Source organism: Comamonas sp. (genome assembly GCF_036643215.1).
In the GTDB taxonomy this organism is placed as follows: Bacteria; Pseudomonadota; Gammaproteobacteria; order Burkholderiales; family Burkholderiaceae_C; genus Comamonas.
This window is the reverse complement of record NZ_JAVXSJ010000015.1, coordinates 1-56,152: the sequence shown is the minus strand read 5'-3', so window position 1 is coordinate 56,152 and position 56,152 is coordinate 1. Positions and strand designations below refer to the sequence as shown.

Sequence of the window (56,152 nt, the reverse complement as noted above, 5' to 3'; positions counted from 1 at the left end):
GGTGGGGGCTGTGCGCCAGGCGGCCGATTCGATCTCGGTAGCCAGCTCTGAAGTGGCGCAGGGCAACCTCGACCTGAGCCAGAGAACCGAGGAAGCTGCCAGCGCGCTGCAGCATACGGCGGCTTCGCTGGCGCAGCTAACCAGTAGCGTGCAGGTCAACTCCGAAGCCACTCGCAACGCGGGCGAGCTGGCTCAAGTGGCGCGTGGCGTTGCCGAGCGTGGCGGTGCAGCCTTCGAGCAGGTGGTAAGCACCATGGAAGGCATCAACGGCTCATCGCGCAAGATTGCCGACATCATCAGCGTGATTGACGGCATTGCGTTTCAGACCAATATCCTGGCGCTGAACGCTGCCGTAGAGGCCGCGCGCGCCGGTGAGCAGGGGCGCGGCTTTGCCGTGGTGGCGGCTGAGGTGCGTAGCCTGGCCCAGCGATCGGCCGAGGCAGCCAAGGAAGTGCGCCAGCTGATTACGGCATCGGTCGAGCAAGCTGATCAAGGCTCACAGCTGGTGCAAAGCGCGGGCGTGACCATGCGCGAGCTGCTGCAGTCGGTGACCCAGGTCACGCACATCATTGGTGAGATCAGCCAGACCTCGGCGGCGCAGGGGCGCGGTATTACCGAGATCAATGAGTCATTGGCGGCACTGGATGGTGCTACGCAGCAGAACTCCGCATTGGTCGAAGAATCGGCCGCAGCGGCGGCAAGCTTGCGTGAGCAGGCGAGCCGCCTGCTGAGCGAAGTCTCGGCCTTCAAGCTGGGCGAGTCGGCAAAGCACTAACGGCTGATGCCCGATTGCACGGCCTGGCGGAGTTGAATCCTCCAGGCCGTTTCGCTTATGCGACGCTGATGTTTTTGAGCTGGTACAGCGCTTCCAGCGCTTCGCGCGGACTCAATACATCAGGATTGATAGCGGCAAGCGCTTGCTGCAATGGGCTGGGGGCGGAAAAATCGTCCACCAGCTCTGGCGCATCAAACAGGTTGACCTGCATGTCGTTTTCACCGGCCTGCGACTCCAGAGCCTCCAGCGCATGACGGGCGTGGTTGAGCACGCCTGCGGGCATGCCGGCCAGTTTGGCGACCTGAATACCGTAGCTGCGGCTGGCTGGGCCAGCTTGAATCTCGTGCAGAAACACGATATCGCTGCCCGACTCTGCCGCGCCCACATGCACGTTGACGGCGGCTTTGGCCTTGGCAGGCAGCTCGGTCAGCTCGAAGTAGTGGGTCGCAAACAGCGTGAAGGCCTTGGTCTTGTCATGCAGCTGCGTGGCAATACCGCTGGCAAGCGCCAGACCGTCAAAGGTGCTGGTGCCACGGCCAATTTCGTCCATCAGCACCAGGGAGTGCGGCGTGGCCGAATGCAGAATCTGCGCGGCCTCGGTCATCTCCATCATGAAGGTGGACTGGGCGTTGGCCAGATCATCGGCCGCGCCGATGCGGGTGTGGATGGCGTCGATGGGGCCAAGGCGGCAGCTGGCAGCGGGTACATAGCTGCCCATGCTGGCCAGCAGCGTGATCAGGGCCACCTGGCGCATATAGGTCGATTTACCGCCCATATTCGGGCCGGTAATGATCTGCATGCGTGTGTTGAGGTTCATACGCGTGTGGTTCGCGATGAAGCTGCCACTCGACGTTTCAGCCATGCGCGCTTCCACCACAGGGTGGCGGCCGGCTTCGATCTCTATGCAGGGCTGGCTGACGAATTGTGGCTCGGCCCAGTTCAGCGTCAGCGAGCGCTCGGCCAGCGTGCACAGCACATCCAGTGCGGCAATGGCCTGCGCCACACGGGTGAGCTGGGGCACATGGGGCTGAAGCTGATCGAGCACCTGCTCGAACAGGAATTTCTCACGCTGCAGTGCACGCTCTTGTGCAGACAGGGCTTTGTCCTCAAAGGCCTTTAGCTCTGGCGTGATGTAGCGTTCGGCGTTTTTCAGCGTCTGGCGGCGGCGGTAGCGCTCGGGCACCGCATCCTTGTAGCTGTTGGTGATCTCGATGTAGAAGCCGTGCACCTTGTTGAACTGCACGCGCAGGTTGGGAATGCCGGTCAGCAGCTTTTCCTTGGATTCCAGCTCCAGCAGAAACTCGTCGCAGTTGTTTTGAATGGCGCGCAGCTCATCGAGATCGGCATCAAAACCGGTGGCAATCACGCCGCCATCGCGCACCAGTGCGGCGGGCTCTTCCATGATGGCGCTTGCCAGCAGCTCGGCACAGCCCTGGGGCGGAATCAGATCGGTGAAAACCTGAGTCAAATAGGTCGATGGCGCTTTCCCTGATTGCGCAAGCAGCTGCGATTTTTGTAGCGTTTTGGACAGGCCCACCAGCTCGCGCGGGCGTACCTGACGCAGTGCGATGCGGGCGGTAATGCGCTCCACATCGCTCACACCTTTCAGCTCGGCGCGCAGGGCTTGCCAGGGCGTCATGCCTGCGCCCGTGCCGCGCAGCACACCAATGGCTTCAAGGCGCTGCATGGCGCTCTTGCGGTTGCGCTCTGGCTCCAGCAGCCAGGTCTTAAGCAATCGGCTGCCCATGCCGGTCATGCAGGTGTCGAGCAGCGAAAACACTGTGGGCGAGTCCTCGCCGCGCAGCGTCTTGATCAGCTCCAGATTGCGGCGCGTGGCCAGCGGCAGGGCGATCAGCTCATCGTCGCGCTGAACCTGAATGGCGTGGATATGGGTGAGGTTGCGACCCTGCGTGTGCTCGGCATACGAGAGCAGGGCGGCGCTGGCCGCATGGGCCAGTGGCATGTCTTCGGCCTCCCAGGCCTTGAGGCTGGCGGCACCCAGTAGCTCCAGCAGCTTGCGCTCGCCCAGGCCGGAGTCGAATTGCCAGTCGGGGCGGGGCGACAGTGGGCAGGTAATGGCGCTGCTGTGCTTGATGGCTAGCAGGTTTTGCTCAAAGCGCTCGGTCACACCGGCGCTGTAAATGACTTCACTGGGGCTGATGCGAGATAGCCATGCGCCCAGCTCATCGGCCGAGCATTCGGCCATATGAATACGGCCCTGCGTCACTGCCATCCACGCCAGGCCGCAGCGCTGGCGGCCAGCGGTGTGCACAGCGACCAGCATGGCTTCGCTCTTGTCGGAAAGCAGCTCGCTATCGGTCAGCGTGCCGGGCGTGACCACGCGCACCACCTTGCGCTCCACCGGGCCCTTGCCCAGGCCAATTTCGCCGACCTGCTCGCAGATCGCCGCCGATTCGCCCATCTTGATGAGGCGGCCCAGATAGTTTTCCAGCGCATGAAACGGCACGCCTGCCATGGGAATCGGCTGACCGGCGGTCTGGCCGCGCGAGGTCAGCGTGATGTCCAGCAGGCGCGTGACTTTTTCGGCATCGCCAAAGAAAAGCTCGTAAAAGTCCCCCATGCGGTAGAAAACCAGCGTGTCGGGGTAGTCTGCTTTGAGCTTGAAATATTGCTGCATCATCGGCGTATGTGCCGAGAGGTCAGCCATGTCAGGGGTGTAGGCCGGCGACGGGGTTTCTGTGCTTTTCTGGGTCATCGCTTCAGCGGTATGCAATTCGTGGGGCGCTGCGCTGATTAGGGCGCGCGCCAAACCACGCATTATCGGCGATGGTCAAAAGCTGATCTTGTGCCCGCTTTTAGCGCTTTCAGCATCAGGCGCAGCGGCTTCATCTGAATCATGAACAGGTCGGTAGCCGGGGCCAAAAGACACATCGCCCAGTCGCCAGCCAGCGCGGCAGGTGACTGCGCCCCAGAAGCGCCTGAGCGTGTACCACTGCATGGCGATCAGGCCGCGTTCGTTGTCGGCATCGACTTCGGGGTCGCTCACGCCGGTGGGGCGCAGTGCTTCGTCGTGATACAGGGCGCTGCCGAACAGCTGATCCCACCAGGGCAGCACCTGGCCAAAGTTGCAGTTGTGGCGCTCGGGCCGGTCTGCATCGCGCAGCATGTGGTGGTTGCGGTGAAAGCGCGGGCCGACAAAAAGGCGCTCGCCGACCTTGCCAACCCAGCCCAGGCGCAGGGCGACGTTGGCGTGCGAGAAGTTCTGCACCAGCTCGCTGAGCAGGCCCAGCATGGCGAACTCGGATGGCTCAACGCCCATGACGAGGCCTACGGCGGCCAGCACAAAGCTTTGCAGCATGCCGTCCAGGTAGTTGCTGCGGTCATTGCTCCAGCAGCTCATCTGGCGCTGGCTGTGGTGCATGCTGTGCATGGCCCACCACCAGGGAATGACGTGCTGGGCGCGGTGCATCCAGTAATACGTGAGGTCGTAGATCACGTAGTACACGGCAAACAGAATGTAGGGATGGTCTTCAAACCACGGTAGCCAGGCCTTGAGGCCGCTGGCCTCTTCAGTGGCTGGCCCGCCGCCCAGCATGTGGGCGATGGGCATGAGGATCAGAAAGCTGAACAGCGGAAACAGGCCCAGCAGCATGAGGAGGGTGTAGTTGCGGTCCACCGTGGTGTGACGCCGGTCGGCCCAGCGCTCGGCTGGCAGAAGGCTTTCGAGCGGGCGCATCACGCCGCCGATCAGAAACAGCTGCAGCAGCGCTATCAAGATGCCTGCCGCAATCTCGCGCGGGTCACCGGCGGCCTCGGCAATGTTCAGTGCGTTGACCACGGGTGTCACCGCGTGCAGGGAAACCCAGTCGATCGCCAGCGTCCAGTGCTGGCTGAAAAAATCCATCATATTGATCTGCCCGTTTGTCGTTGGGGCCGATTCTGGACAGTGAACTTGTGGATTCTGTGGAGATAAAAAAAGAGCCCGGCTCACAGGAGGCAGGCTCTTTTCGCAGTCGTGGGGCGACCGCCTTTTTATATTCAGCGCTTATTCAGCGGCTTTAGATTCGGTTTCGGCGCTTTCGTCAGCGGGAACTTCGAAGTCGTCGGACTTCACGGCTTGGCGCACGGCGGCCTTTTCACCGGCAGAGGCGAACTTGCTGAACTTGCCAATCACGGGGATCAGTGCGCCATAGATGCGGGGTGCTGCGGCCAGAATTTCCTTTTGTTCCAGGAAGTCGGCTTCGCCGGTGAAGTTACCAACCAGACCACCGGCCTCGCTGACCAGCAGCGAGCCTGCAGCCACGTCCCAGATGGACAGGCCGGATTCAAAGAAACCATCGGCAAAACCGGCGGCCACGTAGGCCAGATCCAGCGCAGCAGAGCCGGGGCGGCGCACACCAGCAGTGCGTTGCATGACTTCGCCCAGCATCAGCATGTATTGCTTGAAGTTGTCGCCACGGCGGAATGGGAAGCCGGTGGAGATCAGGCAGTCACGCAGCTGAGTGCGCTTGGAGACACGGATGCGGCGCTCGTTCAGGTAAGCACCACGGCCCTTGGTGGCGGTGAACAGGTCGTTACGGCTGGGGTCATAGACCACGGCGTGCTCGACCTTGCCCTTATAGGCCAGGGCGATGCTGACGCAGTACACGGGGAAGCCGTGGATGAAGTTGGTGGTGCCGTCCAGAGGATCGATGATCCAGACGTGGTCAGAGTTCTTGGCACCGTGCTCTTCACCCGACTCTTCGGCCAGGATGGAGTGCTGGGGGTAGGCGTTCAGCAGCGTCTCGATAATGACGCGCTCAGCGGCTTGGTCTACCTCGGTCACAAAGTCGTTCACCTGCTTTTGCGCAACGCGCACCGATTCCACATCCAGTGCGGCACGGTTGATGAGGGCGCCAGCGGCGCGAGCAGCCTTGATGGCCACGTTGAGCATGGGGTGCAGGGAGTTCGACATAGATTGTGAGTGCCTTGGCGGCTCAGCCCGGCGCAAAGGCGGGCTGAACTACGCGGGTAAGAACGTAAAAAGCCGCGACCGGCGATGCGGGGCGGCGACAATAGGCGCAATTCTACCCAGCCTGCACTTTTTTTGCTTGTGTGGCCCAGAGACCAGAGGGTCTTGTCTGCGGCCTTCCAATGAGCCACCAAGAGTGTGGGTGCTGTCTCTGTACTGTTTTATCAAGGCCACAAGTGGGGCCTTTTGCTGTGATGAAAACCCGATTCGTACTGATTGAAACCAGCCACGCTGGCAATGTGGGCGCTGCTGCCCGCGCGCTCAAGACCATGGGCTTTGACGACCTGGTGTTGGTGCGTCCGCGCTACAAGAATGTGCTGCGCAAGGAAGAAACCATTCAGCGTGCCAGCGGCGCACTGGATGTGCTGGACAAGGCCCGCATTGTCGACACGCTGGAAGAAGCGCTGGACGGCATCAGCCATATGTGCGCCACGGCCATGACGCCGCGCGACTTTGGCCCGCCCACCCGTACGCCGCGCGAGCATTTTGAGCTGCTACTGAAAGGTGAGCTGGATGTGCGCTCTGCACCAGCGGTAGATGGTGATTTGACGGATAACGCAGTCACCCCCGGCGCTGCCTGCAACCAGAAGGGTGTGGCCTTTTTGTTTGGCTGCGAGCGCTTTGGCATGAGCAACGACGATGTGTACCGCTGCGATGTGGCGCTGACCATTCCGTCCAATCCGCAGTTTGGCTCGCTCAATCTGGCATCGGCCATTCAGGTCGTTGCCTATGACTGGCGCGCGGCGCTGGGCGGCTTCCCGGCTGAAGAGCACACGCCCGAGGTCAACCGTGCCGACATGGCTCAGGTGCAGGGCATGCTGAGCCACCTTGAGCAGGCGCTGGCCCATGTCGGCTTTCTGGACCCGGCAGCGCCCAAAAAGCTCATGCCCCGGCTTAACCAGCTTTTCAACCGCGCGCAGCTGACGCAGGAAGAAATCCATATTCTTCGCGGTGTTGCCAAAGCCATGCTGAAGTGCGAGCCGCCAACCCGCTAGACTCGATGACCTGCTAAACATTTCTCGATATTTGATGCTTGATCGCCTGCGCTCCGACATCCAGTGCATTCTCGACCGCGACCCTGCGGCTCGCAGTACCTGGGAAGTCATCACCTGTTACCCCGGACTGCATGCCATCTGGCTGCAACGCCCGGCGCACTGGTGCTGGACGCATGGCTTCAAATGGCTGGGCCGCTTCATCTCGCACATGGGCCGCTGGTTCACTGGCATTGAAATTCACCCCGGCGCTGTCATCGGCAAAGAGGTCTTCATCGACCACGGCATGGGCGTTGTGATTGGCGAAACGGCTGTGGTGGGCGACGGCTGCACCATCTATCACGGCGTAACGCTGGGCGGTACATCGCTGTACAAGGGCGCCAAGCGCCACCCCACGCTGGGCAAGAACGTGGTGGTCAGTGCCGGTGCCAAGGTTCTGGGCGGCTTTGAGGTGGGCGATGGTGCCAAGATCGGCAGCAACGCCGTGGTCATCAAGCCCGTGCCTGCGGGCGCAACGGCCGTGGGCATTCCTGCACGCATCATTGCCAGCAAGAGCGGGCAGAGCGCCGATGTGACGGAGCACGAGGCCGCCCCCAAGGTGGTTGCGCAGCCAGCGGGTGTGATTGATGAAGACTGCGGCAAGAGCGGCTTCAGCGCCTATGGTGTGACGACGGAAGTGGACCCTGTGGCGCAGGTCATGCGATCCCTGTCTGAAGGCGCATCAAGCCATGAAAAGCAGATCGCGCTGCTGTGGGCCGCGATTGAAAAGCTGTCGATTCAAGGTCAGGTCAAGGATTGCATGCCCTGCGAGTCCGAGCGCCCCGAGGCCTTCCAGAAAGAAAAGATCGACCAGATTTTGGGTAAATAAGGCTTTAATCCTTATCTAGCGCTTGCCCATCAAGCGCAAGCAGCTCTTGTTTTGATAGTAATTGAATCAAAAAAGCCGGACCGCTTTGCAGTGGCCCGGCTTCTTTTTTTGCGTCAGCCGCTTACTTCCACAGCGCGCACTTGCTTTCTTCCTTGGTGGTGAAGACTTGATCGCCGGGCAGGGTCTTGAGCACCTTGAAGTAATCCCAGGCCTTTTTGGACTCTGCCGGGCTCTTGACCTGCAGCAGGTGCATATCGTGGGCATAGCGGCCATCGGGGCGGATCACGCCCTTGGCATAGAAGTCTGACAGCGGTGTAGCCTTGAAACCGGCCATGATCTTGTCGGCATCCGTGGTGCCCAGCTTTTCGGCCAGCTTCAGGTATTGCATGGCGGCCGAGTAGTTGGCCGCCTGCAGCGAGGTGGGCATTTTCTTGAACTTGGCGAGGAAGCGATCCGAGAATTTGCGGCTTTCGGGGTTCAGGTCCCAGTGCCAGCTGTCGGTAAACATCAGTCCTTCGGTGGCCTTCAGGCCCAGGCTGTGAACGTCGGAGCTGAACAGCAGCAGGCCGGCCAGCTTCATGGTCTTGGTCAGGCCAAATTCACGTGCTGACTTGATGGCGTTGATGGTGTCGCCGCCGGCATTGGCCAGACCCAGAATCTGGGCCTTGGAGTTCTGGGCCTGCAGCAGGAAGGAGGAGAAATCGGCCGTGTTCAGCGGGTGCTTGACGCTGCCCAGCACCTTGCCGCCTGAGGCGTTGATGATGCGGGTGGTATCGGCCTCCAGCGCCTGGCCAAAGGCGTAGTCTGCAGACAAAAAGAACCAGTTCTTGCCGCCCAGTTCCACCACGGCCTTGCCCGTGCCCTTGGCCAGCGCCACGGTGTCATAGGCGTAGTGCACAAAGTAGGGGCTGCATTGCTCATTGGTCAGGGCCGACGTGCCTGCGCCGTTGACGATGTAGACTTTCTTTTTCTCATCGGCCACCTTGCCCATGGCCAGCCCGGTACTGGAGGTTGTGCCGCCAATCAGCATGTTCAGGCCCTGCGTATCAAACCACTCGCGGGCTTTGCTGGCGGCAATATCGGCCTTGTTCTGGTGGTCGGCCGTCAGCACTTCAATGGGCTTGCCCAGCAGCTTGCCGCCAAAGTCGTCCACCGCCATCTGCACGGCCATTGCGCCGCCCTTGCCGTCTACATCGGAGTAGAGGCCGGACATGTCGGTGATGAAGCCTATGCGAATCTTGTCCTGCGCCTGAGCGCTTGCGGCGGCCAGCAGGCAGCCCAGTGCCAGCGTCAAGGCGCGTGGCGAAAAAATGGTGGCAGCGGAAACAGAGCAAGGCTTCATCAAAGTCATCTCCTGAGGTAGTAAGCGCCCATGCATGGCGACGGGCAGAACGCATGGTCGCAGCCGCCGCGCGCTGCGCCATCAGGGCAAGCACGGGGCTGTTGGGGCTGATACGTATCCGTGGTGACTTGCGGAAAGTGCAACAGCTTTTACACTGCAGTGCAGCAAATCAGGAAAGACCCATGAACATCGAACAAGCCCTGCAGCAACGCCGCTCCGTGCGTGCTTTCACGCCCCAGACCGTCCCCGGTGAAGTGGTGCGAACCCTGCTGGAAACCGCATCTCAGGCCCCTTCCGGCGGCAATATGCAGCCCTGGCGCGTGACGGCAGTGGGTGGCCAGGCTCTCAAGGACTTGAGCGCCAGGGCCAAAGTGACTGAGCCCGTGCAGCGCCCCGGTCTGTCTTACCCGCCCGGCCTGTGGGAGCCCTACCGCAGCCGCCGTTTTGAAAATGGCGAAGAGCTGTATCAGGCCCTGAACATCGGCCGCGAAGACAAGGGCGCGCGCCTTGCACAACTGGCTAAAAATGGCGAGATGTTTGGTGCCCCGGTGGGTATCTTTATTGCGGTGGAAGAGCGCATGGGCTATGCGCAGTGGGTGGATCTGGGCATTTACCTGCAATCCTTCATGCTGCTGGCGGCAGAGAAGGGGCTGGCTAGCTGCGCACAGGGCTTCTGGCGCATGTACAACGACATGCTGATGGAGCAACTGGCGCTGCCGGGCGGCTACCAGATCGCCTTTGGCATTGCGCTGGGCTACGAAGATACGAGCGCGCCCATCAATCAGTGGCGATCGAGCCGGGCGACCAGCGGTGAGTGGCTTGCGCTGCAGGGACTGGATTAGGCGCTTGTCGGTCAGCACAGTTAAACCGCCGCCATCTTTCGCCTTTTGATGCGAATCAGGCCTATACTGAATGCTGCTCCGGGGTGTGCGAAAGCGCTGAGAGACCAGAGATTGATCTGTTGAAAGACAGCTCAATCTAGGCCAACCCGACGAACTTGATCCGGTTCATACCGGCGGAAGAAGAGCGGGACCCTGACGCAGGGCCAGAGAATTGAAAGCCAAGGCGCCACTACGCCACAAGCCGCAAATACTCTGGCACAGCAAACCCCAGGCGCTTCTCGCGTACTGGGGTTTTGTCTTTTTAAAGGCACCCGGCGCGCAGAGGACAAGGCTGAAATCCATGCATTTCAGCCGCACAGGCCAGACACCCTCACACGGTGCAGCGCCAGTGCAGGGAAAGATCAGCACAGGGCCGCACTCCACGGAGCGTTGAGACAACTTCACACGCTTTACGGAGACTGCGATGAACGCCCCTGATTCCATCTTTACGCCAGCTGCTGGCAACGCCCCTGATGCCACCCGTTTTGCCGAGCTGCTGGCCCAGTCGCGCCAGCCGTTTCCGGCATCCACCAAGAGCTATCTGAACGGCGTGGTCCATCCCGATCTGCGTGTGCCGGTGCGTGATATTGCGCTCACCAATGGCGAGCAGGTCAGCGTGTATGACACCTCCGGCCCCTACACCGACCCCGCTGTGCAGATCGATGTGCGTCAGGGCCTGCCAAGCCTGCGCGGTGCGTGGATTGAGTCACGTGGCGACAGCGAGTATTACGTGGGCCGTCAGCGCGTGGCGCTGGACGACGGCGGCAAGCGCGGTGAAGAAGACCTGCGTGTAGACCAGCTGCGTGCCGAAGCCGCTGCATTGCAACGCCAGCCACGCCGCGCCAAGAGCGGCCAGAACGTGACCCAGATGCACTACGCCAAGCGCGGCATCATCACGCCCGAGATGGAATACGTGGCCTTGCGCGAAAACGGCCGCCGTGAATGGATGGAGCAGTACCAGCAAGACGCCGCGCGTGAATTGCGTTTGGCTGGCAACAGCATGGGCGCTGCCATCCCCAAGATCATCACTCCCGAATTTGTGCGCGACGAGATCGCTCGTGGCCGCGCCATCATTCCCGCCAATATCAACCATCCCGAAATTGAGCCCATGGCCATTGGCCGCAATTTCAAGGTCAAGATCAACGCCAACATCGGCAACTCCGCCGTCACGTCGAGCATCGAAGAAGAAGTTGAAAAACTGGTCTGGGCCATTCGCTGGGGCGCGGACAACGTGATGGATCTGTCTACTGGCAAGAACATCCACACCACGCGTGACTGGATTGTGCGCAACAGCCCTGTGCCCATCGGCACCGTGCCCATCTACCAGGCGCTGGAAAAAGTCGGCGGCATTGCCGAAGACCTGACCTGGCCTATCTTCCGCGACACGCTGGTGGAACAGGCCGAGCAGGGCGTGGACTACTTCACCATCCACGCGGGCGTGCGTCTGGCGTACATCCACCTCACGGCCCAGCGCCGTACCGGCATTGTTTCGCGCGGCGGCTCCATCATGGCCAAGTGGTGCATGGCCCACCACCGCGAGAGCTTCCTGTACGAGCACTTCGAAGACATCTGCGACATCATGAAGCAGTACGACGTGAGCTTCTCGCTGGGCGATGGCCTGCGCCCCGGCTGCGCATCGGACGCCAACGACGAAGCCCAGTTTGCCGAGCTGGCCACGCTGGGTGAGCTGACGCAAGTCGCCTGGAAGCACGATGTGCAGACCATGATCGAAGGCCCCGGCCATGTGCCCATGCACATGATTCAGGCGAACATGACCGAGCAATTGAAGCATTGCCACGAAGCGCCGTTCTACACGCTTGGCCCGCTGACCATTGACATCGCCCCCGGCTACGACCATATCGCCAGCGCTATTGGTGCGGCCATGATCGGCTGGATGGGCACGGCCATGCTGTGCTACGTGACGCCCAAGGAACACCTGGGCCTGCCCGACCGCGATGACGTCAAGCAAGGCATCATTGCGTACAAGATTGCTGCGCACGCCGCTGACGTGGCCAAGGGCCACCCCGGTGCCCGCTCACGCGACGATGCACTCTCGCAAGCGCGCTTTGACTTCCGCTGGCAAGACCAGTTCAACCTGGGTCTGGACCCTGACACCGCGCAGGCCTATCACGATGAAACCTTGCCCAAGGACAGTGCCAAGGTGGCGCACTTCTGCTCCATGTGCGGCCCCAAGTTCTGCTCCATGAAGATCACGCAGGAAGTGCGTGAATTCGCCGCTGCCAAGGGACTGGCTGAAGATCAGGCCATTGCCGCTGGCATGCAAGCCAAGGCAGGGGAGTTCAATAAGTCGGGCGGTGATTTCTACATTCCCATCATCAGCGCATCGAGCGATACGACGGCGCGTTGATTGGAGGTGAAATAGTGTTGTAGCGCTTGTGTATCAAGCGCTACCTGCTATTAAAAACAAAGGGCAAGCTGTTTGGCTTGCCCTTTTTCTATGCGGCGTTAATTAGTGCCCTAGTTCTTGCACTAGCTCCAGTGAGGGGCGTTGACTGCGCCAGAGATCACTGCATGACGGTTTTGAGCTGGCTTTTGAGGGTGAGCATGTGCTGGATATACACCGTCAGCTCCTGAGTCGGCATGCCCGGCTGTACGCGCAAGGCATAGGCATCCAAAGCCGTTTGCAGCACATCTTGGTTGGTGGGCTCGGCAAAGTAGGCGATATCGGCAAGCTGGCAGGCCAGAGCTGGGTCGCTTTTGCTCAGTAGCTTGATCTGATCGTTGACCTTTTGCACGCCGCCGCTCATGGCCACCATCTGTTTGCTGAAAGTCGCGCGAGATGCGGGGTCCCATTCCGAAGGGATGCCATTCCACCAGCCGCCGTACTCTTTGAGCACCATGCTGGCGACGTTCTTGAAGCGCACATAGGTCTCAGCCATGTCTTTGCGGCCGCGCAGGCTCTCTGGCAACTGCACTGTGGCGACGATTTCGTCAGGGCGCTTGTCGGCGTTGAGGCCAGTAATTACCTGATCCACAGCGGAGCTGAGCATATTGGCCGATGCCAGCAGCTTGTCCTGTACTTCTGCAGCATTGGTCAGTGCCGGGCCATGCATGGGCAAAAGCAAGTCAGGCCTTGTGGCGGCCATATCACGCAGAGCCTGAGCCCATTCAGCAACGTAGCGCTGGCGGCGCTTGCCATTACCGGCGTTGAGCAAGAACGGCTGCCAGTAGTCGGCGCTGACCACAATCTTGCGTGTCGCCACATTGACCCAGAGCTGGTCTGCAGATTCGCCGCGCGCGTGGGTGAGTACGAATTCGTCGTCACCAATCTTCAGCGTCTTCTGGCCGGTGAAGGTCTCGGTGGGAAGAATGGCATCTGTCAGCTTGCGCGGCACATCGCGCGGGTCCTGACTGTTCAGCTGCACGATGGAGTAGTTCGCTGTGCGCGTGTCCAGGTCCATCTCGGCCAGGTATTCCTGGGTCGTGATGATGCGCGGCTTCTCACCGGCTTCCAGCAGCGACCAGGCGCCAAAGCCGTGATCTGCATGGTGGTGGGTGATGATGATGGCGTTGACCGGCTTGTTGCTGAGCTTGCGCAGTGTCTCCAGCAGCGCGGGGCCTGCTGGGGCATAGCCGGCATCGACCAGTACCAGGCCTTCACGGGTCTCGAATACGGCGATGTTGACGTAAGGCATGCGCAGCAGCCAGGTGCTCTTGCCATGAGGCTCGACCGTCATCTTGGCGCGCGCATCGGCAATGGCTTCTGCATTGGTGCGGCTGTACATGTGGTTGGCAATGGCAATGGATTGCTCTCCGCCAAAGCCTGCGTTGGCATTGGAGGTCAGCGTCTTGAGCACATTGGGGTATTGCTGCATCAGCTCTTTGCGCAGTTCGAATTTTTTGACCGCTTGCGCGTCTGGCTTGGCGCCATCGGTCGCCGTTCCCGTTGCGTGCGCGGACAGGGTCATTCCCAGTGTGAGTGCGGCTGTTTGAAAGAAGCGTTGAATCACAGAGCCTTCCTTTGATACTTTTATATGCAATTTCTAATTGATGATGCGCGCCATTGATAGCAGCCTTTATTTTTTAGCAGTTGAAATTAATTTTGTTAGTCTTCTTTGACTAAGGTGTATCACTTAATTTTTTTGGATTAATTATTTTAATGGATTTATTTCTTTGGTTGTGATTTGTTTAAGTGATTGAAATTAATTGATTTTTCATTTATTAATAAAATGGGGTTGATGATTTTTGAAAATCTGCTGTAAATAGTCTGAAGAGACGATGATGAAAGTTATTTCTAGATAATTTAATTAAGTTGTTTTGAGTTTTGTTATTTAATTGAATATTCATTTGTGTGATTTCCAATTTTTGGTGTAACGATATTTTTTTAGAGAATCTCTGCATAAAGCAGTTCTGAGCGGCGCTGTTGTACAAATCAATTTGAAGCTGAGCCGCCCCTGGCCCCTGACACAGCTATGCCATGGCGACCGTCTGAGGACAGCCTAGTTTGGTGAATCGATTACGGATGGCTGCACGGATGTGCAACTCGTTGACCTGGCGCTCGAAGGTTCTGGACATGACCCGTTCGCCCAGCCGTTTGATGCAGTTCATCTTGGTTTCAACCAGACTGCGCCGGTGACAACCACTCCACACTTTCCATATTCTTCGGCCCAAACGCCGGCATGCGGCGATAGCCGCATTGCGGTACACAAAGGCATCGCCTTTGCGTATTCGTGCGTTCTTTCTTGGGGGATGATGGGAATGGCACCTCTTGGGATGGTCGCTTCATAGACCGACTGGGTGTCATAGGCGCCGTCACCAGTCAGACTGAGTACGGCTTCGTTGCGAGGGACTTGCTCCAGTAGATCTGCTATGACAGTTGCATCGGTTACCCCTCGTTGCTCGTTACGCAAATCGCACGTATCTGCAGTGTTTGAGCGTCAATACCGATATGCAGCTTGCGCCACTGGCGATGGCGCACAGGGCCGTGTTTCTTGCATTTCCACTCACCTTCGATACCTGTGGAGTCCACGAGCAAATGCAGCCCTGCCTGGCTGGATCGATACGGCACATGGACTTGCAGGCTGCGCTGGCGACGGCAGACGGTGCTGAAGTTGGGTAATGGTCAATCCAGCCCTGACAAATTCAAAAGGGATTCAACAAAACCCATTGCCTGACGCAGCGCCAGAGCGAACAAATTTTTAATGGTCAGGCAAAACTGGATGGCAGCATCGGAGAACTTCAGGCTGCGCCCGCGTTTGCCGCTAGCAGCGGCAAACTACTGCATGTCCTTGTCGAGCCAGACAGTCAGTGAGCCGCGAGCTTTGAGCGCACCGTTGTAGCTCTTCAAGTTCGTGGTTCGGTAGCGGGACTTGGAACGATGCAACTCACTCATCTCGCAAGCCTACCTGCTGGCAAGCGGCTGTTTATGCAACAACGTCCATTTCAACAGGAAACGGTGGTCGACCTTTACGCCCTTCTGGAGCGCAGGGCGCAATCAGTGCCACCAAATCCCTCCAAGGCACAACCTGCTGCATCTGTTCAAAGAATTCGCGCTTGCGGGTCTTCTTGGTGGAGAGGTTCAGGCCGAGATTAGCTTGCAGCATAGGCCGGGATGCTGCCGAACCTGAAACGCATGTGCAAGCACATGCGTGGGTGACTTATGCAGAGGTTCCCTAGCAGCTATCAAATGGAAAGCGCAGGTTCAGCCGGCGCTTTTTATTAAGCCTTACATGGCCGAGTCGATTTGCCGGATGGCTTGGCTGTCTGCTTAGCTGCCAGTTAAATGCCAATTGGCGTGCAGAGTTCAATCAAGGTGCCATCAGGGCTTCGAACATAGGACACGACCTGACCCCAGGGCTTGGTAATCGGCTTGGCAAGCTCCGTCGCACCAGCGTTGATAGCCTGCGCATGTGCGGCCTCCACGTTATCGGTCACCAGGCCAATTTCCATTCCCAAGGGCTTGGCGGATTCGGATGCCGCGATATGGCCGCCGGGGAAGTTGCCTTCGCCCAGTTCATGCGCGGCAAAGGCCAGTGTTGTCTCGCCGGTGCTGAGTTCGCCATAGGTGCCGGATTCATGCAGGAACTTCACGGCAAAGCCAAACGCCGAGGCGAAGAATTGCAGGGATGCTGCTACGTTGGGAACGTAGACGATGGTGTAGCCAAGCTTCATGGTGAGGAACAGGTTGGTTTTCAGGGGGGACTCAACAACTACGGCCTGACTTGCGGTCAAGCTCAGCAGTGAGAAATTCACAAGCGCAGAGCTCAGGCTCTCAGAAAAAGGCGGCGTAGCCTATTCGGTGGCATCAAAGGCTGCCTGATATTGCACGCTGCCCACGGGAATGCTTCCGTCCAGCGACAGCGCCTGAAAGTACTCTGGCGGCACACCTTCAAGAGTAAGCCCCGGCTGAACCTTGAAGCCAAAGCGGTGGTAGTAGCCAGGGTCACCAAGGAGTACGCAGCCAGCGCCGCCCAGTCGTTTGAGCTCGGCCAGCGCGGCGTTCATCAAGGCTGAGCCTATGCCTTTTTTCTGGCGATCCGGCCTGACGGAGATGGGGCCCAGCCCATACCAGCCCGTGGCCCCCGAGGAAATGCGGACCGGAGAGATGGCTACATGGCCAACAATTTCATCGTTCTCGACCGCGACGAGGGAGACGGTGAGCTGCTTGCTGCGGCGCAATGCATTGACGATGAATTGCTCGGTATGGCTTGAATGCTCTTCATGCTCGAATGCCGCAGCGGTTAAGGCTGTGATGGCGTCTATGTCGTCGCTGTTTTCGTTGCGGATGGTGATGTTCATATGGTGCCCAGATCAATGTCGCTCTGCACGGTGGATGAGTGCAAGTTACTGCAACCATAAACCAGCAACGGGCGGATTCATTCACCTGCAAGTCAGAGATTCGGCTGAAGGCGAGGAAATATCAAAAGCCATTAAAAAAGGCCTTGCCTGTGTGGAGCAAAGCCTTTTTGAGCGAAGCGTTGGTGACTTACTGGCTTAGCGCCAGTACTGGCACTTGCTTTCCGCCTTGGTGGTCCAGATCTGCTCAGCGGGCAGCTTCTTGACGATCTTGTAGTAATCCCAGGTGCCCTTGGATTCAGCGGGCGACTTCACCTGCATCAGGTACATATCGTGCACATAGCGGCCATCTTCGCGGATATAGCCCTGACCGAAGAAGTCGTCGATCTTGGTGCTCTTCAAGGTGGCCATGACCTTGTCGGCATCCAGTGTGCCGGCTTTTTCCACGGCTTTCAGGTAGTTCATGGTGGCCGAGTAATCGGCGGCCTGGATCTCGCTGGGGCGGCGCTGGGTCTTGGCCATGAAGGCATCGGCAAATTTGCGCGAGCCGTCGTTCATGTCCCAGTACCAGGGCGCGGTGAACTGCATGCCTTCGGTGTTTTTCAGGCCCAGACTGTGGATGTCGGAGAAGAAGACCAGCAGACCGGCCAGCTTCATGTTCTTGGTCACGCCAAATTCCTTGGCGGCCTTGATCGAGTTGATGGTGTCTCCGCCCGCATTGGCCAGACCCAGAATCTGCGCCTTGCTGTTCTGTGCCTGCAGCATGAAGCTGGAGAAATCGCTGGCGTTGAGCGGCGTCTTGACCGAGCCCAGCACCTTGCCGCCGCGCGCTTCGATGATCTTGCTGGTGTCGGCTTCCAGCGCGTGGCCGAAGGCATAGTCAGCCGTCACAAAAAACCAGTTCTTGCCGCCACCATCCACGACGGCACCGCCTGTGCCTTTGGCCAGGGCCACGGTGTCAAAGGCGTAGTGCACGGTGTAGGGGCTGCATTGCTCATTGGTCAGAGCCGAGCTGCCTGCGCCGTTGTCGATGAAGACGCGTTTTTTCTCTTGAGCTACTTTGGCCATGGCGAGAGCCGTGGCAGAGTTGGTGCCGCCAAACACCAGGCTGATGCCTTGCGTATCAATCCATTCGCGCGCCTTGCTGGCAGCGATGTCGGCCTTGTTCTGGTGGTCTGCCGTCAGCAGCTCAATGGGCTTGCCCAGCACCTTGCCGCCAAAGTCGTCAATCGCCATCTGGATAGCTACGCCGCCGTTCTTGCCTTCCACGTCGGCGTAGAGGCTGGACATGTCGGTGATGAAGCCGATCTTGACTTTGTCCTGCGCCATGGCGGTTGAGGCAAAAGCCGCAGCCAGGGCCAGGCCCAAAAGAGTGGTGCGGCTGGCCTGGATGGCCGGAGATTGAAGGGCGGCAGGCGTTGACGAGCGGTGCATGAAGTCTCCTGTGAATGTCAATGACAAGCAAAATCAAGTCGCGTGGCGGGCGCTCAGGTGCGGCTTGGCTGCTGCAGCAGTGGGACCCCAAGTTGGTTTTAAGATAGTTGCGGTGCTAACTGCTGCATTGCATTGAGCATGTTAGGACTGGCTCACGGCCCTTACATCGGGGCAAGCACTTGCGGGAAATCCCAAGTGCCGGCACTCAGCGCGACCCATGCAAGCCTTGTCGCAAGCCCATTTTTCGATGGCCCGAGTGATGGGGTGCTCTTGCTAGACTGCCCCAGCCCTCAAGGTCCATCATCAGAAGCATTCAAAAGACTCATGAAAATCCAAAAAATTCTGCCCATCGCCATGGCTTGTTTGTTTTTTGCGGCGGGTGTGCATGCGCAAGAGCCGGCGAAGGCCACCCTGAATCCGCAGCAAGTCACGGATTTGTTTATCAAGACGCTAGTGCATACGGATGCGGCCGCCATGAAGGCCTTGAATGAATATCAAAGGCCCGCGCGTGCTGAAGCAGGTAATAGCGGTGATTTCATCGACATCGAGCAAATGCAGGAGACAGATCGCATTTACGCTGATCATCTCGCCCCCAAATTTCTGGCGAACATGAAGCTGACTGTAGAAGAGCAGAAAGCCTTGTTGCCCGACACCGTGGCCTTGCTGCAGAGCGTACGCGATGCGCAAAAGCGCACGGTCTGTAAAACCGGCGAGGCCAAACCTCAGACTGAAGGTGTCAGAGAGGGCGTGGTGAGCATTCTTGTGCCTTTTGCCTGCAAGGCTGTGAACCCTGCAGAGAAGATCACGACCATGATGCGCCGCTCTGCGGCGGAGAAATGGGCGGGCGTTGAGAAATACCGCACTGAAGTGGCGCAGCTCACAGCCGCTTATCAAAATGCACCTCTGACTCAGGACTTTAATGGCGACTTTATTCTCCAGCGCTTCAGCAAAAGCACGGTCTGGCAGAACACTTTCCCCCGCGAGAGCCTGGATATCAGCCAAGCGCTTTATTGACCTGCGTTGAAGAATTGCTGTTGATATTCAGGACAAATTACGGAGTCACCAGCCATAAAAAAAGCAGCCATCAGGCTGCTTTTTTTGTTGCGTAAGCGGTTTATTAACTGCGTGGCGCACGAATGGCGCTTTTGGGGCGAAATGCCTTGCAGACCTCATCATGGGTTTCAAGATATGGCCCGCCAATCAGGTCGATGCAGTAAGGCACGGCGGCAAAAATGCCGTTGACCTTTTGTTGGCCGTCCGCGTCCTTTAGGCCTTCCAGCGTCTCGGCAATCGCCTTGGGCTGGCCGGGCAGGTTGATGATCAGGCTGTTGTCGCGAATCACCGCCACCTGGCGCGAGAGGATGGCTGTTGGCACAAAGGTCAGGCTGATCTGGCGCATTTGCTCGCCAAAGCCGGGCATTTCCTTGTCGGCTACGGCCAGAGTTGCCTCTGGCGTCACATCGCGCAGCGCGGGGCCGGTGCCGCCTGTGGTCAGCACCAGCGAGCAGCCTGCGTCCACCAGTTCGATCAGCGCGGCGCTGATACCTGCCTGTTCGTCGGGAATCAGGCGTGCCTCAAACGTGACGGGGTTTTGCAGCGCGCGGCTCATCCAGTCCTGCAGCGCGGGCAGGCCCTTGTCTTCATAAACGCCGCTGCTAGCGCGGTCGCTGATGGAGACGATGCCGATTTTCACGGCATCGTGCAGAGCTTGCTCACTCATCGCTGCCGTCAGCTGCAGCGGCGCTGGATTTGCCCGCTTTGGCCAGTTGCTCACGCACCAGCTGGAACAGGTCGCGGTAGGCGCGGCCCTTGCTGACTTCCTTGGGCTCGGCATCGGGGCTGGCGGCCTGTGCGGCAGCGGCTTGCTCCTTGGCCTTTTCGATGTCCTTGCGGGATTGGCGAATCAGCGAGCGCAGCTGCTGCACATCGGTCTCGGGGAAGTGCTCCAGCCAGATGGCCAGTGCGCCGTCTTCCACGACCAGGCGGTCGCGCCATTGCTCGGAGACCTGGACGGACATCTTCTCTCTGGGCGAGCCGTTGCGCTGCTCATCCATAGCCTGCTTGACGGCGTTGAGCTGTTCATCCGTGAGCTTGCGCATGAGCTTGCCCACGTACTGGAGCTGGCGGCGCTTGCCTTCAAAATTGGTGATGCGCTTGGCCTCGGCCAGAGCATCGATCAGCTGATCGGAGATTTGCAGGCGCTTGAACAGGTCGCTGCGCAGCGTCATCAACTCCTTGCCGAGGTCCTGCAGCGCATCCATTTCGCGCTTCAGGTCCGTCTTGGTGGAGTCGTAGGTGCCTTTGAGTTCGGCTTTCAGTTCAACGTCCAGCTCGCTGCCTTCGGCAACGAACTTACCGCGAACAAAATAGCCTTTTGTAGGTTTGCGTGACATGGTAAGGGGGCAATATCTGTGGCAGCACAGAGGGCGCTGCAGTGGCGGCTATCATATCCGCCGCTATGAAAAAACCTCGCTCCAGCATTACAAGCACTTCTAGTGCAAAGGCCCAATCTGAACCGCAAGCCGGTTTTAGCTTCAGCCAATCCTTTTTTGAAGGCCTGGTGGACCAGGCTCTGAAGCACGCCAAAAAGCTGGGTGCGACGGACGCCGGAGCCGAGGCTTCCGAGGGCTGCGGCCTCTCGGTTAGCGTCCGCAAGGGCGCGCTGGAGACGGTGGAGCGCAACCGCGACAAGTCGCTGGGCGTGACCGTGTACCTGGGCCAGCGCCGTGGCAATGCCAGTACTTCGGACTTCTCTGAAGCTGCTATTCAGCAGACCGTGCAGGCCGCTTACGACATCGCACGCTTCACCGCCGAAGACCCGTTTGCCAGCCTGCCTGACAGCGCTGATATTGCGCTGCCCGGCACGCACCGCGATCTGGAATTGTTCCACCCCTGGGACATCAGCAGCGAAGCCGCTGCCGAAATGGCCCTGCGCTGCGAAGAGGCTGCCTTCAAGACTCACCGCCGCGTGAGCAACAGCGAAGGTGCCGGTGTATCGGCCCAGCAAAGCCATTTCTTCACGGCCCACACCAACGGTTTTCGCGGTGGCTATGCCAGTTCGCGCCACAGCCTGTCGGTGGCCCCCATTGCCAAGCTGCCCGGCAAGAACGGCGAGATGCAGCGCGACTACTGGTACAGCTCCATGCGCAATGCGGCCGACCTGGCATCGCCAGAAGCCGTGGGCCGCTACGCCGCAGAGCGCACGTTGAGCCGTCTGGGCAGCCGCAAGATTCCGACCACCGAATGCCCTGTGTTGTTTGAATCGCCTCTGGCTGCTGGCTTGCTGGGTGGTTTTGTGCAGGCTATCAGCGGCGGTGCGCTGTACCGCAAGAGCACGTTCCTGCTGGATTCGATGGGCAAGCCCGTCTTCCCCAAGCACATCGACATTGAAGAAGACCCCTTCATTCTGGGCGGCAAGGGCAGCTCGCCCTTCGACGAAGAAGGCGTGCGCGTGCAGGCCCGCAAGGTGGTGGATGCTGGCCGCGTGGAAGGCTATTTCCTCTCCAGCTACTCGGCGCGCAAGCTGGGTATGAAGACCACGGGCAACTCCGGTGGCTCGCACAATCTGGTCATGACTTCGCGCCGCACCAAGGCGGGCGACGATCTGGATGCCATGCTGAAAAAGCTGGGCACCGGCCTGTTCGTGGTTGAGCTGATGGGCCAGGGCGTGAACTATGTGACCGGTGACTACTCGCGCGGCGCAAGCGGCTTCTGGGTGGAGAACGGCGAAATCGCCTTCCCCGTGGATGAAATCACCATTGCGGGCAACATGAAGGACATGTTCAAGGGCATCGAAGCCATTGGCGCCGATGCCTATAACTACGGTGCCAAGACGGTGGGCTCCATCCTCATCAATCGCATGAAGGTGGCGGGCAGCTGATGGCCTGATCTTTGCGGCTGATGCAGCTAAAGGCGGAGTGCGATGGCACTTCGCCTTTTTTATTGCGCAGTGCTATGAGGCAAAGGATTTTTTGATAGCTGGCTTCGCTTGTTGATAAAAGAATCCGACATCTTTTGATGTGGGAATCAATGCTTAACAAACGCTAGCTGCTATGGTTTTAAGTTGTCCATTCAGCAGCGATCAATCTTGCCGGCCTGATGGGCTCGCGCCATGAAGTCCATGAAAGCCTTGGTGCGCAGCGGTATGTGCTTGTGGCTGGGCAGGGCCATCAGCACATGCAGGCGGCCCGTGATCCAGCCGGGCAGCACAGGCTGCAGCAGGCCTTCATTGAGAAACGGGCGGGCCGAATCCAGAGTGAACTCGGCGATTCCGGCACCATCAAGCACCATCTGCAAAAGACCGGCTGTCTGGCTGATCGTGATGGCGGCGGCCACTTCGATGTCGTGTACCGGTGGCTCGCTGGTGGGCTGCTTGCTATGCCACAGCGAGAAGCTGTCACGCTGCTGGCCTTCGCGGCGGCGCAGCACGCACATATGACGAGTCAGCTCCTGCGGGGTTTGTGGTGTGCCGTGCCGCCGGATGTATGACGGTGCTGCGCAGAGTATGGCTTCGGATGTCGAGAGCTTGCGGGCCACGATGCTGGCATTGAAGTTTTCGAACACTTGCATGAACCCTAGGTCGTAGCGGTTCATATCGGGTGTGAGGCTGGGGTCGACATGCACATCGAGTGCAATGCCCGGGTATTGCACGCGAAAGTCGGCGGCCAGCGGCGAGATCAGGGCATCGGTCAGCGATGGGGTGGAGACAATGCGCAGCACGCCGGACAGGGCGCTGGTGTTGCTTTGTACTTCGGTTGTGGCGCTGTCCACGGCTTCGAGAATTTCGCGCACCCGGGCGGCATAGCGCTCGCCCGCAGGCGTCAGGCTGACGCTGCGTGTGGTGCGCTGCAGCAGCCGGGTGTCCAGCTGCTTTTCGAGTGCCGTCACGTGACGCGTGACATGGGGCACAGTCATGGACAGACGGCGCGCAGCAGCCGTGAAACCGCCTTCATCGACGACGGCCAGAAACACCGTCATGGTGTGTAAGCGATCAAGCACAAACCCTCATTTTCGAATGGTCACATGGCCTTGAATTATTACGGATGCCGTAATAAAGCATTGTGGCTGGGTGCATTGGTGCACTCTTCTACAAGACGTACAGTGAGAGCAAGTGCAAACATCAGCCTTTTCGCGCAATGCAGCTCAAGTGCTGCCATCCCTCTCCAAATAACTCTCAGAAACAGAGTGCTGTCCGGCCGCTGCCGCAGCCGCAGCAAGCTTTGTTCCTGAGCAGCTTGTAGTCAATCGCTGTCCTGTAAGCGGCTTTGGGCAGCTGACAACTGATGACGATGTCCTATTGATTGGGGCGGTCTTTGTCACCTCAATAGGTGATGTTGTGCACTGAAACACTGACCAATTCCTATCATGACCTCAACATCTCAATTCCCGACGTTCGGCCTGAGTCGCCGTCACCTGCTCGGTGGCGCGCTGGCGGCCGGCATGGCGCAACTCATCCCCGGCAGCTGGGCTGCTGATGCTCCGGCAACGGGTACCGACAGCTTCATGGCGCTGTCCCGCTATCTGACGGAGCGCAGCGATTTGCCCCAGGCGCAAGGTGCAAGGCTGCTTGCCGCTCAGAACGAGTTGGACGGCAAGTTCAACGGCAAGCTTGAAACTCTGTGGAAGTGGATTGGCTCCAGCCAGGTGGCTCTTGCCCATCTGAATGAGCGCCTCAAGGCCGAGCAGCCGGATCTGGCCGATGTCCCCATGAATGTGATGCAGCTCTGGTACCAGGGCATTGCTGGCAGCGGCACCGCCACACGTGTTGTGGCCTACGAGCACGCGCTCAATGCCGATGTGGTGGCTGACAGGCTGCGCCCACCTTCCTATGTCTATGGCGCATACGGCAGTTGGAGCAGCAACCCGACCACCTTCAAGCTGCAGCTCATCACTGCTCAGTCCAAGGCCTGAAGTACAGCCCAATCATAAAAATCCACGAGAAATACCATGGCTGATTCCACTCTATCTGCAGACTTTGTCATTATTGGTGCCGGCATCGTCGGCGCCATGATGGGCGCAAAGCTGGCTCACTCAGGCGCTTCGGTGCTCATGCTCGAAGCTGGCGGCCCATCGGATCGCGGCGTTTTTGTCGCACGTTTTCACAACGCCTCGCGTCGTGGCGACTGGATGACTCCTTATCCGTCCATCCCCACGGCTCCGCACCCCATCTATCGCCCTGAAGACAACAACTATTTCGAGCAGGCCGGCCCCGAGCCCTACAAGGCCGAGTACATCCGCCAGGTGGGCGGCACCAGCTGGCACTGGGCCGCTCAGGCATGGCGCAATGTGCCCAACGACTTCCGCATCCACAGCCTTTATGGCGTGGGCAAAGACTGGCCTCTTGACTATGACGATCTGGAGCCCTACTACCAGGAAGTCGAAGAAATCATGGGTGTGGGCGGCTCGACCGAGACCGGCTCGCCCCGCAGCAAGCCTTTCCCCATGGGCGAAGTCGCCGTGCCTTATGCCATGCAGCGCCTGACGGATCGCTTGAAAGGCACGTTCGACGTGGTCAGCAACACCGTGGCGCGCAATAGCCGCAGCTTTGATGGTCGCCCGCCATGCTGCGGTGCTAACAACTGTCAGCCTGTGTGCCCCATTGATGCGCAATACCACGGCGGCATTGCTGTGAAGCAGGCGCTTACTGAAGGCGTGAAGATGCAGATTCATGCCAATGTGTTCCAGCTTGAGCATGACGACAAGGGGCGCATCGTGGCTGCCAACTATTACGACGTGGACAAGAAGGTGCACCGTGTCACCGGCAAGACTTTCATCTTGGCATCCAACGGCATCGAGTCGCCGCGCCTGCTGCTGCTGTCCAAGAGCGACAAGTTCAAGAACGGCCTGGCCAATGAGCACGATCAGGTCGGTCGCAATCTCATGGACCACCCCAGCACTTCGCTGACCTTTGATGCCGACGAGGATGTGTGGCTGGGCCGTGGCCCGCAAAGTCCCAGCTCCATCAATGCCATGCGCGATGGCTCGTTCCGCTCGGAGCATGCGCCTTACCGTCTGGACTTTACCAATATCTCCCGCGTTGACGGTGCCACCAGCAGTCTGCTCAAGCAAGGCGTGTATGGCAAGGAGTTTGAGGAAAAGCTGCGCCATATCTCAGCGCGCGAAATGAGCGTGAAAAACGTTCTGGAGGTGCTGCCCAACCCGGAAAATCGCATCGCTTTGTCCGATGACAAGGACAGCATGGGCATTCCCAAGCCCCGTGCGCACTACCAGATCGACGAATACACCTTCAAGGGCCACCAGCGTTCGCAGAAAGACTTCGCCAAGATCGCCGAGCTGATGGGAGCTACCAATCTGCGCTACACCAAGGACCATGTATATGCCAACAACCAGCATATCTGCGGCACCTTGAGCATGGGCAAGGACCCCAAGGAGTGCGTGGTTGACCAGTTCGGCCGAGCCTGGGATCACGAAAACCTGTACATGGCCTCTACCGGCCTGCTGCCCACCTCGTCCACCTGCAACTCGACCGTGAATGCGCTGGCAGTGGCCATGCGTACGGCGGCTCACATCCTTGCGGAGAGCGGCGGCCCGGCCATGCTGCCGCGCAGCAACACGCAAGCGACCTGGAAGCCTCTGGTGCCCGCATGGCAGCCACAGGTCTGAAGGAGGACGACACCATGAACAAGACATTGATGAAATCCTTCTGGCTGGCAGCTGTCCTTGTGGCAGCGGCTCCTGCTTTCGCCGCAGAAAATTCGGATGTGGAGCGTGGCCGCTATCTCGCGACGGCCGGTGACTGTGTGGCCTGTCACACCGCGCCTGGCGGCAAGTCCATGGCGGGTGGTCTGTCACTGGCAAGCCCGCTGGGGGCTATTTATTCGACCAACATCACGCCTTCCAAGGCGCACGGCATTGGCAACTACACGCTGCAGCAGTTCACCGATGCGCTGCGCCACGGCAAGCGTGCAGACGGTGCAAATCTGTATCCGGCCATGCCGTATACAGCCTATGCCAAGACGACGGACGAGGACATCGCCGCCATGTACGCCTACTTCATGCAAGGCGTGCAGCCCGTGGATGAGGCTCCGGCCAAGCAGACAGCCTTGCCTTTCCCGTTCAACATCCGCGCTTCGCTGGGTGTCTGGAATGCCATGTTCCTCGATGCGACGCCTTACAAGGCCGATGCCTCGCAAACACCGGAATGGAATCGCGGCGCCTATCTGGCGCAAGGCCTGGCGCACTGCACGACCTGCCATACACCGCGAACGTCTTTGATGGCCGAGGATCTCAAGCGAAGCCTGAGCGGAGGGGAGGTCGGTGGCTGGTATGCGCCCAACATCACATCGCACGCGGTCAGCGGCATTGGTGACTGGACGCAGGATGAGCTGGTGGCTTACATGAGCGGCAAGCCGGTTCCCGGCAAAGGCCCCGCTGCCGGTCCCATGGCTGAGGCGGTGGATCACAGTCTCAAACATTTGAGCCCGGATGATTTGAAAGCCATTGCTGTCTACATCAAGACTGTGCCGGCTGTGGATGATGGCAGCCTCAAGCAGCCGGCCGACAGCTTTGGCAAGCAGACCGATGCGCTGGATACCCTGCGTGGCGTGGATCTGCCCAAGGATTACAACGCCATGACCGGCGCACAAATCTATGACGGCTACTGCGCCGCCTGTCACCAGGCTCAGGGCCAGGGGACAGAGGGTGGTGGCTTGCCCGGCTTGTTTCACAACACCTCACTGGGCCACGCCAACAGCAACAACCTGGTGCAGGTCCTGCTGCACGGTATTGAGCGCCACGGTGCCGATACCGTCATGCCAGGTTTTGCTGAAGAGCTGAGCGACAAGCAGATCACTGCGCTGGGCAACTATCTGCTGACCAGCTACGGCAATCCCTCAGCCAAGGTCACGGAGCAGCAAGTGGCTCAACTGCGCGACCCTGCCACGGCTGGTGGTAGTAGCAGCCTGCTGACACTGGCCCGTGTGGGGATGGGTGTTGGCGTGATCGCCGTGCTGGCTTTCATCGCCTGGCTTCTGCGCCGCCGCAAGGCCTGATACCGAAGCCGCACTGAAATAAAAAAGCCAGTCAGAAATCAATCTGACTGGCTTTTTTTGAAGGTGGCGGAGGCTCAGCGTTTAGCCGCAGCTTCCACAATGCATTGGGAAAGTTTTTCAAAGTGCTTGTGGGCATCCGGGCTGAGTTCAATCTGCTTGCGGCGCGCATCTTCGGTGTCGGCCAGCAAGATCCAGCCCTTCTGGCGCATGGATTTGAGGCGGGAATGAATGGTGGCAGGAGACCCCATTTCGCGCTGTGCCATCAGATCACGCACGCACAGCCGCTGCTGGCGTGTGCCAGCATTGGCGATCTGCTCCAGAAGGCGCTCCTCCAGGGGGTCCAGCAGGGGCAGGGCTGGCAGTCCCCGTATGGACTCCGCCAGTTGCAGAAAACGTAGATAGATATCAGCGGACAAAGAGTTTTTCATCACAAGCACGGAGCGGACAGGAAGTCATCGGCTCTTAGACCAAAGGCGAATGGATGATAGTACTGCCTCGCGAGAAATATTGAACTGCAACAAGAATGAAAAATATCGGTCAGCACTGCGTAATGGTCATCGTCACGATCGTGTTCTTTGTGGTGATGCTGGCTTTAAATGAATGGCTCTTCAGTTCACTAGAGTTTGTGAGGGGCGCCAACTGGATTTATCTGCCGGCCGGGGTGCGCCTGCTCTGTACCTTGCTTTTTGCTGGCGCAGGCGGCGTGGGGCTGCTGATTGCTTCCTGGCTGGTCTGCTTTTTTTACTTTTTTCCCGATGACATCGTGCGCTCTTTTTTTGGCGGCATTGTGGCGGCGCTGGCACCTTATGCCATGTACCGGATTGCCCGGCGCTGGATGGGGCTGGGCCATGCGCTGAACAATCTAACCGCTTCACGGCTGCTGATTCTGAGCGTGCTCTATGCATTGTCCAATGCCGTGATGCATCAGATCGGCGGCTGGCTGATGGGGCGTGGCCTGCATCCTGACCGCTTGCTGGTCATGCTGATCGGGGACTTGATGGGCACGCTGATCATGCTGTACGGGGCCAAACTGGTGCTGGCACTGATGCCCGCACGGCGCAATCTTTATGAGCTGCAGTAGTTTCCTGGGCGACAAGCCGGTCTGTGCTGAGGTTGCAACCCGTTCATACTCCAGCGCTTGCCGTTAATCATCGTTGTGACCGTTTTATGAGTTCCATTTCTTCACCCGCCCCCGGCATGAGCCGTGCTGACTGGCTCAGCGCCATCATCGTCATTGTGATCTGGGGGCTGAATTTTGTGGTCATGAAATGGGGGCTGGCCACCCTGTCGCCGCTGTTGCTATGCGCACTGCGCTTTGCGGCAGCGTCCTTGCCACTGCTGCTGTTTGTGAAGCCACCGGCCAATCTGTCCTGGGGCATTCTGGTGGGCTATGGGCTGGTTCAGGGCGTAGGTCAGTTCGGCTTGCTGTTCACCGGCATGAAGCTGGGCATGCCCGCGGGCATGGCCTCGGTAGTGCTGCAGACTCAGGCGTTCATCACCATGCTGCTGGCCGCCGCCTTTTTGTATGAAAAGCCACAGCGCTGGCAGTGGATCGGCCTGCTTATCGCCATTTCGGGACTGCTGCTGATCGGCGTGGCACACGGCGATGGCGCAACAGACATGACTTTGCTGGGCTTTGTTCTGACGGTTGGAGCTGCCGGTATGTGGGCGATCTCCAATCTGCTGACGCGCGTCGCAGCCCGTCAAGGCTCGTATGAGCCGGCATCCTTCATTGTCTGGACCAGCGTGTTCCCCACGATTCCCCTGCTGCTGCTGTCCTGGTGGATGGAAGGCGGCGAGACTGTGGTGGCCCAGCTTCAGTCGATTGGCTGGCGTGAACTGGGTGTCATTGCCTATCTGGCGTTCTTGTCGACTCTGCTGGGTTACGGTCTGTGGACGCGTCTGCTGCAGCGCTATGCCGCCAGCACCGTGGCACCACTGTCGCTGCTGGTACCGGTGATTGGCTTGCTGTCAGCCATGCTGCTGCTGGGCGAGTCGCCAAGTGGCCTGCAGTGGCTGGGAACACTGGGCGTGCTGCTGGGTATGATGGTCAACCAGTTTGGCGGGCGCTGGCTACAGCGCTGATGGGCAAAATAGCCTTCCAAACAAGCCCTGCAATGCGGGGCTTTTTTGTTGCGGCCTGATCGGCGGTACTGCATTCGCGCCTACAGCGGGGTGCGCAGGTCGCTTTAGTTGCCAGGGACTGCGCACTTGTATGCTGGCGCAGGCTTGCGTCGTGGTCAGACATGACGGCCAAGTGGGTTGAAAAATTCATTCAAAACAATGACAGACAAGGAAAATATATGGCCGCAGAAGGCAGCGCAAGCCAGTTGGTAGGCATCGTCACTTTACTGGGGGCCGCCGTCATTGGCGTGCCGCTTTTCAAGCGTTTAGGACTGGGTGCAGTGCTTGGCTATCTGGCCGCAGGTCTGGCCATCGGCCCCTTTGGCCTGGGTTTGCTGACCGATGCGCAGACCATCATCCACGTGGCCGAGCTAGGTGTGGTGATGTTCTTATTCGTCATCGGGCTGGAGATGAAGCCTTCTCACCTGTGGGGCTTGCGTGGGCAAATTTTCGGGCTGGGCAGCATGCAGGTAGTGCTCTCGGCCTTGCTGCTCACGGGCGTGGGCATTGCGTTTGGCTTTCCGTGGCAGATCGCCTTTGTCAGCGGCGCGGGCTTTGTGCTGACTTCTACGGCCATCGTTATGCAGGTGCTGGCAGAGCGCGGTGATCTGCACACGCCACGCGGCCAGCGCATTGTGTCGATTCTGTTGTTTGAAGACCTGCTGATCGTGCCGCTGTTGGCGGTCGTGGCGTTTCTGGCTCCGGCGGATGCGGCTTCGGCAGCTTCCGCCTCACCGTTGTGGCAGCGCATGGGTATTGCCCTGCTGTCGCTGGTGGCGCTGGTGGTTGCCGGGCGCTGGCTGCTGAACCCCATGTTCCGCATTCTGGCGCGCTCCAAGGCGCGTGAGGTGATGACGGCTGCAGCCCTGCTGGTGGTGCTGGGTGCTGCATTGCTGATGGAGTGGGGCGGCTTGTCCATGGCCATGGGGGCTTTTGTGGCCGGGGTGTTGTTGTCCGAGTCGAGCTTCCGTCATCAGCTGGAAGCTGATATCGAGCCCTTCCGTGGCCTGCTGCTGGGCCTGTTCTTCCTCGGCGTGGGCATGGCGCTGAACCTGGAAGTCGTGGGCCGTAACTGGCCGCTGATTGTGGGCGGCGTGGTGGCCATGATGATTGCCAAGTCGCTGTGCATTTATGTCGTGGCTCGCATGGCCAAAAGCAGTAATGCGGAAGCGATTGATCGAGCCATCTTGATGGCGCAGGGCGGTGAATTTGCCTTTGTGCTGTTTACCGAAGCGCTGAAGCTGAATGTCATCAGCCCCGAGGTGAACGCCAATATGACGGCGATTGTGGTGCTGTCCATGGCGCTGACGCCGCTGGTCATCGCCATTCACCAGCGTATGGCGCGTGGTGAGGGGGCCTCTGCAGAAGGCATGGAGGCCCCGCAAGACTTGCTGGGCAATGTGCTCATCATCGGCTTTGGCCGCATGGGTCAGATTGCCAGTCAGGGTCTGCTGGCCAAGGGGGTGCAGATTTCCATCATCGATAACGACCCTGACACCATCCGCACAGCTGCGCCCTATGGCTTCAAGGTTTACTACGGCGATGGTGCGCGGGCCGATATCTTGCACGCCGCTGGAGCGCATCAGGCGCAAGCCATCATGGTCTGTATTAACGACAAAGAGGCGACGACGCGCATCGTCGAGCATCTGGGTGTGGAATGCCCACAGGTGCGCGTGATTGTGCGGGCCTTTGACCGTGAGCACGCGCTGGAGCTGATGCAGCTCAACGCTGAGGTGGTGGTGCGCGAGACCTTTGAGTCCGCCATCGTCATGGGCCGCCAGACGCTGAAGGTGCTGGATGTGCCTGATGAAGAGGCCGACTCCCTGATGGAAGAAGTGCGCCGCCGCGATGCCGAGCGCTTTGCGCTGGAAGTGGCCGGCGGCACGTTTGCAGGCCGAGCACTGGTGCTGGGCAATATCGAGCACATTCAGCCCCCGCGTCACGAGGATTTGAATACGGCTGAAACGCGTTAACCCGTTTCGGAATCAAAAAAGCAGCCTGTGCTTGTCTGTCAAGCGCAGGCTGCTTTGCTTTTGATAGCGAATCAGCAGGTCTCAATCAAGCAAGGCTGATGGCCTGGGCAATGGCCTTGCCTACCTCCGTGGTGTTGGCCGTGCCGCCCAGGTCAGGCGTCTTGGGGCCGGTTTTGATCACATCCTCAATGGCGCGCACCATGCTGTCGTGCGCAGCGCGCCACTCGCCCTGGCTGTGGCCCAAAAAATCCAGCATCAGCGCGGCTGACCAGATCATGGCGATGGGGTTGGCAATGTTCTTGCCGTAGATATCCGGGGCCGATCCGTGCACTGGCTCGAACAGGCTGGGGAAGGTTCGCTCAGGGTTCAGATTGGCCGATGGCGCAAGCCCAATCGTGCCGGTGGTGGCAGGGCCCAGGTCGCTCAAGATGTCGCCAAACAGGTTGGTGGCGGCCACCACATCAAAGCGGTAGGGTTGCAGTACAAAGCGGGCGGTCAGAATGTCGATGTGCTGCTTGTCCAGTGTGATCTCTGGGTAGTTCTTGTGCATGGCATCGGCCTGCTTGTCCCACCACGGCATGCTGATGGCGATGCCGTTGCTCTTGGTAGCCAGCGTCACATGCTTTTTGCTGCGGCTCTGGGCCAGATCAAATGCGTACTTCAGCAGGCGCTCTGAGCCCTTTTTGCTGTAAACCGATTCCTGAATACAGATCTCGCGGTCTGTGCCTTCGAACATGATGCCGCCCAGCGAGGTGTATTCGCCCTCGGTGTTCTCGCGCACCACGTAGTAGTCGATATCGCCAGGCTTTCGGCCGGCCAGCGGGCAGGGCACGCCTTCAAACAGGCGCACCGGGCGCAGGTTAATGTACTGGTCAAACTCGCGGCGAAACTTGAGCAGCGAACCCCACAGCGAAATATGGTCGGGCACCGTTGCAGGCCAGCCCACAGCACCGAAGAAGATGGCATCCATGCCCGAGAGTTGCTGCTTCCAGTCATCGGGCATCATCTTGCCGTGCTCGGCGTAGTAGTCGCAATGGGCCCAGTCAAAGTGGTGAAACTCCAGCGGCAGATTGAATTTTTGGGCCGCTGCTTCAAGGGCGCGCAGGCCCTCGGGCATGACCTCCTTACCGATGCCGTCGCCGGCGATGACTGCGATTTTTTGAGGAGTGGACATGGTGTTTCTTTGTGAAGGAGGGATGTTTGTGCGTGACGTTGCAGATCGTTGGGTCTATTCTGCTGCCTGCTGCGCTGCATACAATCGCCTGATCGTGGTTTGATTGTTTACACATCGTGCGGAAAATGCCCTCGCCAGAAGACCTGCGCGTCTTCACTACCGTGGTGCGCAAGGCCAGCTTTGCCGAAGCGGCTGCGGCGCACAGTGCCTCTCCGGCCTATGTCAGCAAACGCATTCGGTTGCTGGAGGAGGAACTAGGTGTCAAGCTGCTGCACCGCACCACGCGGCGCGTGGCGGTGACCGAGCAGGGCGAGCGCGTCTACCACTGGGCGCAGCGCATTCTGGATGAGGTCGAACATCTGCTGCAGGAGGTGGACGTGACGCGCCGCCAGCCGCGCGGGCTGCTGCGCGTATCCACCAGCTTTGGCTTTGGCCGCAACGTGGTGGCGCCTGCACTGTCGCAGCTGATTGCGCAATACCCGGCGCTGCAGCTGCGGCTGGAGGTGTTTGACCGCATTGTGGATGTGGCGGCTGAAGGCTTTGATCTGGATGTGCGCGTGGGCGACGAGATCGCGCCGCATCTGATTGCCCGGCATCTGGCCGACAACCACCGCGTACTGTGCGCCGCGCCAGCCTATCTGCAGCGGCGCGGCAGCCCCCGCACGATCGATGAGCTGGCGGGTCACGACTGCCTGGTCATCAAGGAGCGTGATCACCCGTTCGGTGTGTGGAAGCTGCGTGCGGGTGCGCAAGAGCGCAGCGTGAAAGTGACAGGGCCGCTATCGACCAATCATGGCGAAATGGCCGTGCAATGGGCGCGTGATGGCCACGGTATTGTGCTGCGCTCGCTCTGGGATGTGGCTGCGGACCTGCAGGCGAGGCGGTTGGTACAGTTGTTGCCCGAATGGCGGCAGGAGGCCAATATCTGGGCTGTGTACCCGACGCGGCTGGAGCGCTCAGCCAAGGTGCGCGTTTGCGTGGAGTTTCTGCAAGAATACTTTCGCCAGCAAGCGGTGCAAGTATTGAGTGTCACTATCAAAAAAGAAGCTGCTGGCGCATGATATTCAAACACTTCAGATAGTTTCCTTTCTGAAATGCCTGCAATACCAGCGCAAGCAGCTTCTAATTTTGATGCGCGCTGATTATTGGCTCAGCGAGGCCTTCACGGCAGCAGACACCAGACCCATATCGGCCTTGCCAGCCAGCTGAGTCTTGACGGCGCCCATCACCTTGCCCATGTCGCCGGGGCCAGTGGCACCCAGATCGGCCACGATGGCTTGCACGGCGGCGGTGATTTCGGCTTCGGTCATGCGCACGGGCAGGTAGACCTTGAGCACTTCCATCTCGGCCTTTTCCACATCGGCCAGGTCCTGGCGGTTGGCGGATTCAAAAGCGGTAATGGAGTCCTTGCGCTGCTTGAGCAGCTTGTCGACTATGGCGATGATGGCTGCGTCGTCCAGCTCAATGCGCTCGTCCACTTCTTTTTGCTTCATCGCGGCCTGCAGCAGGCGGATGGTGCCAAGGCGAACGCTGTCCTTGGCGCGCATGGCGGTCTTCATGTCTTCGGTAATCTGGGCTTTCAAGCTCATGGCTTTCTCCTTAGTGTAGGCCATTGTGAAATCAAGCGATGACCTTGTTGCATATGCTTGATTACGCAATGGCTTGGAGGTCACTGCGCAGCAATCAACATTACCCGCAGTGGCCAGAAAACAAAAAACCCGCGCCTGGCGTCCCGAGCGCGGGTTTTCGGCTGTTTTACGGCCGGCTAGTCCTAATCAACGATTAGTACAGCTTCTTAGGCAGTTGCATGCTGCGAACGCGCTTGTAGTGGCGCTTCACGGCAGCAGCCTTCTTGCGCTTGCGCTCGGCTGTAGGCTTTTCGTAGAACTCACGTGCGCGCAGGTCGGTCAGCAGACCCAGCTTTTCGATAGTGCGCTTGAAGCGGCGCAGAGCAACTTCATGAGGTTCGTTTTCTTTGACGCGGATAGTAGTCATTCAATTTCCAGATATATCTGTGCCGACAGAGGGTTCCCGGGAAGATCGCGCCTGAGAGCCATGTACAGCGGTTTTCCCCGCCACTTTTTAACTAGTATGGCCGACGGGGTAATGCCAGCAAAGTCGAGCATTATAAACCAAGAGTTGACCGCTTGGCGGATTGCATCGCGATGATGCTCGCTTTTGCATATGTCGCGCTGTTTTCGCAGTGCCGAGCAGCATGTGACGGGGCTTCGTCGTACTGCCTGAGCGGTTTCGGAGCGTGGCAAAGCGCTATCTGCTGATTATCGCGAATACGAAATTCAAGAAGGTCGTGCTTCCCAAAAGCAATGTCTGGTGATGGTGGATCGGGGGTTTCTTGGTAGCAATGTGTGCACTAAAAGTGCATACAGTTTGAAAAATAAATTTCATGACTCAGGTCAAGAAATGAGTAGTTCCGCATTGATGTGCGGGACGGTTTTCTGTGTCCCAGGAGCTTTTATCGTGTCCAGTCTTTCTCATTCGTCTCTTCTTTCACGTCGTCAATGGCTGGCTACAAGCGTTGCCGTACCGGGCTTGCTGGCGTTGACGGCCTGCGCCAGCAAAGCCGGTGTGTCGGCACAAGCTGCGTCGGTATCTTCTTTGGTGGTGGGTGGACTGTTTGCCGGTTCGCGCAGTGACAAGGGCTTCATGGAAGCCGGTTGGCGCGGCCTTGAAAAGGCGCGTGAGGAACTGGGCGTGCAAACCCGTTTTCTCGATGGCATGGCACCGCGCAAAGAGCTGCTGCTGCCCGCACTCAATCAGCTGGCCGAGCAGGGCGCGCAGCTGGTGATAGCGCATGGTGGCCAAAACAATCAGGCCGCCGTGGAGGCTGCTGCGCGCAACCCCAAGACCCAGTTTGTGGTGACTCAGGGTACGGTGCAGGCCGCCAACCTTTCGAGCTACGACGTGCTGCAGGAAGAGTCGGCCTATCTGGCCGGTGTGCTGGCCGCGCTCACCACCAAGACCGGTGTGGTCGGCCATATGTCCGGCATTCGCGTGCCGCCAGGCCTCAAGGGCCGTGCGGCCTATGCAGCGGGCGTGCGCGATACCGACCCCAAGGTTAAATTGCTGACGAATTTCTCGGGCGATCAGGACGATAACGCCCTGTCGCACCGCATTGCCAAGGCCCAGATGGCAGCGGGTGCCGATGTAATCTTCACCATGCTTAACTCCGGCCGCAATGGCGTGACTCAGGCTTGCCGCGAAGCTGGTACGCGCCAAATCGGCAATGTGATTGACTGGACGGCAGTGGATTCGCAGGTGTTCGTGGCTTCGGCCTGGGCTGATGTGGGCATTGGCGCTTTCCTGGCCGTCAAGGACATGCAGCAGCGCGGCGCACCCGGCCCCGGCATTCACAAGATTGGTCTCAGCGACCCGGCAGCCGTGCGGTTGACCATGGGCAAGGATGTGGCTGCCAGCGTGCGCGAGCGCGTGGCCAAGACTTCGGCCGCGATTGTGGCGGGATCACTCAAGGTACCGGAGAACTATGCGGGACCAGAGTTCACTGCCTGATCAATTCGGGGTCTGAACGAAAAAAGGATGGCCAGGCCATCCTTTTTTTATAGCGGCTACCGCTTTCAGAATAATGGCTGAAGGCCATTCAGGCGCTGTTTTTCTCGGCCATGGCCTGCGCGCAGGCCGCAGCGCTGGCCCAGGCCCATTGAAAGTTGTAGCCGCCCAGCCAGCCGGTGATGTCCACCACCTCGCCAATGAAGTACAGGCCCGGCTGGGTTTTGCATTCCATGGTTTGCTGAGACAGCACCTTGGTGTCCACGCCGCCCAAGGTCACTTCGGCCTTTTTGTAGCCTTCGGTGCCCGTGGGCGTGATTTCCCAGCGGCTCAACTGCTCTGCCAGTTTGGTCAGGGCCTTGTCGCTGGCTTCGTTGATGGGGCGCTGCAGTTCGGGCATGCGGCTCACCCAGGCATCGGCCAGACGGGCGGGCAGGTGGGCGGCCAGTTCATTGGCCACCAGCTTGCGCGAGTTGAGCTTGGCTTGGGTCAGCACTTCCAGTAGGTCCACGCCGGGCAGCAGGTTGACCTGCAGTGGTGTGCCGGGCTTCCAGTAGCTGGAGATTTGCAGCACGGCCGGGCCAGACAGGCCGCGGTGGGTGAACAGCAGGTCTTCATTAAAGGCCATGCGTTCCTTCTTGCTGCCGGTGCTGATCTCTACCGGCAGGGCCAGGCCCGAGAGTCCGGCATAGGGCTGCCAGCCGTCGCCATCAAAGGTCATGGGCACGAGCCCGGGTGTGCGTTCAATCAGTGGCAGATCAAACTGCTGGGCCAGCCGGTAGCCAAAGTCCGTCGCGCCAATCTTGGGAATGCTCAGGCCGCCCGTAGCAATGACCAGATTGCTCGTCTGCACCAGACCACGATCCGTCTCAATTTGATAGCTGCTTGCGCTTGATGTATCTGAAGTTGAGGCCGAAAATGCTATTTTTTTGACCTGGCAAGGCTGCCAGTGCTGCACGCCGCCTGAGCTGCATTCGGTCTGCAGCATGGCGATGATGTCCTCTGCCGAGCGATCGGCAAACAGCTGACCCTTGTGCTTTTCGTGGTGGGCAATGCTGTGCTTGTCCATCAGCGCGATGAAGTCTGCCGGAGTGAAGCGCGAGAGGGCGGAGCGGCAGAACTGCGGGTTCTGACCGACAAAGTGCTTGTGCGGTGCGCGCACATCCAGATCGCGGTTGGTGAAGTTGCAGCGACCGCCGCCCGAGATGCGGATTTTTTCAGCCACCTTGGGTGCGTGGTCGATGAGCAGCACTTTCAAGCCTTGCTGGCCTGCACGGGCAGCGCAGAACAGGCCGGCGGCACCGGCGCCAATGATGATGGCGTCAAAAATCTGAGAGGGGGCCTGAGAGGAGGAAGACACGGCGGGCAGGGCGCTGAAGCACGAAAAGGGAAGCGCAGATTGTCCCAGATGGCTCAGATTCCCGGCTCGTCCACCACAAAGCCCCAGAAATCCCCGGAGGAGATATGTCTGCTGCGCCCGAGCGTCTTGTTTGAGGGCGCTCGGAGGAAAGTCCGCATGCAGCCTGTTGCGCTGTTGGGGTATGTGCGGGCGCCAAGCATGAGCAAAGGATCACTTCTAGAATCGCGCCCCATGAATACACCTTCCCACCAGCTCAGCATGACCGTGCTCATGTCCCCTGACATGGCCAACTTCTCCGGCAACGTGCACGGCGGAGCCATCCTGAAGCTGCTTGACCAGGTCGCCTATGCCTGCGCCAGTCGCTATGCCGGTCGCTATGTAGTGACCTTGAGCGTGGATCAGGTCATGTTTTTGCAGCCCATCCATGTGGGCGAGCTGGTGACCTTCCTCGCCAGCGTGAATCACACCGGTAAGTCATCGATGGAAATCGGCATCAAGGTGATTGCCGAAGAAATCCGTGACAAGGTGGTGCGCCATGTGAACAGCTGCTTCTTCACCATGGTGGCGGTCGATGACGACAAAAAGCCGGCACCCGTGCCCCAGCTGCAGCTGGAGAACGATGAAGAAAAGCGCCGCTGGCAAGCCGCCATCATCCGCAAGGAACTGCGCAAGGACATGGCCGAGCGCTTTGCCCAGATTCGCGTGGAAACCGGCGCGACGGCTGCTTAAGCTGAAACACTCCATTGAAAAAGGCCGCTTGATGCGGCCTTTTTGCTGGGTACATGCTCAGGCGACGAGTCGCTGGCCATGCTCTACCTGCCATGCGGCAATGCCGCGCACCACATCGCCCACCACGATGATGCTGGGGCTACCCAGTTTTTCATCGGCAATGCACTGCGGTAAATCTTTCAAAAAAGTGAGCGCATGGCGCTGATGGGGCAAGCTTGCATGCTGGATGATTGCCACAGGCGTGCTGCCGGGCAAGCCACTCATCAGCTCGTCGCTGATGCGGTCCACGCTGCTCACACCCATGTAGATCACCAGCGTCAGCTTGGCCGCATGGGCGGTGGTGGCAATCTGGCGCCAGTCGGGGCCGCTGTCGCCGGGCTTGGCGTGACCGGTCATGAAGAGCACGCCGTGGGCGCGGTCACGGTGGGTCAGCGGGGCGCCCAGGCTGGTCAGTCCGGCAAGGCCGGAGGTGATGCCGTTGATGACTTCTACCGCAATGCCTGCCTCGCGCAGGTGCTCCACCTCTTCGCCACCGCGGCCAAAGATGAAGGGGTCTCCGCCCTTGAGGCGCACCACGCGCTCGCCCTCTTGCACGGCGGCAATCATCAGCTTCTCAATAAAGGCCTGCGGTGTGCTCTTGCAGCCGCCGCGCTTGCCTACATAAACGACGCGTGCCTCAGGGCTGGCGTGGGCCATGATGGCATCGCTGACCAGATCATCGACAAACAGCACGCTGGCTGCCGCAATGGCTTTGGCCGCTTTAATGGTCAGCAGGTCCGGGTCGCCAGGGCCCGCGCCCACCAGTGTGCAGGAGCCGTGAGAGAGAGTCGTCGGAGTGTGGGCGAACATGTCGGTGCTTTCAGTCGGGGCTGCGGTTAAAGGCTTGCAGTGAGGCGCGGCCTTGCGCATTGTTGGTTTGCATGGCGTGGTGCAGCGCCACAATTTGTTCGACCTGCTGCGCAATAGGCGCGGGTACAGGGCGCTGGCCGCTCAGCATTTCTTCAGTCAGCTGAGCGGTTTGCTGGGCATTTAAATCTTGCTCTGGCGGGGTATTCTCCGCACCCAATATGAGCTGGCTGCTATGAATGGCAGAGCGCTCAAAACAAATCTCACCGGCTATCACGCCTATGCTGGCAGGCTCGCGGTGCGGGGCGGCTACGGCTTCGCCCTCGGTGCCGCGCACCAGCAGGGCGCTGGTGTTGCGCAGAGCTAAGGTCTCGGCCATGGGCAGGGCATAGGCCGGGTGGGTGTAACTGGCCAGCACCAGACCGGAGCGGGTCGTATCAGGCCCATGGATGGGGTCCAGCAGCTTGACGATGCTGTGCGCTGGGTTGCGCAGGCCCATCTGGCGGCGAATTTGCAGCAGCCGCGCAAGCGGTGCCAGCAGGTGGCGGGTCTGCATCCAGACCTTGTCTCCGGCCTCAAGCGCGGTGGGGCGTTCAACGCTGGTCCAGCCCAGTTGCTGCCAGACCTCGCCCGTGCCAAGGCGTTTGTCGTCGGTATTGCAGCCGTGCACCAGCACGGGCAGGCCTTTTTTTGTGAGCAGGCCGGCCAGCAGCGGCGTGAGATTGGCCAGCTTGCGCGAGCCGTTGTAGCTGGGGATGACGACCACGGGCTGGGCCGTGGTCGCCTGCGGCCATGCGGGCAGGCGCTGCTGGGTGGCATCAAGAAAGCCGGCCAGTTCTTCAGTGCTTTCGCCCTTGAAGCGCATGGCAATGCAAAAGCCGCCCAGCTCCAGATCGCTGGCTTGGCCATCCAGTACCTGGCCCATCAAATCACAGGCTTGCGCACGCGTAAGAGAACGCGCACCCTTGGTGCCGCGACCGATTTCCTTGATGTAATGGCTGATGCTCATGATTCATGTAATTGTCGCCATAAAAAACATGCTCCATCAGACCATTTGGTTATATCTAAATCAGAAGGAGCGGCTGACCGTATGGCCGCTTACGCACTCATAACTGCTATATATTGATTTAAGTAACACCATTTAAGAGGGTCGCATGTCGATCAAAGCAATTCTGAAACCGACTGTGATGGCTCTGGCGCTTGTCACCAGTGGGACACTTTTCGCGCAAGGCACACCCATCAATGCAGCGGCGTACGACGCGCTGGTTGCCCAGGGCCCGGTTGCCAGCGCTGCGACCATTGCGTCAAGCACCTGGGCCAGCAAGATCAAGCAGGCCGGCACGCTGCGCCTTGGCAGCACGCAAACCTCGAACCTGTTCTCGCTGCTCAACGAAAAAGACGGCAAGATTCGTGGCTTTGACATGGGTCTGGCTCAGCTCATCACTCGCTACATCCTGGGCGATGGGGCCAAGTACCAGTTCACACAGGTGACTTCGTCCACGCGTGAGCAGGTGCTCATCAACAATCAGGTGGACATGGTGTTTGCCACCTACTCCATCACCCCCGCCCGCGCTGAAAAAATCTCGTTCGCCGGCCCTTACTACAACTCCCAGACCGGGGTGCTGGTTAAGGCGAACAACAAGACGATCCAGTCGTACAACGATCTGGCGGGCAAGAAGGTCGCCACGCAGGCCGGCTCCACAGGGCCTGCAATTCTGGCGCAGTACGCAAGCAAGGCGGTCGTGCAAGAGTTTCAGACGCATCAGGAATCGCTTGATGCAATGCGCCAGGGACGTGTGGATGCCTATGTGACCGATTACACGTTGCTGCTTAATGCCCTGAGCCTTGGCGCCAGCAATGCACGGCTGGCGGGTGCGCCTTTTGGTGCGCTGGACCCCTACGGCGTTGGACTGCCCAAGGGCTCTGACGGTGTGGCTTTCATCAATGCCTTCCTGAAAAAGCTGGAAGCTGATGGCACCTGGGCCAAACTCTGGATGGTTTCTATCGGGCAGCGTACCGGTAGCACGGCGGTTCCTACGCCGCCAGCTCTCCCATAAACGATGGGTGATGTTTACAGGCTGCTGGCCGACCATGGGCCTGCCTTCGGGCAGGCCCTCTTTCTGACATGGAAGCTCACGCTCGTCTCGTTCGTGCCCGGGTTCTTGCTGGGCATGGTCGTGGCGGTGCTTAGGCTTCTTCCGCTGCCACCGCTGCGCTTTGTTCTGACCGGCTATGTCGAGATCTTTCGCAATATTCCCAGCGTCGCGCTGCTGATCTTCATCGTATTCGCGCTGCCTGATCTCAACATCTTGATTGACTATGAACCCAGCGTGATCCTGACGCTGACGCTGGTCTGCTCTGCTTTCACCGCGGACTACTTGCGCGCGGGCATCAACACCATTCCTGGCAGCCAGATTGAGGCCGCACTCAGCCTTGGCATGCGGCCGATGCAGATCATCTCTGCGGTGGTCTTGCCGCAGGCGCTGCGCGCGGTGGTGCAGCCGATGACCTCGCTGCTCATTGCGCTGATGCTTTCGACCTCGCTGGCGTCGCAGGTGCCTTTCCCAGGCCGGGAGCTCACCACGCTTGTGTCCAAAATCGCGAACGATTCTGCAGTCGGCATTGCCGCATTTGCAGTGGCCGCGGCCATGTACGTGCTGACGGGTTTGTTCATTGCCTGGGCTGGCTCCATGCTGGAAAAGAAAGTGCGGGTATTGCGATGAGCCGCCCTGTGGAAGACATTCTGTTTGGGGCTCCAAGCCCACAGGCCAAGCTCACAACCCGGGTGATGAGCGTGATCTTGGCCATCGTGCTGCTTTTGCTGGCTGGGGGTGTTGCGCTCCAGTTTCATTCTGCAGGGCAGCTTGAAGCCTCATTCTGGGAATTCTTCGCTTGGTCTACGACCTGGGCTTTCCTTGCCAAAGGTCTGCTCGGTACGCTGGCATCGGCGGCCATGGCTGCCGTCATCGCGCTGACCCTCGGGCTGGTGCTATTGCTGGGGCGGCTGGCCAGGTCGCGGCTTGTGCGCTGGCCGAGCATCGCAGTCATCGAGTTCCTGCGCGGCACACCGACGCTGCTGCTCATCTATGTGTGTTTCCTCGTGCTCCCGTCTGTCGGGCTGAAGCTGAGCACCTATTGGATGTTGACCTTGCCCGTTGGCCTGAGTACCGCTGCCGTAGTGGCCGAGGTGTATCGTGCAGGCGTGCTCGCTGTGCCCCGCGGTCAGACCGATGCTGGGCGAAGCCTGGGGCTGACAGAAGCCCAGGTTTTTTTCTTCGTCGTTTTCCCCCAGGCCCTTCGATACATTGTCCCGGCACTGGTCGCACAACTGGTCATCGTGGTGAAGGACACCACCTTCGGCTACGTTGTCACCTACGGTGAACTCATGCAGAACGCCAAGGTGCTCATCGCTAACTACAACTCTCTGGTGCCTGTGTACCTGGTTGTGGCGGCGCTTTACTGTCTTGTTAACTACGCGATATCAAGGGCAAGCAAATGCCTCGGTCGACCCAAATATTGAGCTTCATCCGGCATGGCTGCGCATGCATGGCGTCGCTTGGTATTCATCTTTCGTGCGCCATCAGTTTTCATTGATCTCTTACATTCGGAGGCGTTCATGAGACGATGGTCTGGCGTCTGAGTGGCTTAGCACAGCCCATGGTGTTTTTGAGGCATTGACAGCTGCGGAACATTGATGACAATTTTTCGCCACGCTACACGCTTACTATGAGCGCTGTTTTTTCAGGAGCAATCGACATGACCGCATCTTTGACCGACGAATTGATGGGCCAACTGCAAGGCGCCCCCATGCAAGGCTTGGCCCAGCAACTGGGCCTGGACTCTGTGCAGACCGAGCAAGCCGTAGGCGTGGCACTGCCCATGCTGTTCGGTGCTCTGGGCCAGAACTCGGCGCAGCCTCAGGGTGCGGCCGATCTGTTTGGTGCGCTGCAGCGCGATCACACCAGTGCCAATGGTGCGATGGACTTGGGTGGTCTGCTGGGCGGTTTGCTCGGTGGCGCAGGTGGCGGTGCGGGCGCAGCCGGTGGTCTGGGCGGTCTGCTTGGCGGCTTGTTGGGCGGTGCCGGTGGCGGTGCTGGCGCAGGTGGCTCGATTCTGGGCAATATCTTCGGCGGCCAGCAGCAGCAGGCTGAGTCCCAGCTGGGGCAAGCTACAGGTCTGGGCGGAAACTCCGGCCAACTGCTGGCCATGCTGGCTCCTCTGGTCATGTCCTTCCTGGCCAACCGCGTGCAGTCGCAGGGCATGGGCGCTAGTGATCTGGGCAGTGCTCTGGGTCAGGAACGCAGCCAGATTCAGTCGCAAGGCGGCATGGCTGGCGGCATTCTGGGCAGCCTGCTTGACCAGAATGGCGACGGCAAGCTGGATGTGGGCGATCTGTTCAAGCTGGGCGGCAGCCTGCTGGGTGGCCGTCGTTAAGCGTTCAGTCGCATTGCACAAAAAAGGCAGCGTCGGCTGCCTTTTTTTATGCGGGCATCGCCTGATTGCCGCAATGCAGCAAGGCTTTCACACTGGTTGTGTTCTCATGCGTTGTGCATGACTGCCTATTCTGAAAGGAGAATCAGATGACGACCGTAGCCGAAATTCTGCGTGCCAAGGGCAACAGCACCATTCACAGCGTCTCTCCCTCCGACACCATGCTGACTGCGCTGCAGCTCATGGCTGATAAAAGCATTGGCGCGTTGCTGGTGCTGGAAGGTGGCGAGATCGCGGGCATCGTGACCGAGCGTGATTACGCCCGCAAGATCGCGCTGCAGGGCCGCAGCTCTGCCAGCACCCGGGTGGATGAGGTCATGACGCGCAAGGTGCATTGCGTGCTGCCGCGCCAGACCAGCGAAGAGTGCATGGCGCTGATGACCAACAACCGCATGCGCCACCTGCCCGTGATCAACGAGTCCCGCAAGCTGCAGGGGCTGATCTCCATTGGCGACATCGTCAAGGAAATCATCTCGGCGCAGCAGTTCACCATCGATCAGCTGGAACACTATATTTCCGGCTCGCCGCACGTCAAATAAGCGCGAGCAGCTATCGTTTGAATAGTGAAGGCGGACAGGGCTAATGTCCGTCTTTCCTGCATCTGGAGGGCGCAAGTTCTACACTTGCGCCCATGAGTTTGCTGATCCTGGGAATCGAATCTTCTTGTGATGAAACCGGTGTGGCCCTGGTGCGCACATCCGACGGCCAAGGTGTGCCCACCTTGCTGAGCCATGCGCTGCATAGCCAGATTGAAATGCACCGCGCCTATGGCGGCGTGGTGCCCGAGCTAGCCAGCCGCGACCATATTCGCCGTGTGCTGCCGCTGACCGAAAAAGTGCTGGCGGATGCAGGCGTGGAGCTGGATAGCGTCGATGTCGTTGCCTTTACGCGCGGCCCCGGCCTTGCTGGCGCCCTGCTGGTGGGCTCTGGCGCGGCCTGCGCCATGGCGGCGGCGCTTGATAAGCCCGTGCTGGGTGTGCATCACCTTGAAGGGCATTTGCTATCGCCCTTTCTGAGTGAAGACCCGCCAGAGTTTCCGTTCATCGCCTTGCTGGTTTCGGGCGGACACACCCAGATCATGCGTGTGGACAGCGTGGGCGAATACGAAATCCTGGGTGAGACCATTGATGACGCAGCGGGTGAGGCGTTTGACAAATCCGCCAAGCTCATGGGTCTGCCCTATCCCGGCGGCCCCGTGCTCTCCAAACTGGCCGAGGCTGGTGACCCCAAGGCCTTCAAGCTGCCGCGCCCCTTGCTGCACTCGGGTGATCTGGATTTCTCATTCGCGGGCTTGAAGACGGCTGTGCTGACGCAGGCCAAAAAGCTGGGCGACGAGCTGGAAGAGCGCAAGGCCGATCTGGCCGCCAGCACGCAGGCCGCCATTGTGGAAGTGCTGGTCAAGAAGACCATGGCCGCTCTTAAACAGACCCATATGAAGCGCGTGGTGGTCGCTGGTGGCGTGGGAGCCAACAAGCATCTGCGTGAGCAACTCAACGAAGCCTGCGCCAAGCTCAAGATTCGTGTGCATTACCCCGAACTGCATCTATGCACCGACAACGGTGCCATGATTGCCATGGCCGCTGCCATGCGTATACAGGCCGGGCGTGAGCAAGCCCAGCATGAATACGCGTTTGATGTGAAGCCGCGCTGGCCGCTGGACTCGCTCAAGTAAGCGATCCATAGCAAGTCAATAAAAAGCAGCCCGAAGGCTGCTTTTTTCATAGCTACTCGCGCTTATCCCGCAAGCTTTACCGCCAGTTTGGCCACATTCTGTCCTTGATAGCGGGCAATGCTCAGCTCGTCAGGATGAGGCTGGCGCGAGCCGTCGGGTCCTGCAATTGTCGATGCACCGTAGGGCGAGTTGCCGCCCTTGACGGCAGCCAGATTGGTCTGCTCGGGCAGAGGAAAGCCCAGCGGAACAATGATCATGCCGTGGTGGGCGAGAGTTGCCCAGGTGGTTGTGGCCGTCATCTCCTGACCGCCGCCAGAGCCGGTGGATGTGAAAACGCTGCCTAGCTTGTTGACCAGTGCGCCCTTGACCCACAGGCCGCCGGTCTGGTCGAAGAAGGTGCGCATCTGGCCCGGCATATTGCCAAAGCGGGTGGGGACGCCAAACAGAATGGCGTCGTAGTCGGCCAGCTCCATGGGGCTGGCGACAGGCGCTACCTGATTGGCCTTGCCGCCTGCATTTTTGAAAACATCTTCGGGCATGGTCTCGGGCACACGCTTGATGGTGACCTCGGCGCCCGCAACGCTACGAGCACCTTCCGCCACGGCTTGGGCCATGGTTTCGATATGACCGTACATGGAGTAATACAGCACCAGAACTTTTGCCATTGTGATCAGCCTTGAAAAATGAGATCGGGGAGTAATGCCGTTTAGCGGCATGCGGAGTATTGTTGGGCAGGAGCCTGCATCTGCCCCCCACAAGTTTGAAGTGCGTGGTTGTAGGTCAACAAGCCAATCAAACCCGTAGAAGCTGCTGCACCAGAGTCGCTCATTGATCAAGAGCAGGATGTCAAAAATAGTGATGACTTGGTGCTATTTGCTCTTGATTGAGTAGCGGGAAGCCTTTGTCTATAAAGAGCTTTGTCAAAAAAGAGGATGAGTTTCAAGGCCGTAAGGCACTGTTTGCTAAAGCTGACGCTGCAGCCGATAAACAGGTCTGTCGGACATACTGGACTTGGCAAATCGTAAGACGCATTCGCTGCGAGCATGCGGCGTTGACTAAGCAGAACAGGAAGAAGCCATGAATCAGAACTGGGCAGGATGGACAGCATGTGTAGCCGTGGTGGCTACATTGGCTGGCTGTGGTGGCGGAGGAGACAGCGCAAGTACTCCTGCGGCTGGCACGCAAGGCGGAGCTACAAGCGAGGCTCTTGCACCAGCTGGCGGAGGTCAAGCGGACTCTGCCGGTAAGCTATTTTTTGGTGTCTGGAAAAGCCAAACTGGCTGCTCCAGCAACTGGGATCTGGTTCCTGCTGCAGATTCTGGCAAAGGCTCGTTTCGCATTGATGATGTGACATTTACTGAGACGAGCATGGCTCGCCAGCACAGCTTATTCAGCGACGGCAACTGCACGCAACATGTAGGTACCGTAACGTATATCTATGATCTGGTATGGAGCGCCAGCAGCATTACTGGTTGGAGCGACGTAGCTCGTGTAGAAGCAAAATTCAACCGCTATGACGTGAGCAACAATTCCATCGTTCTTGATCCTGCCGCGAAAGAGGCCCCTGGCAATCTGACCAAATCGATTCTTGCTATCAAAGATACAGGGGCGGAGAAGTCACTTTACTGGGCAGATAGCAAATCTTCCAAAGACGCTGAGGGCTACCCAACGGCTGTCAGAAACTATTCAACGGATGTGCGGTAAGTCCTGGAAGCCGTTAACCCATTCGCAAAAAAGCCCGCAGTGCTTGCGCATTGCGGGCTTTGTGCTTTCCGGTCAGCCCCTGCTAAGAGAAGATGGAAGAAAGGATGAGGCTGACTGGTCGGCGGTAAACAGCGCTTATTCGATGCTCAAGGTCACAGCTTTGGACTGTGGTTCAAGCTTGGCCAGAGCCAGCGTCAGCACGCCATGCTCCAGTTTTGCCTTGCTGTTGGCGGCATCGACTTCATGGTCCAGCTCCCAGGTGTATCTGACCTGGCGGGGCGCACCTTCCACGCTTTCGAGCTTGACCAGCGCACCTTCAATCGAGAGCTTGAGCTGCTCGCGTGCCAGGCCTGGAACATCGAGCGTCAAGGTCGTGAATTTTTCATCGCGGCTGACTTGAACCTGGCGTTGTACGGGGCTTGCGGCTCCCAGGCTGTCTTGCAGAAAACGCTGCAGTGCCAGGTCGGCGGCGCGAGGGGATACAAAGGTATTACGGCTCATTACAGGGGCGAAGAACATGGTGTTTAACTCCTTTAAACTGCGCGGCTTGCGTTGTTGCCGCTTGGTTTACAGGTAGGTGGTGGCAAGCGCATTTCAAGAGGTTTTTTTGATGAATAAATTGCGCCGTGATGTCTTGAAATATCTGCAGTTGCCACTACTATGCGCGCCGTTGGGGGCTGTGGGGGCTGCTTTTGCTGCTTCTCCAAAGCAGGTGTTGCCCCCCATCAAGCTGGCGCTGGTGGAGAGTCTTTCGGGCCCGTTTGCGAATACGGGAGAGGCCGTTTTTCGCAACCTGCTGTGGGCGACCGAGCGCGTGAATGCGCATGGTGGTGTGCGCCTGCCGGATGGCAGTCACACACTGGTAATTGAACGCTATGACAGCAAGGGCCAGAACGAAGAAGCGCTGTCGGCCCTGCGCGCAGCCATAGACAACGGTGCGCGCATCATCATGCAGGGCAATTCATCGGCCACTGCGGCGGCGCTGCTGGATGCGATTGAAAAGCACAACAGCCGCGACCCGTCGCGCCGTGTGCTGTATCTGAATTATTCGGCGGTAGACCCGGCGCTGACCAATGAGCGCTGCAGCTTCTGGCACTTCCGCTTTGATGCCCATGCCGACATGCGTATGGCAGCGCTGATGGAGGTCATCAAAGACGATAAAGCGGTGCAAAGCGCCTATCTGATCGGGCAGGACTACAGCTTTGGTCAGGCCGTGCTGCGCGAGGCCAGACGCCAGCTGGCGGCGCAGCGGCCTGATGTGCGTATCGTGGGCGATGAGCTGCACCCTGTGGGCCGGGTCAAAGACTTTGCGCCCTATGCCGTCAAGATCAAGCAAAGCGGCGCGCAGGCCGTGATTACGGGTAACTGGGGTAATGACTTGATGCTGCTGGTCAAGGCGGCGCGAGAGGCGGGCTACGAAGGGCGTTTTTACACCTTCTACGGCAATGCACTTGGGGCACCAGCTGCGCTGGGCGATGCGGGCGTGGGCAAGGTGCTGGCCGTGGCGGACTGGCTGCCCAATGTGCCAACGGCCCAGAGCCGGGCGTTTTACCAGTCCTTCCGCCAGCGCTTTCCGGATCCGCGAGATGACTATGTGCACATGCGCATGCAGCTGATGATCGAGGCGCTGGCCCAGAGTCTGGAAAAAGCCGGCAGCACCGACACGGTGGCCGTGGTCCGCGCCATGGAACAGGCCCAGGTGCAGCTCGCGGGCCGCTCAGGCCGAATGCGTGCAGCAGACCACCAGTTTCAGCAATCGCTGGTGGTAGGCATGATGGAAAAGCAGGGCGGCGCTGGCGTGGACTTTGATGTGGAAGGCTCGGGCTACGGCTTCAAGGTGGTGCGCGAGATTGCGGCCGCCAAGGCCGAGATGCCCAGCCAGTGCCAGATGAAGCGGTTTTGAGAGCGCTTGAAAAATATCAAATCAATAGCTGCTAGCGCTTATGAATTAAGCGCTGCAGCCTGATTCCATTTAATTTTTGGCGGTCTGATTGCTGAGGTAGGCCTCATGCACTTCGCGGCCTAGCTCGATCACGGACAGTGCATAGAACGCCGACCAGTTGTAGCGCGTGATGGCGTAGAAATTCTCTGTGCCCGCAATGTATTCGGTGGGGCCTGAGCTGCCGTTTTTCAGCTCAATCAGCGCGAGAGGGCGCTCATAGCTTTCAGCGCCCAGCACGCGCACATTGCGCTCGGCCATTTGCGTGGCGGTGAAGGTCGGGTTGATGTCGGGGGCCAGCAAGGTGGCGAGGTTCTCGCCTTGAGCGCGCATGTCGACGGTGAAGGCCGTGGGCAGGCCGGGCTTCCAGCCGTGGCCGATGAAGTAGTTGGCCACGGAGCCAATCGCGTCGGTCGCGCTGTTGAACAGGTCGATGCGGCCATCGCCATCAAAATCGACGGCATATTTGTCCCAGCTGCTGGGCATGAACTGGCCCAGACCCATGGCCCCGGCGTAGCTGCCGCGCAGTGCAAACGGGTCAGAGCCTGTGCGGTTGGCGGTGACCAGCACCTGCTCCAGCTCGCCGCGGAAGTAATCGGTGCGGGCCTGCGCGCGCGGGTGAGATTGCGGAAAGTCCAGCGTTAGTGTGGCCAGCGCATCCATCACGCGGAAGTTGCCCATGTTGCGGCCGTAAATGGTTTCTACGCCGATGATGCCGACGATGATTTCGGCGGGCACGCCAAACTGCTGCTCAGCACGCGCGAGCGCCTGGCGGTTGGCCTGCCAGAACTGCACGCCAGCGCGAATGCGCACGGGGTCGATAAAGCGGCTGCGGTACACCGTCCAGTTCTTCACAAAGGTCTTGCCTGCGGGCGTCATCAGGCGTGTGACCACGGGCAGATTGCGCGCTTCGCTTAGCTGCGCACGCACCCAGTCGGCGGGCAGGTCACGGCGGCTGGCAATGTCGGCGGCAAGTTGCATGGCGTCATCACGGCTGGCGTAGGCCACGGAGGCTGCCGCCGCTGCTGCGGCAATCGGCGCGGCTTTCTTGAGCGTCTTTTTTGCGGGTGCGGCCATGTCACGGCTGGCGTAGGCCACGGAGGCTGCCGCCGCTGCTGCGGCAATCGGCGCGGCTTTCTTGAGCGTCTTTTTTGCGGGTGCGGCCATGGCGCTGGCCGTCAGCAGGCACAAGGCCAAAGCGCTCAGTGTTTTGGCGTTGAAGCGCTTGTTGTTCATTGGGTTGATGCTCATGTTTTTAGTTCTTCGGAGTTCTTTGGAGTAGTAGGCCAGCTCTGGCGTTTGATGGTTTGCCAGCGCTGACGCAATGTTTTGAGGGCGGTCTCGTCAGGTGTGGACGGCGCTGCATAGCGTAGCCGCTCCATGTCCAGAAGCCAGTCAGATAAGGTCGTCGCCAGAGGAGAATTTGCGCCCCACTGTGTCTGCACGCTGCGTGCCAGGCTGCGGGCAGAGTCGCTGGCGCTGCTTTGAATGCCTGCACGCTGCAGGCGCTGCTGCGCCGTGTGCATCAGCTGGCTCCAGCCGTCGCGCTGGGGGCGCGTGAAGCGAGCCCAGACCAGCCACAGCAGCGCAAGGGCGCTGAGGCTGCCGGCCAGCAGGCGCAGCAGATCGGTCCAGCTGGGTGATTCAAAGCCCAGGTTTTGCAGCAGATTAAGTTGGCGGCTTTGCGTGTAGTTGATGACCCACTGGTTCCAGTGGCCGTTCACAGCTTCCCATACGGCGCGCAGCTTTTCCAGCGTGCCGCTATCGACAAAATTGCCCATGGCGCTGGCAAGCGCGCCACGCGGTGCGCTCAGTCGCTGAAGCTGGCCGACGCGCCCGGGTGACACGGCTCCGGTGGGGTCCACGCGGCTCCAGCCCTGGCCAGCAATCCAGACCTCGGTCCATGCGTGGGCGTCGCTGTTGCGCACGGTCCAGTAGTTGTCCACGCTGTTGCGGTCGCCGCCCTGATAACCGGTGACGATGCGCGCAGGCACGCCCATGCCGCGCATCAGCACGGCAAAGGCCGAGGCAATGTGCTCGCAAAAGCCTTGCTTGCTGTCAAACCAGAAGTCGTCGGCGGTATGCATGCTGTCCACCACGCCGGGCTCCAGTGTGTAGGTATAGCCACCGGTTTTCAGGCGCTGAAGTGCGGCGGCAATCAGTGTGCCGGTGTCTGCATTGGCACCCAACTGGGCACGCAGTTGCTCACCCAGCGCCTGTGTGCGCGGGTTGCTGCCGGGCGGCAGTTGCAGGTAGCGCTGCAGCTCTGGCGTGGCCCGTAGCGGGCCGTAGCTGAAGTCGAGATAGCTTTGCGCATCTACGCGCAGCACATCGGTGATGGGGCGCCAGGTCAGCCACTGCAAGCTGGATGTCATGCGCGTGCGACCGATGGAGGCGCCGGGCGGTGTCTGTGGCTCGGTCTTGACGGCGTCCAGCAGCGTCAGCCTGCGGCGCTTGCTGGGCTCGATCAGCATCTGGTAGCGAATGGGCTCGCCGCGCACGCGCAGCTGCGGCGCAGTCATGGCTTCCGCCATGGTGTCGGCTTGCCAGTTGCGGCCATCAAACTGGCTGAGCACCGGGCCACGGAAGTACAGGGTGTTGCCCGGCGGCTCCTTCTCGCCCGGTGTATCGAAGCGAATGCGCAGCGCCACGCTGTCGTCCATGGCCAGCGATGCAACCTCGCCCACGCGCATGTTCTCAGACAGGCCAGAACGACCTGCCATATCGTCAGAAGGCACACCCCACAGCGGCGCCATGCGCGGAAAGAACAGAAACAGCGCGACCATGACCGGAGCGCCCCAGAGCGCCAGCCAGCCCGCAGTGCGTAGCGCCTGTATCAAAGGCGGTTTGCCCGCCGTCATATGCGCGTTAACCAGTGCGGTGAGCAGCCCCATCAGGCCCAGCACCATGGCGACGGCGATGGGCAGCGACTGGGAATAGAAGAAGTTGCTGAGCAGTACAAAAAAGCCCAGAAAGAACACCACCATGGCGTCGCGCCGGGCGCGCAGTTCCAGGGTTTTGAGGGCCAGCAGCATGACGACCAGCGTCACGCCTGCATCGCGGCCCACAATGGTTTTGTGTGTGGCCCAGGTGGCGCCAATGGCAAGGGCTAGCGCGCCTGCCAGCACCCAGCGGCTGGGCAGCGCCGCGCCGGTCAGCGCCAGGCGTGCGCGCCACAGCAACAGGGCTGCAGCGAAGGCGCTGGTCCACCATGGCATTTGCTGAATTTGCGGCAGCAAAATCCATGCGATGACGGCCAGCAAAAACAAAGTGTCCCGCGCATCGCGGGGCAGGGCTGAAAGTTGCTGGAGCCAGTGGTTGTGCGCAGGCTGGTTGAGGGTTTTAAAACGCGTCATGGGCAAGCCGCCAATGCTTCAAGGCAGCGCGTGGTGTGCTGCGCACCGCTGCCGGGGGCTATTTCTTTGCCGCCGGACAGGCGCAGGCCCCAGGTGCGGCCTTGCTGCTCTGCCATCAGCACCCATGCGGTCAAGCGCGACAGGCGGGCCTCGTGGTCGGAAAGGCCGGTCTGGCGAATGTCTAGCCACAGCCGGTGGTGGTGGGCAAACGGCCGGTCGCGGCTGACCAGTTGGTGGCTGCCTGCGGCAAAAGACTGGGCGGCTTTCTTCCACACCACCAGCTTGAGCGGGTCGCCCGTCTGATAGGCCCGCACGCCATCAAATTCTTCGCCGCTGCGCACTTGCGCACTGCTGCGGCCACCGGCTTCAGGGCTGGCGGGTGGCAGAGGGGGTGCATTCGCTTCAGGGGAGGGATAGACCCAGATCGGTGTTTTGGGCCGCCACAGTGCCCAGACGCGAAAGGCACCCAGCGGGTAGCGCGTGAGTATGGACACTGGCGGTAAATCATGCAGGCCGCGCTGCTGGGGCACAAAGCTCAGTTGCACGGCGGTGCTGCCAAGTTCAGGCACATCAACCCAGCTCCACGCGTCGGAATGGTCGGCGCTTTGCCGCGCCTGATGTAGTGCCAGTCCGATGCCCCAGCGGCGCGTGCGGCGGCTGTTGTGCAGCTTGAAATGCAGGGGGCAGGGTGCGTGGGCAAAGCAGCCGCCATGACCACGGGGAGAAATTGCTGTTTGCAGACTGAGTTGCAGACCGCGCAGATTGCCGTGGCCCACCACCATGCTGGCGGCGGCGCTGCCTGCTAGCAAGAAGGTGAGCAGATAGCCAAGGTTGAGCTGGTAGTTGATGGCAGCAACCAGCAGCACGATCAATGTGGCCAGCATGGCCCAGCCCGCCCGCGAAGGCAGGATGTAGACATTGCTCTGTGTCAGCGTCAACTGGTCGGAGCGTGGCAGGCGTGCAAACATCCATTCGCGGAATTTGGCGCGTGGAGACAGGCTCTGAAAGATGTTGGGTATTTTTGGCTTCTCGCCCTTGTGTATAGAGCGCTTCATGCTATGAAATTCATGAGCGATTTCATCGTCATCATCAAGACAGCGGAACGGCTTGCATCATGGCGCGCACCTGCTCCACAGCACCCCGGCCGGCATGGCCTACTGGCACCAGCCGGTGGGCAATTACCTGTGGCAAGATGGCCTGCACATCATCAGGTGCCACATAGTCGCGGCCTTCCATCAAGGCGATGGTTTTGGCAGCGCGCAGCAGCGCAATGCCTGCGCGTGGCGACAGGCCTTGGGCAAACCATTGGCCGTTGCGCGTGGCGGCAATCAGGTCTTGCACATAGTTCAGCAGCGCATCGCTGACATGCACAGCCAGCGCGGCCGCTTGCAGTTGCTGCAACTGCTCTTGATTGATGACGGGCTGCAGCGCATCAGCGGCAGAGCGGCGACCGTTACCCGTCAGCAGCTTGCGCTCGGCGTCGCGTGAGGGGTAGCCCAGACTGATGCGCATGAGGAAGCGGTCAAGCTGGCTTTCAGGCAAGGGGAAGGTGCCAAGCTGATCCAGCGGGTTCTGGGTGGCAATCACAAAAAAGGGCGAGGGCAGGCTGTGGGTCTTGCCCTCGGTGGTGACCTGGCGCTCTTCCATGGCTTCAAGCAGTGCGCTCTGGGTCTTGGGGCTGGCGCGGTTGATTTCGTCGGCCAGCAGCACTTGTGCAAACACCGGGCCGCGGTGGAAGACGAAAGCCTCTCGTCCACGGTCGTAAATGGAGACCCCGGTAAGGTCGCTGGGCATGAGGTCGGCGGTGAACTGCACGCGTGAAAATTGCAGGCCAAAACTGTGCGCCAGAGCGTGGGCCAGCGTGGTCTTGCCCACGCCAGGAACGTCCTCAATCAGCAAGTGACCACCCGCCAACAGGCATGCCACGCCGTCTCTGACCTGATCCTGTTTACCCTCCATCACCGTGTTAAGCTGACTCAAAAGCGCATTAATTGTGTTCTGTGCATGCATGACAGAAACATATCCTAAATAAGCGATAGCGGAGACATGACTGTGGGCAAGACAGGTTATTTCACCCATCGGGACTGCTGGTTGCACGAGATGGGCCCAGGCCATCCTGAATGCCCTGCGCGGCTTGACGCGATAGAAGACCGATTACTTATCACCGGTGTAGGCGACGCGCTGGCGCGCTACGAGGCACCTCTGGCCTCTCTGGCTGAGGTGGAGCTGGCGCATGACCCCATGCACATCGCCGCCCTGCAGGGTCTGACCGATAGACTGGAGCAGGAACTGGCTGCTGGCGGGCCTGAGTACCGACAACTCGACACCGATACCTCCATCAATCGCTACACCTTCAAAGCTGCGCTGCGCTCTGCAGGCGCGACGCTGGCGGCGACCGATGCGGTGATTGCGGGCGAGCTGGAAAATGCTTTTTGTTCCGTGCGCCCGCCGGGTCACCATGCCACGCGCAGCCAAGCCATGGGCTTTTGTTTTTTCAACAATGTGGCTGTGGGCGTGAAGTACGCGCTGGATCGCCATCACCTCAAACGCGTGGCCGTGATTGACTTTGATGTGCACCACGGCAACGGCACCGAAGACATTCTGGCGGGCGATGACCGCGTGCTGATGTGCGGCATCTTTCAGCACCCGTTCTACCCGTTCAGCGGCGACAAGGAACCGGCAGCCAATATGCTGAACGTGCCCGTGGCGGCCTATACCAAGGGCATGGATATTCGCGAGATTGTCGAGATGATGTGGATTCCGCGCCTTGAAGCTTTTAAGCCCGAAATGATCTTCATCAGCGCTGGCTTTGATGCCCACCGCGAAGACGATATGGGCCAGCTGGGCATGACGGAAAACGACTTCACCTGGATCACCATGCGCATCAAGGACATTGCCCGGCGCTTTTCCAAGGGGCGCATCGTCTCCTGCCTTGAAGGCGGCTATGTGATGGACCCGCTGGCACGCAGTGTGGAAGCGCATCTGCGCGTGCTGGCCGATATCTAGTCTGAATACAGGGTGACAACGATGAGTGATTCGTTAGTGCTGATGACTCAGGATGCGCGCGGCGTGGTGTGCATCACCCTCAACGACCCGCAGCGCTTCAATGCGCTGAGCAGCGAAATGCTGACCGAGCTGCAAACGGCGCTGGATGCGGTTGCCCAAAATGAACAGGCCCGCGTGGTGGTGCTGGCGGCTGAAGGCAAGGCCTTTTGCGCCGGGCATAACCTCAAAGACATGGCAGCGCATTCAGAGCTGGCGTACTACCAGCAGCTGTTTGCTCAGTGCAGCCGCATGATGCTATCGGTTCAGAAGCTGCCTGTACCCGTCATTGCGAGGGTGCAAGGCATTGCGACGGCTGCAGGTTGCCAGTTGGTGGCGCAGTGCGATCTGGCCGTGGCCAGCAGCGATGCACGCTTTGCCACCAGCGGCATTCAGTACGGCTTGTTCTGCTCTACGCCCAGCGTGCCGCTGGTGCGGAGCATGCCCATCAAGCAATCCATGGAGATGCTGCTGACCGGCGACTTCATCGATGCGCAGACGGCTTTGCACTACGGTTTGCTCAATCGTGTAGCCCATCCCGATGAGCTGGATGCAGCTGTGGATGCTCTTGTAGCGGGAATTGTGAGCAAGCCCCGCATCGCTATTCAGATGGGTAAGGAGCTGGTTTATCGCCAACGTGAAATGGGGCTGGAGCCGGCCTACCAACTGGCTGGGCAGACCATGGCGGTCAACATGATGGATGCTGCTGCACAAGAGGGTGCTCAGGCCTTTGCGCAAAAGCGCAAGCCGCAGTGGCGATAGTTTTTGGGAAGTGAGAGGGCTTTTTTGCCGTCTGCAGGTGTGTGCTTGCATTGCCAAATCACGCAGCCCGTCCGTTTGAACGACGAGCACAGGCTTTGCCAGTGGTACCTTGTGGGTTTGCCGGGTGTTGCCACGAGGCTCATGGCTTGATTTGACCTAGGTTTTACCCTGGGTTGACTCATCTGAGACCCGTGATTTCACACTGGTTGTGCATAAAATTGAACGGTCGTTCTTTTTTTATGCCATGCCGCACTACAAGGCTGAAGCACAGATACCCGGTCAGATTGACTGAAAACTTGTGTGGAGAGTGTTGCAGTGCCGCATAAAATGAATTCAGTTTACGTAAACGTCAATGCAGTAATCATTAAGGAGCCGCAGCAATGAAGGTATTGGTCCCTGTCAAGCGCGTGGTGGACTACAACGT

The 56,152-nt window shown here is 59.5% G+C and carries 50 protein-coding genes and 2 pseudogenes (1 of these 52 cut by a window edge); 26 read left to right on the top strand and 26 right to left on the bottom strand.

Translation table 11 applies throughout. The features are described from left to right. Positions 1–775, top strand: partial view of a methyl-accepting chemotaxis protein gene (locus RSF91_RS12020; RefSeq protein WP_332568639.1) — the final stretch only. It extends 1,112 nt beyond the left edge of the window; only the last 775 of its 1,887 coding nucleotides appear in the window; its start codon lies beyond the left edge, outside the window; the stop codon is at positions 773–775. Between the two features lie 55 nt (positions 776–830). Here the strand turns inward: RSF91_RS12020 and mutS are convergent, their stop codons facing one another. From mutS to RSF91_RS12005, 3 genes are all read right to left on the bottom strand, one after another. Then, positions 831–3,416, bottom strand: coding sequence for a DNA mismatch repair protein MutS (gene mutS / locus RSF91_RS12015; protein WP_332568681.1), 2,586 nt, complete (start codon positions 3,414–3,416; stop codon positions 831–833). Positions 3,417–3,566: 150 nt separating this feature from the next. Next, a complete protein-coding gene (locus RSF91_RS12010) occupies positions 3,567–4,643 on the bottom strand; it encodes a sterol desaturase family protein (RefSeq protein ID WP_332568638.1) in 1,077 nt (358 codons plus the stop codon). A gap of 138 nt (positions 4,644–4,781) precedes the next feature. Next, positions 4,782–5,690, bottom strand: coding sequence for an inositol monophosphatase family protein (locus RSF91_RS12005; RefSeq protein ID WP_332568637.1), 909 nt, complete (start codon positions 5,688–5,690; stop codon positions 4,782–4,784). 251 nt (positions 5,691–5,941) lie between these two features. On the opposite strand from RSF91_RS12005, the gene RSF91_RS12000 reads away from it, so the two are divergent. Further along, positions 5,942–6,742 (top strand): RNA methyltransferase, encoded by an 801-nt coding sequence (locus RSF91_RS12000; protein ID WP_332568636.1) that lies wholly within the window; start codon positions 5,942–5,944, stop codon positions 6,740–6,742. A gap of 34 nt (positions 6,743–6,776) precedes the next feature. Beyond that, positions 6,777–7,607, top strand: a complete 831-nt coding sequence (gene cysE / locus RSF91_RS11995; protein ID WP_332568635.1) for a serine O-acetyltransferase — start codon at positions 6,777–6,779, stop codon at positions 7,605–7,607. 121 nt (positions 7,608–7,728) lie between these two features. Here the strand turns inward: cysE and RSF91_RS11990 are convergent, their stop codons facing one another. Beyond that, on the bottom strand, positions 7,729–8,949 hold the full coding sequence (locus RSF91_RS11990) for an ABC transporter substrate-binding protein (protein ID WP_332568634.1): 1,221 nt from the start codon (positions 8,947–8,949) through the stop codon (positions 7,729–7,731). A 182-nt stretch (positions 8,950–9,131) separates the two neighbouring features. Here RSF91_RS11990 and RSF91_RS11985 point away from each other — a divergent pair, with 182 nt between their 5' ends. After that, the gene (locus RSF91_RS11985; RefSeq protein ID WP_332568633.1) at positions 9,132–9,791 is read left to right on the top strand and encodes a nitroreductase; all 660 of its coding nucleotides are present in this window, start codon (positions 9,132–9,134) and stop codon (positions 9,789–9,791) included. Between the two features lie 463 nt (positions 9,792–10,254). Further along, positions 10,255–12,198 carry a phosphomethylpyrimidine synthase ThiC gene (gene thiC, locus RSF91_RS11980; RefSeq protein ID WP_099736146.1) on the top strand — a complete coding sequence of 648 codons (1,944 nt, stop codon included), beginning with the start codon at positions 10,255–10,257 and terminating at the stop codon, positions 12,196–12,198. A gap of 157 nt (positions 12,199–12,355) precedes the next feature. Here the strand turns inward: thiC and RSF91_RS11975 are convergent, their stop codons facing one another. The 6 genes and pseudogenes from RSF91_RS11975 to RSF91_RS11950 form a co-directional block, all read right to left on the bottom strand. Further along, the gene (locus RSF91_RS11975) at positions 12,356–13,759 is read right to left on the bottom strand and encodes an MBL fold metallo-hydrolase (protein ID WP_332568632.1); all 1,404 of its coding nucleotides are present in this window, start codon (positions 13,757–13,759) and stop codon (positions 12,356–12,358) included. Positions 13,760–14,261: 502 nt separating this feature from the next. After that, a pseudogene (locus RSF91_RS11970) lies at positions 14,262–15,183 on the bottom strand (IS5 family transposase). 49 nt (positions 15,184–15,232) lie between these two features. After that, positions 15,233–15,394: pseudogene (locus RSF91_RS11965) on the bottom strand (IS5 family transposase); the annotation flags it as partial. 175 nt (positions 15,395–15,569) lie between these two features. Further along, entirely contained in the window at positions 15,570–15,962 is a 393-nt protein-coding gene (locus RSF91_RS11960) for a VOC family protein (protein WP_332568680.1), read from the bottom strand. Between the two features lie 120 nt (positions 15,963–16,082). Next, positions 16,083–16,589: a GNAT family N-acetyltransferase gene (locus RSF91_RS11955; protein WP_332568631.1), complete on the bottom strand. Its 507-nt coding sequence runs from the start codon at positions 16,587–16,589 to the stop codon at positions 16,083–16,085. Between the two features lie 195 nt (positions 16,590–16,784). Further along, positions 16,785–17,915 (bottom strand): ABC transporter substrate-binding protein, encoded by a 1,131-nt coding sequence (locus RSF91_RS11950; protein ID WP_332568679.1) that lies wholly within the window; start codon positions 17,913–17,915, stop codon positions 16,785–16,787. 243 nt (positions 17,916–18,158) lie between these two features. Here RSF91_RS11950 and RSF91_RS11945 point away from each other — a divergent pair, with 243 nt between their 5' ends. Continuing rightward, positions 18,159–19,034: a hypothetical protein gene (locus tag RSF91_RS11945; RefSeq protein ID WP_332568630.1), complete on the top strand. Its 876-nt coding sequence runs from the start codon at positions 18,159–18,161 to the stop codon at positions 19,032–19,034. 103 nt (positions 19,035–19,137) lie between these two features. Here RSF91_RS11945 and mog read toward each other — a convergent pair whose 3' ends face one another. Both mog and yjgA read right to left on the bottom strand, forming a co-directional pair. Continuing rightward, on the bottom strand, positions 19,138–19,740 hold the full coding sequence (gene mog, locus RSF91_RS11940) for a molybdopterin adenylyltransferase (protein ID WP_332568629.1): 603 nt from the start codon (positions 19,738–19,740) through the stop codon (positions 19,138–19,140). Next, positions 19,733–20,413 carry a ribosome biogenesis factor YjgA gene (gene yjgA / locus RSF91_RS11935; RefSeq protein ID WP_332568628.1) on the bottom strand — a complete coding sequence of 227 codons (681 nt, stop codon included), beginning with the start codon at positions 20,411–20,413 and terminating at the stop codon, positions 19,733–19,735. The genes mog and yjgA overlap by 8 nt, the downstream gene beginning before the upstream one ends. Positions 20,414–20,478: 65 nt before the next feature. On the opposite strand from yjgA, the gene pmbA reads away from it, so the two are divergent. Beyond that, on the top strand, positions 20,479–21,900 hold the full coding sequence (pmbA, locus tag RSF91_RS11930; RefSeq protein WP_332568627.1) for a metalloprotease PmbA: 1,422 nt from the start codon (positions 20,479–20,481) through the stop codon (positions 21,898–21,900). A gap of 191 nt (positions 21,901–22,091) precedes the next feature. On the opposite strand, the gene RSF91_RS11925 is transcribed toward pmbA, so the two are convergent. Next, a complete protein-coding gene (locus tag RSF91_RS11925; protein WP_332568626.1) occupies positions 22,092–23,018 on the bottom strand; it encodes a LysR family transcriptional regulator in 927 nt (308 codons plus the stop codon). Positions 23,019–23,384: 366 nt separating this feature from the next. Between RSF91_RS11925 and RSF91_RS11920 the strand changes: the two genes are divergently transcribed. From RSF91_RS11920 to RSF91_RS11910, 3 genes are read left to right on the top strand one after another with little or no spacing between them, the layout of a single operon-like run. Next, positions 23,385–23,930, top strand: a complete 546-nt coding sequence (locus tag RSF91_RS11920; RefSeq protein WP_332568625.1) for a sugar dehydrogenase complex small subunit — start codon at positions 23,385–23,387, stop codon at positions 23,928–23,930. Positions 23,931–23,966: 36 nt separating this feature from the next. Further along, positions 23,967–25,643 (top strand): GMC family oxidoreductase, encoded by a 1,677-nt coding sequence (locus RSF91_RS11915; RefSeq protein ID WP_332568624.1) that lies wholly within the window; start codon positions 23,967–23,969, stop codon positions 25,641–25,643. A gap of 14 nt (positions 25,644–25,657) precedes the next feature. Continuing rightward, the gene (locus RSF91_RS11910; protein WP_332568623.1) at positions 25,658–27,031 is read left to right on the top strand and encodes a cytochrome c; all 1,374 of its coding nucleotides are present in this window, start codon (positions 25,658–25,660) and stop codon (positions 27,029–27,031) included. Between the two features lie 74 nt (positions 27,032–27,105). Here the strand turns inward: RSF91_RS11910 and RSF91_RS11905 are convergent, their stop codons facing one another. Beyond that, positions 27,106–27,459: a winged helix-turn-helix domain-containing protein gene (locus RSF91_RS11905; RefSeq protein WP_332568622.1), complete on the bottom strand. Its 354-nt coding sequence runs from the start codon at positions 27,457–27,459 to the stop codon at positions 27,106–27,108. A gap of 95 nt (positions 27,460–27,554) precedes the next feature. Here RSF91_RS11905 and RSF91_RS11900 point away from each other — a divergent pair, with 95 nt between their 5' ends. From RSF91_RS11900 to RSF91_RS11890, 3 genes are all read left to right on the top strand, one after another. Beyond that, complete coding sequence (locus RSF91_RS11900) at positions 27,555–28,112, top strand: hypothetical protein (protein WP_332568621.1); 558 nt, start codon at positions 27,555–27,557, stop codon at positions 28,110–28,112. Between the two features lie 116 nt (positions 28,113–28,228). Further along, positions 28,229–29,116, top strand: coding sequence for an EamA family transporter (locus RSF91_RS11895; protein WP_442878847.1), 888 nt, complete (start codon positions 28,229–28,231; stop codon positions 29,114–29,116). A 218-nt stretch (positions 29,117–29,334) separates the two neighbouring features. Beyond that, positions 29,335–31,128, top strand: coding sequence for a monovalent cation:proton antiporter-2 (CPA2) family protein (locus RSF91_RS11890; RefSeq protein WP_332568619.1), 1,794 nt, complete (start codon positions 29,335–29,337; stop codon positions 31,126–31,128). Positions 31,129–31,213: 85 nt separating this feature from the next. Here the strand turns inward: RSF91_RS11890 and RSF91_RS11885 are convergent, their stop codons facing one another. Then, positions 31,214–32,302 (bottom strand): tartrate dehydrogenase, encoded by a 1,089-nt coding sequence (locus RSF91_RS11885; RefSeq protein WP_332568618.1) that lies wholly within the window; start codon positions 32,300–32,302, stop codon positions 31,214–31,216. 125 nt (positions 32,303–32,427) lie between these two features. Here RSF91_RS11885 and RSF91_RS11880 point away from each other — a divergent pair, with 125 nt between their 5' ends. Then, positions 32,428–33,363, top strand: coding sequence for a LysR substrate-binding domain-containing protein (locus tag RSF91_RS11880; protein ID WP_332568678.1), 936 nt, complete (start codon positions 32,428–32,430; stop codon positions 33,361–33,363). 81 nt (positions 33,364–33,444) lie between these two features. On the opposite strand, the gene RSF91_RS11875 is transcribed toward RSF91_RS11880, so the two are convergent. Together RSF91_RS11875 and rpsU are read right to left on the bottom strand one after the other, a co-directional pair. After that, a complete protein-coding gene (locus RSF91_RS11875) occupies positions 33,445–33,891 on the bottom strand; it encodes a GatB/YqeY domain-containing protein (RefSeq protein WP_332568617.1) in 447 nt (148 codons plus the stop codon). Between the two features lie 193 nt (positions 33,892–34,084). After that, positions 34,085–34,297, bottom strand: coding sequence for a 30S ribosomal protein S21 (rpsU, locus tag RSF91_RS11870; RefSeq protein WP_099736161.1), 213 nt, complete (start codon positions 34,295–34,297; stop codon positions 34,085–34,087). A gap of 483 nt (positions 34,298–34,780) precedes the next feature. Here rpsU and RSF91_RS11865 point away from each other — a divergent pair, with 483 nt between their 5' ends. Continuing rightward, positions 34,781–35,830 carry a BMP family protein gene (locus RSF91_RS11865; RefSeq protein ID WP_332568616.1) on the top strand — a complete coding sequence of 350 codons (1,050 nt, stop codon included), beginning with the start codon at positions 34,781–34,783 and terminating at the stop codon, positions 35,828–35,830. An 88-nt stretch (positions 35,831–35,918) separates the two neighbouring features. On the opposite strand, the gene RSF91_RS11860 is transcribed toward RSF91_RS11865, so the two are convergent. Further along, positions 35,919–37,187, bottom strand: a complete 1,269-nt coding sequence (locus RSF91_RS11860) for an NAD(P)/FAD-dependent oxidoreductase (RefSeq protein ID WP_332568615.1) — start codon at positions 37,185–37,187, stop codon at positions 35,919–35,921. A 231-nt stretch (positions 37,188–37,418) separates the two neighbouring features. Here RSF91_RS11860 and RSF91_RS11855 point away from each other — a divergent pair, with 231 nt between their 5' ends. After that, positions 37,419–37,916 (top strand): acyl-CoA thioesterase, encoded by a 498-nt coding sequence (locus RSF91_RS11855; protein WP_332568614.1) that lies wholly within the window; start codon positions 37,419–37,421, stop codon positions 37,914–37,916. A gap of 57 nt (positions 37,917–37,973) precedes the next feature. On the opposite strand, the gene cobA is transcribed toward RSF91_RS11855, so the two are convergent. Continuing rightward, a complete protein-coding gene (cobA, locus tag RSF91_RS11850) occupies positions 37,974–38,765 on the bottom strand; it encodes a uroporphyrinogen-III C-methyltransferase (protein ID WP_332568613.1) in 792 nt (263 codons plus the stop codon). A gap of 10 nt (positions 38,766–38,775) precedes the next feature. After that, positions 38,776–39,771: a DNA-binding protein YbiB gene (gene ybiB / locus RSF91_RS11845; RefSeq protein ID WP_332568612.1), complete on the bottom strand. Its 996-nt coding sequence runs from the start codon at positions 39,769–39,771 to the stop codon at positions 38,776–38,778. A 145-nt stretch (positions 39,772–39,916) separates the two neighbouring features. On the opposite strand from ybiB, the gene RSF91_RS11840 reads away from it, so the two are divergent. The 6 genes from RSF91_RS11840 (at position 39,917) to tsaD (ending at position 44,925) form a co-directional block, all read left to right on the top strand. Then, complete coding sequence (locus RSF91_RS11840) at positions 39,917–40,819, top strand: glutamate ABC transporter substrate-binding protein (RefSeq protein ID WP_332568611.1); 903 nt, start codon at positions 39,917–39,919, stop codon at positions 40,817–40,819. Positions 40,820–40,822: 3 nt separating this feature from the next. Beyond that, on the top strand, positions 40,823–41,485 hold the full coding sequence (locus RSF91_RS11835) for an amino acid ABC transporter permease (protein ID WP_332568610.1): 663 nt from the start codon (positions 40,823–40,825) through the stop codon (positions 41,483–41,485). Then, the gene (locus RSF91_RS11830; RefSeq protein WP_332568609.1) at positions 41,482–42,282 is read left to right on the top strand and encodes an amino acid ABC transporter permease; all 801 of its coding nucleotides are present in this window, start codon (positions 41,482–41,484) and stop codon (positions 42,280–42,282) included. Before RSF91_RS11835 ends, RSF91_RS11830 begins: the two co-directional genes overlap by 4 nt. Before the next feature lie 230 nt (positions 42,283–42,512). After that, positions 42,513–43,196 carry a DUF937 domain-containing protein gene (locus RSF91_RS11825; protein WP_332568677.1) on the top strand — a complete coding sequence of 228 codons (684 nt, stop codon included), beginning with the start codon at positions 42,513–42,515 and terminating at the stop codon, positions 43,194–43,196. Positions 43,197–43,342: 146 nt separating this feature from the next. Further along, entirely contained in the window at positions 43,343–43,792 is a 450-nt protein-coding gene (locus RSF91_RS11820) for a CBS domain-containing protein (protein WP_332568608.1), read from the top strand. Between the two features lie 92 nt (positions 43,793–43,884). After that, the gene (gene tsaD, locus RSF91_RS11815) at positions 43,885–44,925 is read left to right on the top strand and encodes a tRNA (adenosine(37)-N6)-threonylcarbamoyltransferase complex transferase subunit TsaD (RefSeq protein WP_332568607.1); all 1,041 of its coding nucleotides are present in this window, start codon (positions 43,885–43,887) and stop codon (positions 44,923–44,925) included. Positions 44,926–44,987: 62 nt separating this feature from the next. Here tsaD and wrbA read toward each other — a convergent pair whose 3' ends face one another. After that, positions 44,988–45,590, bottom strand: coding sequence for an NAD(P)H:quinone oxidoreductase (gene wrbA, locus RSF91_RS11810; RefSeq protein WP_332568606.1), 603 nt, complete (start codon positions 45,588–45,590; stop codon positions 44,988–44,990). Positions 45,591–46,002: 412 nt separating this feature from the next. Here wrbA and RSF91_RS11805 point away from each other — a divergent pair, with 412 nt between their 5' ends. Continuing rightward, positions 46,003–46,629, top strand: coding sequence for a hypothetical protein (locus RSF91_RS11805; protein ID WP_332568605.1), 627 nt, complete (start codon positions 46,003–46,005; stop codon positions 46,627–46,629). A 135-nt stretch (positions 46,630–46,764) separates the two neighbouring features. Here RSF91_RS11805 and RSF91_RS11800 read toward each other — a convergent pair whose 3' ends face one another. After that, positions 46,765–47,148, bottom strand: a complete 384-nt coding sequence (locus RSF91_RS11800; RefSeq protein ID WP_332568604.1) for an Hsp20/alpha crystallin family protein — start codon at positions 47,146–47,148, stop codon at positions 46,765–46,767. Positions 47,149–47,239: 91 nt separating this feature from the next. Here RSF91_RS11800 and RSF91_RS11795 point away from each other — a divergent pair, with 91 nt between their 5' ends. Beyond that, a complete protein-coding gene (locus tag RSF91_RS11795) occupies positions 47,240–48,532 on the top strand; it encodes a branched-chain amino acid ABC transporter substrate-binding protein (RefSeq protein WP_332568603.1) in 1,293 nt (430 codons plus the stop codon). A gap of 69 nt (positions 48,533–48,601) precedes the next feature. Here RSF91_RS11795 and mltB read toward each other — a convergent pair whose 3' ends face one another. From mltB to RSF91_RS11775, 4 genes are read right to left on the bottom strand one after another with little or no spacing between them, the layout of a single operon-like run. Then, complete coding sequence (gene mltB / locus RSF91_RS11790; protein WP_332568602.1) at positions 48,602–49,819, bottom strand: lytic murein transglycosylase B; 1,218 nt, start codon at positions 49,817–49,819, stop codon at positions 48,602–48,604. Then, entirely contained in the window at positions 49,816–51,924 is a 2,109-nt protein-coding gene (locus tag RSF91_RS11785; RefSeq protein WP_332568601.1) for a transglutaminase family protein, read from the bottom strand. Before RSF91_RS11785 ends, mltB begins: the two co-directional genes overlap by 4 nt. Then, positions 51,921–52,979, bottom strand: a complete 1,059-nt coding sequence (locus tag RSF91_RS11780; RefSeq protein ID WP_332568600.1) for a DUF58 domain-containing protein — start codon at positions 52,977–52,979, stop codon at positions 51,921–51,923. Before RSF91_RS11780 ends, RSF91_RS11785 begins: the two co-directional genes overlap by 4 nt. Positions 52,980–53,013: 34 nt before the next feature. Then, on the bottom strand, positions 53,014–53,934 hold the full coding sequence (locus tag RSF91_RS11775) for an AAA family ATPase (RefSeq protein ID WP_332568599.1): 921 nt from the start codon (positions 53,932–53,934) through the stop codon (positions 53,014–53,016). 36 nt (positions 53,935–53,970) lie between these two features. Here RSF91_RS11775 and RSF91_RS11770 point away from each other — a divergent pair, with 36 nt between their 5' ends. Continuing rightward, a complete protein-coding gene (locus tag RSF91_RS11770; RefSeq protein ID WP_332568598.1) occupies positions 53,971–54,930 on the top strand; it encodes a histone deacetylase family protein in 960 nt (319 codons plus the stop codon). Between the two features lie 21 nt (positions 54,931–54,951). Beyond that, the gene (locus tag RSF91_RS11765; RefSeq protein WP_332568597.1) at positions 54,952–55,728 is read left to right on the top strand and encodes an enoyl-CoA hydratase; all 777 of its coding nucleotides are present in this window, start codon (positions 54,952–54,954) and stop codon (positions 55,726–55,728) included. Positions 55,729–56,152 lie beyond the last annotated feature (424 nt).

Coding starts and splice junctions, on each gene's coding strand:
- wrbA (WP_332568606.1), bottom strand. CDS start 45,590: ATGGCAAAAGTTCTGGTGCTGTATTACTCCATGTACGGTCATATCGAA.
- RSF91_RS11770 (WP_332568598.1), top strand. CDS start 53,971: ATGACTGTGGGCAAGACAGGTTATTTCACCCATCGGGACTGCTGGTTG.
- RSF91_RS11875 (WP_332568617.1), bottom strand. CDS start 33,891: ATGAGCTTGAAAGCCCAGATTACCGAAGACATGAAGACCGCCATGCGC.
- mutS (WP_332568681.1), bottom strand. CDS start 3,416: ATGATGCAGCAATATTTCAAGCTCAAAGCAGACTACCCCGACACGCTG.
- RSF91_RS12000 (WP_332568636.1), top strand. CDS start 5,942: ATGAAAACCCGATTCGTACTGATTGAAACCAGCCACGCTGGCAATGTG.
- tsaD (WP_332568607.1), top strand. CDS start 43,885: ATGAGTTTGCTGATCCTGGGAATCGAATCTTCTTGTGATGAAACCGGT.
- RSF91_RS11955 (WP_332568631.1), bottom strand. CDS start 16,589: ATGAACATCACCATCCGCAACGAAAACAGCGACGACATAGACGCCATC.
- RSF91_RS11775 (WP_332568599.1), bottom strand. CDS start 53,934: ATGCATGCACAGAACACAATTAATGCGCTTTTGAGTCAGCTTAACACG.
- RSF91_RS11905 (WP_332568622.1), bottom strand. CDS start 27,459: ATGAAAAACTCTTTGTCCGCTGATATCTATCTACGTTTTCTGCAACTG.
- RSF91_RS11990 (WP_332568634.1), bottom strand. CDS start 8,949: ATGAAGCCTTGCTCTGTTTCCGCTGCCACCATTTTTTCGCCACGCGCC.
- RSF91_RS12010 (WP_332568638.1), bottom strand. CDS start 4,643: ATGATGGATTTTTTCAGCCAGCACTGGACGCTGGCGATCGACTGGGTT.
- RSF91_RS11985 (WP_332568633.1), top strand. CDS start 9,132: ATGAACATCGAACAAGCCCTGCAGCAACGCCGCTCCGTGCGTGCTTTC.
- yjgA (WP_332568628.1), bottom strand. CDS start 20,413: ATGTCACGCAAACCTACAAAAGGCTATTTTGTTCGCGGTAAGTTCGTT.
- RSF91_RS11880 (WP_332568678.1), top strand. CDS start 32,428: ATGCCCTCGCCAGAAGACCTGCGCGTCTTCACTACCGTGGTGCGCAAG.
- RSF91_RS11960 (WP_332568680.1), bottom strand. CDS start 15,962: ATGAAGCTTGGCTACACCATCGTCTACGTTCCCAACGTAGCAGCATCC.
- RSF91_RS11945 (WP_332568630.1), top strand. CDS start 18,159: ATGTTAGGACTGGCTCACGGCCCTTACATCGGGGCAAGCACTTGCGGG.
- thiC (WP_099736146.1), top strand. CDS start 10,255: ATGAACGCCCCTGATTCCATCTTTACGCCAGCTGCTGGCAACGCCCCT.
- RSF91_RS11920 (WP_332568625.1), top strand. CDS start 23,385: ATGACCTCAACATCTCAATTCCCGACGTTCGGCCTGAGTCGCCGTCAC.
- RSF91_RS11820 (WP_332568608.1), top strand. CDS start 43,343: ATGACGACCGTAGCCGAAATTCTGCGTGCCAAGGGCAACAGCACCATT.
- RSF91_RS11975 (WP_332568632.1), bottom strand. CDS start 13,759: ATGACCCTGTCCGCGCACGCAACGGGAACGGCGACCGATGGCGCCAAG.
- RSF91_RS11780 (WP_332568600.1), bottom strand. CDS start 52,979: ATGAAGCGCTCTATACACAAGGGCGAGAAGCCAAAAATACCCAACATC.
- RSF91_RS11910 (WP_332568623.1), top strand. CDS start 25,658: ATGAACAAGACATTGATGAAATCCTTCTGGCTGGCAGCTGTCCTTGTG.
- RSF91_RS11830 (WP_332568609.1), top strand. CDS start 41,482: ATGAGCCGCCCTGTGGAAGACATTCTGTTTGGGGCTCCAAGCCCACAG.
- RSF91_RS11950 (WP_332568679.1), bottom strand. CDS start 17,915: ATGGCGCAGGACAAAGTCAAGATCGGCTTCATCACCGACATGTCCAGC.
- RSF91_RS11885 (WP_332568618.1), bottom strand. CDS start 32,302: ATGTCCACTCCTCAAAAAATCGCAGTCATCGCCGGCGACGGCATCGGT.
- RSF91_RS12005 (WP_332568637.1), bottom strand. CDS start 5,690: ATGTCGAACTCCCTGCACCCCATGCTCAACGTGGCCATCAAGGCTGCT.
- mltB (WP_332568602.1), bottom strand. CDS start 49,819: ATGAGCATCAACCCAATGAACAACAAGCGCTTCAACGCCAAAACACTG.
- RSF91_RS11800 (WP_332568604.1), bottom strand. CDS start 47,148: ATGTTCTTCGCCCCTGTAATGAGCCGTAATACCTTTGTATCCCCTCGC.
- RSF91_RS11840 (WP_332568611.1), top strand. CDS start 39,917: ATGTCGATCAAAGCAATTCTGAAACCGACTGTGATGGCTCTGGCGCTT.
- RSF91_RS11805 (WP_332568605.1), top strand. CDS start 46,003: ATGAATCAGAACTGGGCAGGATGGACAGCATGTGTAGCCGTGGTGGCT.
- RSF91_RS11835 (WP_332568610.1), top strand. CDS start 40,823: ATGGGTGATGTTTACAGGCTGCTGGCCGACCATGGGCCTGCCTTCGGG.
- rpsU (WP_099736161.1), bottom strand. CDS start 34,297: ATGACTACTATCCGCGTCAAAGAAAACGAACCTCATGAAGTTGCTCTG.
- RSF91_RS11785 (WP_332568601.1), bottom strand. CDS start 51,924: ATGACGCGTTTTAAAACCCTCAACCAGCCTGCGCACAACCACTGGCTC.
- RSF91_RS11795 (WP_332568603.1), top strand. CDS start 47,240: ATGAATAAATTGCGCCGTGATGTCTTGAAATATCTGCAGTTGCCACTA.
- ybiB (WP_332568612.1), bottom strand. CDS start 39,771: ATGAGCATCAGCCATTACATCAAGGAAATCGGTCGCGGCACCAAGGGT.
- RSF91_RS11765 (WP_332568597.1), top strand. CDS start 54,952: ATGAGTGATTCGTTAGTGCTGATGACTCAGGATGCGCGCGGCGTGGTG.
- mog (WP_332568629.1), bottom strand. CDS start 19,740: ATGAGTGAGCAAGCTCTGCACGATGCCGTGAAAATCGGCATCGTCTCC.
- RSF91_RS11895 (WP_442878847.1), top strand. CDS start 28,229: ATGAGCCGTGCTGACTGGCTCAGCGCCATCATCGTCATTGTGATCTGG.
- pmbA (WP_332568627.1), top strand. CDS start 20,479: ATGAAAAAACCTCGCTCCAGCATTACAAGCACTTCTAGTGCAAAGGCC.
- cysE (WP_332568635.1), top strand. CDS start 6,777: ATGCTTGATCGCCTGCGCTCCGACATCCAGTGCATTCTCGACCGCGAC.
- RSF91_RS11915 (WP_332568624.1), top strand. CDS start 23,967: ATGGCTGATTCCACTCTATCTGCAGACTTTGTCATTATTGGTGCCGGC.
- RSF91_RS11855 (WP_332568614.1), top strand. CDS start 37,419: ATGAATACACCTTCCCACCAGCTCAGCATGACCGTGCTCATGTCCCCT.
- RSF91_RS11890 (WP_332568619.1), top strand. CDS start 29,335: ATGGCCGCAGAAGGCAGCGCAAGCCAGTTGGTAGGCATCGTCACTTTA.
- cobA (WP_332568613.1), bottom strand. CDS start 38,765: ATGTTCGCCCACACTCCGACGACTCTCTCTCACGGCTCCTGCACACTG.
- RSF91_RS11900 (WP_332568621.1), top strand. CDS start 27,555: ATGAAAAATATCGGTCAGCACTGCGTAATGGTCATCGTCACGATCGTG.